We start from the raw sequence: 56,186 nt of genomic DNA on the forward strand, positions 1-56,186 counted from the left end.
TGCGCGTCAGCGGGCCGCTGTCTTCTATGCGGCCATCAGCGTGGCTGTGGATTACACCGCGCGGCGTAAACCGCTCGCGGAATTCAGGGTCCGTCGGATAATCGGGGTGCTCGGGTTCTTCCTCCGCATTCAGGTGATACAGGTTCCCCATGAACTCGTCGAAGCCGTGGTTTGTCGGCAAAAACGCATCTTTGTCGCCCAGGTGATTCTTGCCGAACTGGCCCGTGGCATAGCCACGATCCTTGAGCAGTGCAGCAAGCGTGACATCCTCCGGCTGCAAACCGATATCAGCGCCGGGCATGCCGACCTTGGTGAGGCCGGTTCTGATAGGACTCTGGCCAGTGATGAAGGCCGAACGCCCTGCGGTACAGCTCTGTTCGCCGTAATAATCGGTAAAGCGGATACCGTCGCGCGCAATGCGATCAATATTCGGCGTTGTGTAGCCCATCAATCCGTCACTGTAAGCGCTCAGATTGGTGATGCCGATATCGTCGCCCCAGATCACCAGAATGTTCGGCGACTTGGCAACTGCCAGTGTCGGAAGAATACAGATCAAAAACGCAAGCAACGCCCGTGCTCCACGTTGGGTTCTTATTGTCGACATGCTGCACGTCCTTTTCGTCTCTCGGTTTCAAGCCAGATTATAGAGACTGAAATAAAGACGCGCAGACACTTGGAGTCATGCAGCCAATAGCCTTGAGTTATCGAATGTTCACCCGATGCGGGACATGATTGACGGGCCCCTCTCGGCCCCGGATTCAATCCTGCGAGAGGAGCTTCTCATCACTGGCGTACCGCAGCGTGTCGTCCAGCGCCTTGCCCAGCTTGGCCACCAGCTCATCGACCTGCTGGTGCGTAATCACCAGTGGCGGGCACAGGGCAATGCTGTTGCCGCCCATGGCACGCACAATCAGCCCGTGCTCCTGGGCACGCAAGGCGCAGTGGCCGCCTATGGCATTGCCGTGGAAGGCTTCCCGCGTAGATTTGTTGGCCACCAGCTCGAGGGCAGCAATCATGCCCACGCCGCGCACCTCGCCCACCAGCGGATGGTCGACGAAGCGCTGCAGCTGCTGCTGGAAATAGCGGCCGGTGTCGGCGGCACGGGCAAACAGCTGGTCGCGCTCGTAGATTTCCAGCACTTTGGAGGCCACGGCACAGGCGACCGGATGGCCGCCGTAGGTATAGCCGTGGCCGAATATACCGACAGCCGCACTGGGCTCCACCAGGGACTCGTAGATATCACCCGTGACGATGGCGGCGCTGACCGGTAAATAGGCTGATGACAGCGCCTTCGCCAGCGACATCAGCTGCGGCTGAATACCGTAGGTGGTGGCACCAAAGTCGGCGCCCGTGCGGCCAAAACCACAAATCACTTCGTCGTCCCAGAACAGGATGTCGTACTTGCGCAGCACCGCCTGCACTTTCTCGAAATAACCGGGTGGCGGCACAATCACGCCACCCGCACCGTTCACCGGCTCGGCGATAAAGGCCGCGATGGTTTCCGGCCCCTCGGCCTGAATGAGGGCTTCCAGCTCCTGCGCACGGCGTGTGGCGAACTGTTCCTCGGTTTCTCCGGGCAATCCGTCGCGGTAGAAATGTGGCGCACCTGTGCGCAGCACACCCAGCGCATCAAACGGCAGGCTGAAATGCGTGTGATTCGGCACCAGCCCGGTGAGGGAAGCCGCTGCGACCGTCACCCCGTGATAGGCGCGTTCGCGGGCAATGATCTTGAATTTTTCCGGACGGCCAACGGCGTTGAAATGATAGCGCAGCAGTTTGACCAGCGTATCGTTGGCATCCGAGCCTGAATTGCCGAGGAACACGCGCGCGTTGTTCACCGGCACCATGTCCGCCAGGGTATCTGCGAGTTTCATGGCAGCCGGGTGCGTCTTGCCACCGAACAGATGTGAGTAGGACAAGGTGCGCATCTGCTGCGCCGCCGCCTCGACCACCTCCTCGTTGCCGTAGCCGAGGGAGGTACACCAAAGGCCGCTCATACCCTCCAGATACTGCTGGCCGCGGTTGTCGTAGACGTATACGCCTTCGCCGCGCTCAATCACCAGTTGCTCGGTGGCTTTGAGATTGGTGGTGGGGTAGATCATCTGGGTCATGGCGCTTACCTGAAGTTGCTACAGTGCCTTCACTTTACGCTCACCGCAGCGGGTACAGCAATACACGGTCACCAGCCGGCCCTGTTTGACATCAAACTGCTTGGCTTTGTCCACCGCCCATTTGTGGTGACCGTGACGGCACAGTGTGTTGCCCTTGTGCTTTTCCTTCAATGACGGTTTGCGGAAGGTGAGGATATCAGCCACGGCCTGCCCCTAGAGCAGCGCGCGGGCGAGCGCTGCCTGCCACGAGGCATGCCGGCGCCGACGGGCCGAGGCAGACAGGCGCACCGTGAACTCCTGCTGCACTGACCAGATCTTGCGCAGGTCCGCAGGCCCGGCCCACAGGCCGACCCCCAGCCCCGCCAGATAGCAGGCACCCGCCACGGTGGTTTCGATCATCTGCGGCCGAATCAGTTTGCGGCCCAACACGTCCGCCTGAATCTGCATCAGCAGGTTATTGGCGGCCGCACCACCATCCACCCGCAGGGGCCGCATGCGTTTGCCCAGGTCGCGCTCCATGGCCAGCAGGATGTCGGCGTTCTGCAGGGCCATCGCATCCAGGGTAGCGCGCGCGATGTGGCCGCGACCGCTACCGCGGGTGAGGCCCGTGAGGAGACCGCGTGCGTCCGGTGCCCAATGGGGTGCACCCAGCCCGGTCAGTGCGGGCACAAACTCTACACCGCCGCTGTCTTCAACGGATGTCGCCAGCGCTTCCACCTCGGAAGAGCGCCGAATGAGGCCAAGGCCGTCACGCAGCCACTGCACCGCGGCGCCGCACACAAACGCACCGCCCTCCAGGGCGTACACCGGGTCAGCGTTGCCCAGCTGCCAGGCGGCGGTGGTCAGCAGGCCGGAGCGCGACTGCAGCAATTCAGAACCGGTATTCATCAGAATGAAAGAGCCGGTGCCAAACGTGCATTTGGCATCGCCGGCACTGAAGCAGGCCTGCCCGAACAGGGCCGCCTGTTGATCGCCGGCCACGCCGGCAATGGGAATGCCGTCCGGCAGGCCCGGCACGTCGCGCGTGTGCGCGATCACGCCGCTGGATGGCACAATCTCGGGCAGGATACCTTCGGGTACTTCAAACAGCGCCATGAGCTCCTTGTCCCAGCTCAGACGCTGCAGATTCATCAGCGACGTGCGCGAGGCATTGGACACATCGGTGGCGTGCACCGCACCGCCGCTGAGCTGCCAGATCAAATAGCTGTCGATGGTGCCTGCCGCTACGCGCCCGGCGCGCAGTTTGCGGGCGATGCCCGAGGTATTGCGCAGCAGCCAGCGGAACTTGCTGGCCGAGAAGTATGGGTCGAGCACCAGGCCCGACTTGCGTTTTACCTGCGCTTCATGTCCGCCAGCCTTCAGCGTTTCACAGAAGTCGGTGGTGCGCCGGCACTGCCAGACGATGGCGCGGTTGAGCGCCTCGCCATTGTCACGGTTCCACAGCAGCGAGGTTTCACGCTGGTTGGTTATGCCGATGCCGACGATATCCGCCGGCTTGCACACACGTTTGCGCAGCACACTGCGAATACCGCGCTGCACCGAAGACCAGATATCCGCCGCATCGTGTTCCACCCAGCCCGGTTGCGGATAGTGCTGGGGGAACTCGATATTGACGCTGGCGCGCAGCTGGCCCGCCGCGTCCATCAACGCGACGGTGGTACCGGTCGTCCCCTGGTCAATCGCCAGAATGAACGCTGCCATTTCAGCCGCCGAAGCCCTCTACTGCCTTGATCTCGAGGAAATCGGTGAAGCCATGGGCGCCCCATTCGCGGCCGTTGCCGGACTGCTTGTAACCGCCAAACGGTACATTGTAGCCGCCGCTGGCGCCATTGAGATGCACATTACCGGCGCGAATACGCGAGGCGACGCGACGGGCATGGGCAATATCGCCGCTCTGTACATAGCCGGCCAGGCCGTAGGGCGTATCGTTGGCTATGGCAATGGCTTCCTCTTCGGTGTCGTAGGGAATCATTACCAGCACGGGACCAAAAATCTCCTCGCGGGCGATTGTCATGTCGTTGTTGACGTCCGAGAACACGGTCGGGCGCACGAAATAGCCCTTGTCGATGCCCTCCGGCAGGCCGGGGCCGCCACAGACCAGCTTGGCGCCCTCGGCGATGCCCTTCTCGATCAGGCCCTGAATCTTGTTGAACTGCAGCTCGGACACCACAGGCCCCATGGTGGTCGCCTCATTGGCCGGGTCGCCCACCACCACGCTCGCGCTGACTTCAGCCGCAATGGCTTCGGCTTCTGCCAGCTGCGCGCGGGGCACCAGCATGCGCGATGGCGCGTTACAGGACTGCCCGGTATTGGTGAACATGTGCAGCAGGCCGCGGGTAACCGCGGTTTTCATATCCACATCGTCCAGCAGGATATTCGGCGACTTGCCACCCAGCTCCTGGGTTACCCGCTTGACCGTGGGCGCGGCGTTCTGCGCCACCAGGGAACCGGCGCGGGTTGAGCCGGTGAAGGACATCATGTCCACGCCGGGGTGGCGTGACAGCGCAGCGCCCACCGTGGGGCCGTCGCCATTCACCAGGTTGAACACGCCCGCGGGAACGCCCGCCTCGTGCATGATCTTCGCAAACAGGTAACCTGAAAGCGGCGCCACCTCGGAAGGCTTGAGGATCATCGTGCAACCCACCGCCAGTGCGGGTGCCACCTTGCAGCCAATCTGGTTGACCGGCCAGTTCCAGGGCGTAATCAGGCCGCAGACACCAATCGGCTCCTTGAACAGACGGTGCTCGCCGAGGTCTTCCTCGAAATCGAACTCACGCAGCACGCGCAGGGCTTCCTGCAGGTGACCTAGCCCGGCATGTGCCTGTGCAGAGACCGCCAGCGATTTGGGCGCACCCATCTCTTCGCGGATCGCATCGGCCATGTCGTTGTAGTACTTCTCATAGGTTGCCACGCAGGACTCGAGCACGGCAATGCGTTCCTCCCGGGTGCTGTAGCCCCAGGTGTCAAACGCCTTACGGGCTGCCGCAACGGCGCGATCCACGTCCGCCTCACTGCCCAGGGATATGTGCGCACACACGGACTCATCAGCCGGGTTTATCACATCGTGGACCTTCGGCGTTACCGGGTCGACCCACTCACCGTTGATATAAAACTGCAGATATTCGCGCATGGTACTCTCCATTGCTGATTATGGTTGCGCCGTAGTGTAGCACCCGATCGGTGGTCGGCCACTACCCCAGGGGGTTATCATTGCCCCAATCCCGAATTGGAGTACACACAATGCAAAGTGATGAACTGACCCTGTTCCGCGACATGGCGCGTCGCGCCTTTGAACAGGAAATCTCACCCCACTACGAGCAATGGGAAGAAGAACACATGGTGCCACGCGAGCTGTGGCGTACCCTGGGCGCCGCAGGCCTGCTCTGCGCCGATATGGACGAAGCCTACGGCGGCGCCGGCACCACGCCCCATGTGACCCTGATGCTGATTGAAGAGCTGTCGCGCATGGGTTTCGGCGGCTTTGCCTCCGGGTTTGGCATCCATTCGAATATCGTGGCGCCCTACCTGGCGCGCCACGGCACGGAAGAACAGAAGCAACAGTGGCTGCCGAAAATGGTCAGCGGCGATGCCGTGGGCGCGCTGGCGATGACCGAGCCGGGTGCCGGCTCCGATGTACAGGGCATTCGCACCAACGCGGTGCGTGACGGCGACGAGTGGATTCTCAACGGCTCCAAGATCTTCATCACCAACGGTATGCACGCCGACCTGGTGATTGTCGCGGCCATCACCGACCCCGGCAAAGGCGCCAAGGGCACCTCGTTGTTCCTGGTGGACACCGCCCTGCCCGGCTTTGAGCGCGGCAAGAAAATCGAGAAAATCGGCCAGCACGCATCGGATACCGCCCTGCTGTTCTTCCAGGACATGCGCCTGCCCGCCAACGCGCTGCTCGGCCAGGAAAACAAGGGCTTCGCCATCATGATGGAAGAACTGCCACGGGAGCGGCTGGGGATCGCCGCGCAGGCCGTCGCCGCCGCCGAAGGGGCACTGGCGCTGACCGTGGACTATGTGCTGGAGCGCAAGGCCTTCGGCCAGGCCATCGGCAGTTTCCAGAATACCCGTTTCAAACTGGCCGATGTGCGCACCGAGATCGCCCTCAACCGCGCCCTGTATGAACAGTGCGCAGACGAATACAGCCGCGGTGAGTTAACTGCCGACAAGGCGGCGATGCTGAAACTCGCGTCCTGTGAAATGCAGTGCGACACCATCGACGAATGCCTGCAGCTGTTCGGCGGTTATGGCTACACCGTGGAGTACCCCATCTCGCGCTTTTACACTGATGCGCGCATCCAGCGCATTTACGGAGGCTCCTCGGAGATCATGCGAGAACTGGTCGCCCGTTCTATCCTCGGTCGGGCCTGAGCGCTGGTGAGCGACGCGGAGAACGTCCGGCACACGGATGTCATTATCGTCGGTGCCGGTTTATCCGGCATCGGCGCCGCCGTGCACCTGCAAACCCTCTGCCCCGGCAAGCGTGTCACTCTGCTCGAGAGCCGACCGCGCATCGGCGGCACCTGGGACCTGTTTCGCTACCCCGGCATCCGCTCCGACAGCGACATGCACACGCTGGGCTACGACTTCAAACCGTGGATTCACGAGCGCGCGATTGCCGACGGCGCGTCGATTCTGGAATACATCAACAGCACGGCAGACGAGTACAGTGTGCGCGAACGCATACACTTCCAACACAAAGTGCTGCGCGCCCGCTTCAGCAGCGAGACGGCGCGCTGGACGCTGGACGTCGCCGTTGCTGACGAACACGGGGAAACCCGCGAAGAGCACTTCAGCTGCCAGTTCCTCTTGTTGTGCTCCGGCTACTTCAACTATGCCCAGGGACACGCGCCCGAGGTCCCCGGGCAAACCCACTACCAAGGCACCGTGGTACACCCCCAGCACTGGCCGCAGGATCTCGACTACCGGGATAAACGTGTGGTGATTATCGGCTCCGGTGCCACCGCCATGACGCTGGTACCGGCGCTGGCAAAGGACGCCGCCCATGTCACCATGCTGCAGCGCTCCCCGACCTATGTGGTGTCACGCCCCAACCGCGATTGGCTGGCCAACCTGCTGCGCCGCTGCCTGCCCGACCGCTGGGCCTATGCCATCACCCGCTGGAAGAACACGAAGCTGCAGCAGTGGGTGTACAACAAGAGCCGCAGCCAGCCGGAACAGGTGAAGGCGCACCTGCTGGGCATGCTGCGCAAAGCGCTGGGGCCAGACTTTGATATCGAAAAACACTTCACGCCTGCCTACAACCCCTGGGACCAGCGCCTTTGCCTGGTGCCGGATGGCGACCTCTACACCGCGCTGCGCGGTGGCCGGGCGGACGTCGTGACAGATCACATCGACAGCTTCACGGCAACCGGCATTCGCCTGCAGTCCGGCGAGGAACTGCAGGCGGACATCATCGTCACCGCGACCGGCCTGCAACTCGTGGTCATGGGCGGAATCGAGTTTGAGGTCGATGGTGAAGCGGTGGACTTTGGCGCCACCTGGAGCTGGCGCGGCATGCTGTTTTCCGGCGTGCCCAATATGGCCAACACGTTCGGCTACATCAATGCCTCCTGGACTTTGCGCGCCGACCTCACCGCCCGCTTCGTCTGCCGTTTGCTGAACGACATGGCGCGCCGCGGCGCCAGCCAGGTCACACCCACACTCAGGGCGAGCGACCGGGGCATGGCGGCGCGGCCCTGGGTGGATGATTTCAATGCGGGTTACATCGAACGCGTGGTTGACCTGTTGCCCAAGCAAGGCGACCACGACCCCTGGCAGAATTCACAGGACTACCATCGCGACCGCAAGACCCTGCCCGTGGCACCGCTGGATGACGGCAGCCTGGTATTCAGCAACCCGCGAAACGAGGCGCTGCGGCGAGCGAGCTGAGCCGGGCAGTGCTTCAGCCGGGGGCAATCACGCCCTCAGCGGCAAGCTGCACCAGCTCGTCGTCCTCCAGCCCCAGTAGGCCCTGTAGCACTTCACGGTTGTGGCTGCCGAGGTCTCCCCCCGGCCACTCGGTGCGCCCGGGTGTCGCGTCCAGGCGGGGCATAACGGCAGGAATTTTCAACGGCTTGCCGTCTATCTCCACCTGCTCGAACAAGCCCCGCGCCTGATATTGCGGGTCCGCAAGCATGTCGGCTACCGAGTAGATCGGCCCCACCGGCACGCGCGCCTCCTCCAACACATTGATGACGTGCGTCGAGGCGTGCTGGCCACACCACAGGCCCAGTGCCTTGTCGATCTCCGCCTCGTGCCGCACACGGCCTGCGTTGTCCGCGAGCTCGGGGTCCGCCGCCATATCCGAGCGCCCCGCCACCGTCATCAAACGCTTGAAAATGGCATCGCCATTGCCGCCGATCACCACGTACTTGCCATCGTCGCAGTGATAGGTGTTGGTGGGCACGATACCCGTGACGGTCGTCCCGGCCGGTTCGCGCACCACACCGGCGCCATCGTACTCGGGAATCATTCCTTCCAGCAGGTTGAAAACGGACTCATAGAGAGCAACATCGACGACCTGCCCTTCTCCACCCGGCTTCGCACGCTGCAACAGCGCCAGCGTGATGCCCAACGCCGCGTGCAACCCCGCAACGGTATCACCCAGGCTGATATTGGGCCGCACCGGCGCCTTGCCGGGCTCGCCGTTGATATAGCGAAAGCCCCCGAAGGCCTCGGTCACCGATGCATAACCCGGTTTGCTGGCGTAGGGGCCCGTCTGGCCGTAGCCCGAAATTCTCGCATATACCAAGCGCGGATTACGCGCCTTGACCACGTCGGGGCCCAGGCCCCAGTCCTCCATGGCACCGGGACGGAAGTTTTCCACCAGCACGTCGGCACTGTCGAGCAGCTGCAACACCAGCGCCCGGCCACGCGCGCTTTTCAGGTCGAGGGTAACGCTTTTCTTGTTGCGGCCCAGGCTGCGGTACCACAGCGAGGTGCCGTCCTGTACCACGCGCCAGCCGCGAATAGGGTCGCCCGTCGGCGCCTCCACCTTGATCACCTCGGCGCCAAAATAGGCGAGAATGGTGCAGGCGAAGGGCCCTGCCAGCAACTGGCCCAGTTCTATCACGCGCAGCCCTTCCAGCGGCCTCGTTGCACTTGTCACAGCCTTTCCCCCAAACCAAAACCCCAGTATACCCCCACCGCCACCGCGGGTCAGACCGGAACAGCCGCCAGCCCGGAGATCACCAGCAGGGCAAAGCCCGCGGTAACAGACACGATCGACAGCAAGGTGGTCAGCACAATCATGTTGGACGCCAGCGTGCCATCTCCTCGTGCCGCCACGACCATCACAAAGCTTGCTGCGGCGACCGGCGAGCTCAGCAACAGGAACAGCACCCCCAGTTGCATGGGCGCAACGCCCAGTGAGACCGCCAGCACGACCCCAATGGCAGGGCCCACGAGCAGTCGCCAACCCGCCGCTTCCCACGTCACCGAGCCGGCACTGCGCAGCAGGGAAAGGCGCATGGCCGCGCCGATGCTCACCAGCACCAGCGGCAAGAAGCCCTGCGACAACAGCTGACTGACAACGGGTGTAAAACCCGGCAGGGGTATGCCGCATACGGCATATAACATGCCTGCGCCAATGCCCAGCAGCAGCGGGTTGCGCACCAGTCCAACCAGCAGCCCGCCAAGAGAGCGGCTGCCTCCGTGTGTGACCTGCAGCACCCAAACCGCCAGTGCATTGTAGAGCGCCGTCATCACCGCGACCGGCAATGCCGCAAGGCTCAGGCCCTGCTCGCCGTAGGCTGCATGACAGAGCGCGAAGCCGAGTATCGCCAGGTTGGAACGAAAGCCCGCCTGCACAAACACGCCCAGCGTTGCCGGCGCAAAGCCCCGCCAGCGGGCATAGATCCAGCTGAGGCAGAGAGTGAGCACCGTTGCCAGCACCCCCGCGAGCAGGTAAGTGGCACCGCCCATGGCGGCAAAATCCACGCCGGCGGCGCTGATGAACAGCAGCAAGGGCAGCGCCGCATTGAAGGCGAACTTCGAGATGGCCTGCACATGGCGCGGTTGCAGCCAGCCCAGCAGGCGCAGTACCAGGCCCAGCATCACCCACCCGAAGGTGGGCAGGCTGACTGCCGCGGCGGTCAGGGTGAGTTGCCACAGGTTGAGGTCCGGCACGGCAGGCAAATGCGCGGTCGCGCTAGGCCAACTCGCGCAGAGTGTCGCCCAGCGCGTCCAGCAAACTGTCGATCTGGGCCTCTTCAATCACAAAGGGCAGACCCAATTGCACCGTGTCGGCCCCGTAGCGCACATAAAACCCTTTTTCCCACATGCGCATGGCGACCTCGAAAGGACGCCGCGCCGGTTCACCGGGGTAATGCGCCAGCTGCAGCGCGCCGGCAAAACCGTAGTTGCGAATATCCACCACATGGGGAGCGCCCTGCAGCTGGTGCAGGGCGGCCTCGAAATAAGGCGCCATGCGCGCCACACGCTGCGGCAGCTGCTCCTGCTCCAGGATATCCAGCGCAGCCAGCGCGGCGGCGCAGGCGACCGGGTGGCCCGAGTAGGTGTAACCGTGGGGGAACTCGAGCATGTAGTCCGGCCCGCCCTGGGCCATGAAGGTATCGTAGATATCACCTTTCGCAATCACCGCTCCCATGGGAATGGCGCCGTTGGTGAGCTGCTTGGCCACGTTCATGATGTCGGGGACCACACCAAAGGCATCGGCACCGGTCATTGCGCCGCAGCGGCCGAAACCGGTAATCACCTCGTCGAAAATCAGCAGGATATCGTGTGCACTGCACAGTTCCCGCAGCCGCTGCAGGTAGCCCACCGGTGGCGGGATCACGCCGGCAGAACCGGCCATTGGTTCAACGATCACGGCCGCGATATTGCTGGCATCGTGCAGGGCAATCAGCTCCAGCAGCTCATTCGCCAGTTCCGCGCCCTGGCTTGGCATACCGCGGCTGAACGCCGTGCCCGGCGACAGCGTGTGAGCCAGGTGGTCTGCCTCGACCGCAGGCCCAAACAGCTTGCGGTTGGGGCCGATGCCCCCCACAGAAATGCCACCAAAGTTGACCCCGTGATAGCCCTTCGCCCTCCCGATCAGGCGTGTTTTGGCGGGCTGCCCTTTCAGACGCCAGTAAGCACGGGCCATCTTCAGCGCGGTGTCGGCGGCTTCCGAGCCGGAGTTGGTAAAGAACACATAATCCAGCCCCTGCGGAGTGAGGGACTTCACCCGGTTGGCCAGTTCAAACGCTTTCGGGTGCCCGTACTGGAAGGCAGGCGCGTAATCCAGCGTGAGTAACTGCCGCTGAACCGCCTCGGCAATTTCCGGGCGGTTGTGCCCTGCGCCGCTGCACCACAGGCCAGACAGGCCATCGAGCACCCGGCGGCCGCTATCGTCGATGAAATGCACACCGTCGGCGGCCACGATCATGCGCGGATCGCGCTTGAACTGGCGGTTGCCCGTGTAGGGCATCCAGTGCGCCTCCAACTGCGCGCGAGTGAGTTTGTGGTGGGCGGGTGTGGCGGTCATGTCCCTTTTCCTCTCGTATCCTGCCCGCATTCTAGCGCTGTTCCGTGATGTTTAAATGGTGCCTGCGCTCTCAGGCCAGGTTCACAGGTCGAAAACGCTGTCAGCCAGTCTGCCGTGCATTGGATTGCAACTCCCGCTTCCGGCGCTGAAAGCCGTCGAAGAGCCTTCGATGCGCTGTGTATGAGAATTCATCCACCCGCTGTTCGTAGTCCCTGATCCACGCGATGAGCATCGCCAGATTGGCATCCTGCGCCGCAGGCGAGGCATATTTGTGGGGCTCCCAGGGGCGTTGCCTCGCATTCTCAATACAAGTTTTCGTACCCGGGTTGAGAAACACAATTTCAGTGGCGTGAGGTATGGCCAGTTCCAGCAGGTCCGCGTAGCAGCCTTCAATCACCCAACTCTCCGCCGAGTGGACAAAGTCATGAATAGCGCTGCGACTCGCTTCCGGGGAACGCCGTGTCGGTGTCTCGGCGCCGGCCTCCCAGGCGATGGTATCGAGGTCCAGCAACGGGCACCCCAAACTGGCAGACCGCGCCATGGCGAGGGTTGACTTGCCCGAGCCCGAATTGCCGAAGATCACGACCCTGTGCATAAAAACACCTCACTCCGACCAGGAACGCCACTGCACTACCCGTCCGGCAGCTCATCAAACTTGGGCAGATCATCCTGCCAATGATGCCAGGGCGCTTTGGACCCGACATACACATGAAAATCCGGTTCCTTCGCCGTCGCATCGTCCAGCAGCCCCAATCGAATGTTCGTGGTATCCCAGTCGACTTTCTCGTTCAACAAACAGGAGCCACAGCGGCTGCAAAAGGCAACGTGAGAGCCGGGGTACTTGACGTAGTAGCTCATCAACTCCCTACCCTGCACTACGGTTAGTTGCTCTTTTTTCAACCCGCCGAACACCGAGTTCGCTGAGCCGGAAAATTTCTGGCACTCATTGCAGTGGCAGTAACCCGCGTACACGAACTCACCTTCAATTTCGAACTTGACACCACCACACAAACAACTTGCTCTCATGGCCGCATCCCTCGCTTCAGCAATTGTGTAGAACGCCTCACGACAGGTCATCAGAGAAGTGATGATTGACGTCTCGATGATGCGCTTCATCATCTCGTACCGCCAGAACCACGTCTCGCAAGCGAGCATCAGGCGGCAAATCCCAGTACTCAATGGCGATTTCCGGCGCTGCGACGTTTTCGCAAAGGCCACTGTCGATATCAGCGAGGTACTCCGTATAGCTGAAAACAGCTTCTTCCTCGAAGTATCCGACAATACGGTGGGCAGTTCGCGGAGAGCAGAGATAGACGATGAAGTAGAAATTATAGAAGATCCCCTGAGCCATCAGGATGAGAAAGCGTTCGAACCGCGACGGTTTCGCTATTTCAACGAACGTCATCAGGTGCATCCTCTCGTTTTCCGCCTCATTCAATAACGTCTGAATCCATCCCTTATCGCTCTCCATCCTGCGCAGGGCGCGCAAATGCCTGAGGGTTCCTGCCACCATGCCTGGCACTCCCGCAATGGTTTCCAATACCACCGCGCGATGCCCGTACCGCTTTGCAAAGAACATGTCTGCGAAAAAACGGAGAAACCTGGTGAAAACGAGGGCAAATCGATCCGAAATACCGCTGGGTGCATGATGTTTTCTGGGTGGAAATGCTGCTTTCATATCAAGCCCCGAAACCGCCTAGCCTTCGCGCTCAACACGCATCAAACAAAACGCCAGAAGCAAGGTTGCGAGCACGCCCGAGCCTCCAGCAGCAGCGGAGGGTAAAAAAGCCTCACGACCAAACACAATCAAGATCGCATTCGCGATCATGGCGACAACACCCACCAGCGCAGTCAGCCCTCCCAGGGCTTTAGCACCACCGGTCATCTTTGCGATGCCAAAAACGAGTGCTGCAAAACCCAGCAGGAGTTTTGCTGCGTAATAAATCACGAAGGACAAGGCCACAATTGCGCCGGCCAACGGGCCAAGTGCCTCGAGCTGCCCCGCAGCCTCACGAAATGGTCCGAACAGGGTGAGACCTATGCTCACTTGCACTACGTTGAGCAGTGCGCTGAAGACAATGGCAGACCAACCCACGTGATAATGCTTCGCCTGCACCATCGCGGCTCCGGCAAAGGCTGCGAGCAGGGTGAAAAGAAGACATTCCATCCCCCATAACAGTTGCCGTGGAACGCTAACCTCAGCCACGTGGAGCAGAGTATAAAGTACCTGTGTAGCCACCAGCGCCAACAGCAAACCGGACGTAATTTGAACAGTTCGTTTACTGGTAAAGTCCATAGCTTTACCCCTCATCTGCCTGTTTGCGCCACATGCCGATAGCGCTGCAGCGCCGAATCACCACACTATCAAAACATTAGGCGTCAGACAGGTTTATCAAAATATTCTTCGAACGTTGCCACATGAACAGCACCTTCTTCATTCAGTGGAATAAAGCGTGGCTGGCTCTCCAAATGTCCCAGCCAACTTTCAATTGCTGGATATCCGCGTAATTCAAAGCCAGCTTCATTGGCTAATTTTGTATAGGGGTACAGCGCATAGTCCGCAATCGTACATGTGGAAGCCGCGACCCAGGCACTCTTACCTAACCGATTCTCAAGCGTATCAAGTGCCCGTTCTGCCTTGGGCGTTAATAGTTTTATTTGCTCCGAATGCTGGTCAGGATGTTCGGTGAAATTCTTTAGATATCGTATAACGGACAACGTTGGTTCGTGGCTATATTGCTCAAAGAACATCCAGCGAAGGACTTCGGCCTGATTACGACGACCTGCAGGCCAGAGTGATGTGTCGCTACCGAAATAGTACAGGATGGCATTCGATTCCGATAAGACATCGCCGCTCTCAGTAATAATGGCGGGAATCTTCCCGATCGGATTAATGCTCAAAAAGCCGGGTTGACTCGTTTCGCTGCGAACTTGACTGACATCTACGCGAGTGAACTGCTTCTCACAAAACTTGAGAATGAGTTGAACCTTATGCACATTCCCGGATTCAAGGTTTCCGAACAGCGTAATCAAGTGACTTTACTCCGAGCAAGATTGATTGAACGTCTGGCGTCCGGATTGCGCTTCGACCTCGCGTCGCAAGGCCGCGGCTGGAACCGGTGGTCAGGCTACATCCCGTTTAGACGAGAACCCTGGCCATGAACACATTGAACTCTGTGGCGGTGTATTCTCCGAACGAGTCCGCCCACTCGAAGCCATTGCGCAAATAGAGCCCATGGGCGGGTTCGAAGGCCGGGCCAGTGCCCGTTTCAAGAAAAATACGTGAATAGCCTCGCTGGCGAGCCGTGCGAACGATCTCGTCAAGGATGGCTTGCCCGACACCGCTACGCTGAAGCACCGAGCGTGTACGCATCGATTTGACTTCGCCGGTGAGCGGGTCCAGTTCTTTCAATGCTCCGCACCCGGCTAGAGTTCCACTTACCCACGCCGTCCAGAAGGTGACGCCCGGCGATTGAAGGTCTTTGATGGCGAGTGCATTCACGTGGCCCGGCGGGGAATTGCTGCGCATGCCGGAAAGATGCTCGGTGATCAGCTCGTGAACCTCCGCAGACGAGAGGTCATCCTGACGGACGTCGATGCGCACGATGTAGTCTCCTGTGCCGCCTAAAGCAGCAAAAACCGACGCAGCTTGACTGCGTCCGACCCTGAGAACGCGAAATTGATTGAATTTTTAGGTATTGATCTCATATTCATGTACATCAAACGCCTCTACCAGCGAAAATGAATCATTATCGGGCCCTGAGCTTTTGAACTCATCCAACGGGCGACGTGCATTCCACTTCTCGAAAACATTCACCCTGTTAGCATCAATAGGATCTGCCGACACAGAAAAATCTTCGCAAGCATCGAGCTCTCTTGCCTGCGAGATAGCTTCACGGGCTTTCTGGATAAACTCATCCCGCGTGCCAGGCTTTAACGTTAATTTTCCCGCAACAATTATTGCCACGCAATTACTCTCCTAAATACATAACGTTAAGGAAGCAAGGCGCTCAACACCCTGGACGCCAGAGACGGCCAAGAGATGGATGATGCCTGCAAGCACCAGCAAACCAGTGGCAACTTTCTCCATGCTTGACGTTCCTCCCGGTTTTTCCTGTTTCTACACGCTCACATTTCTCGTCCTGTAGTGCAGAACACGCTGGCCTCGGTCACGACAAGCTGGGCCAGAATTAGCCGTTTGTCCGATTTATCTAAAGGCACCCAATTTTCCTCTGGCAACGACAACGATTCAGGCTTGAGGGTTTCCGGGTCGCCAGCGATGTCCGCGCGACGTTCAGCCTCCGTCTTGATGCAAGTTTCAATCTTCTCACTGATGTTTGTCGCTTCTTTCATCCCCCCCAGAAAGTAGTGCAGCTCGGCGCTGGTAAGCTTGCCGTCTGAGTCAAAAGGCGGGTCAGTGAACAGTTGATCACATGCACCGGTGAATAGTGCGCTAAACGTGAGCAAGAAAGCACGCCCAAATCTCAGGCCATTTTTCATTCAGTTGGGTTCCATGTAATAGTGGTGCATTTGAGACTACGTGCGTTTTTGCGGCAGCAGAATTGCTTATTCTGCTGCCAACTTGCCAATCACGTCGCCCACACCGACGCTCCCGGCCTTTATCACTTTGGCATTGACTCCCCGTAAATTCAGCTGTTTCCCCCGTTCAGAGTTCACAAACAACGCGGCGTCCCTGCCGAAACGCTCAATGAACTTTTTGCAACCGAGATGTGGCTCGGCGGTTATCTCGATAACGGCGTCCCCAATTTTCAACTTTGTGCCCGGTGGTAGATTCTCTTTACTGAGATCCAGATCTACATAGAACTGGTCACCGGCCAGCTTCCACCGCGACCTGGACCGAGCAATGAGCGAGATGACTCTGGCATTCATCAGATTGATCTGCACGTCAGGGTGGGCTGACCCATCGGCTGTTTTCTTGTAGCCCCTCGCCGACCAGTTGTCGCCCATCAAGCCCAGCTCTAGGCTCAGCTCGCCTTCAGACACTTCCTCTCTTCCACCGACCTCGGGTCTTCTTACGATCAGTTCTACCGTCCCTTCCAGCCGTGGTGACTGCAGGATGGAAGGCAAACCCTCTACAAGCTCTTGGGTACTCAAAAACACACGTAAATCTGCCTATGTTCGTTACACAGCACGGACGCGCAATGGCAACCGAGGTGTCAGCGGTCTGCCAGGTAGCGACTGGCACCAGAGTTCGGCACTTGGGAAAAACACTGTTTGGCTAGTCATTAATCTCGGCCCGCCAGGGTGGATTGACCCGGTTTTCACCCGCCCAGTACAACTTGATTTTGTTGCCTGAGGGATCTTTGAGCACCGCTTCTCGCCAGAGATACTTTTGATCAGCAGGATCTTGATCAAAACGTATACCTTTTTCCTTTAGTGCTACAACCCACTCGTCTAGATTGCGATGTTCAAAGTAAATTACAGCGCCGTTCGTATAATCACTGGGGTCTAGTGTCAGCGAAAAGGTCGCGCCGCCATCTGGACATTCGAAGCGAGCATAGTGAGGTGTATAGACGATTTGCGTGAACCCCAGTTTCCTATAGAACAGCGTCGCTTCGTCCATATCCCGCACGGGTACGGTGACTTGGTTTAAGTTCACGGGCTCTCCTGACTATGTGCCTAACGCTCGCATTTGCGGCTGGTTTGTAGCGCAGTGGAAAACCCGTGATCCTCACCCAATAAATAGGACAAGAATACTCCAGCGCAACTCAGCGCCACTCCCGTTGTTCTGCTTCAGCGATCAACCTGAGCAATACTGCTTTCACATCGGCCCATTTCATTAATCCTTCATCCAAAAGTATTAAAGGATACTCCGCGACTTCACCCTCAAATATGGCCGAGCCTCTCTTCACGAACTCTGAATCTGCCATGATGGTTGTGACACCGTTTCTTTCCATCCCGACGGTTTCCGCCACAACATAGATTGCATCAATTTCGTCCGAGTGGTCTGAAAGAGACTCGGAGCTTCTAATCCACCATTCAAGCTCATCATAGCCTCTATCATAGACGTACAAATACGTTTCGAATTTGCTTGACGTGAGTACTGGGGATCGCGGAAAAGGAAAGCTCTCCATACACATAGCGCGTTCATTCCTTTCCTCTTCCAGCGCATCAATCATAAGCCAGTTCGTAGACATAACTACAGGCGCACCGAGGCTCACGGAAGATAGGTAAACCAAATAGTCGGACCCGAGCTCCAAGGGTGACTCCGAAACGAACACTTTCTGAGCTTCATTTCCTTTAAGTGCCTCTACAACATCAGCCACAGGCTTGTAGCCACAATCTATGCGTTCTCCATGCTCTTCTAAGAGGAGTCGTTCGCCGCGGACAATTTCAATTCTTCCAACAAACTCCGATATTGGAACAAGCTCTTCTGCGGTCATTGCTCTGATCGTTGTTGCGTAGGCGCTATGCCCGAACACGCACAAAAAAAGAGCTATAATGCCTATCGATCTACTCATAGGAATACCTGCGTGTGCAAATGTAATGCACAAGCTTTTTGAATTTTGTTGCTCTTGAGCTTGCGAACTACCACAAGTAGCACACAAACGCCCCTATTAATGGGCGTGGGTTTAGCCAAGACCTTTATTGCCCTGCTTGTTATGTTTCGTCTTCTTCGATTTCTTTCAAATTCCTTCCAGCGGCATTCTTCCAGCTAGTTAAACCATTGGTATTACCGCCCCTCACTACACTGCCGGCAGTGCTTGGTGAGCCAAATTCAATATCTTTAGAAAACACTAAATGATCATGTTTGGGCTCAAGAGCTGCCTTTTCAATCAGTTCCTCTCGTTTCTTCTTCATCCTTCTCGAAGACGGCCTATGCTCTAGCACGGCCTGAGAGCCAGCAAAAACGACAAATCCATTGGATGTGCGTTTTCCTGTAGCTGTTAAACCTTTTATACTACAGTAAAGCAACTCATCATCGCTTTTCGTTTTCTCAGAAGGAGACTCGAAGTACTTTACGCCGAGAACGGGAAGCAGTTGCAAACACTTTTCCAAGAATACATCCATTTCAGCAGCATCGGATTCCGGCAATTTGGAACCACTGCTTGCTGAGTTCATTAATGCAATCGAGCCATTCGCTAGAGCTTTCTGAATTAGTGCTCCCTCCACATATCGTATGTGTGCTTTGGTCAGATTTTCATCTTTAGAAACAAACACTGTTACTGAGTTCCAGAAATCCTTGCTTGCATGCCCCTTTAGCCGGGACGCCACGTTTTCGGCCTCCCCAATGTACAGAGCATCATCTCCACTTTCTGGATCTACACCTGTCAGAAAGTAGAACCCGGAGCTTGCTAGCTCCTCTCGCTTTAATAAGTCAGAAATTTCGGTGCGAGGCGCAGCGATAGCTTTACCCGACCAGTTCGAAAGCTCCGCAGTCCTTAGTCCGTTCGGGCGTCCATGAACTAAAAATATTTTAATCGTCGCCGCTTGCATTAAGGCTCCTTAAAAAATAACGCCTCAAGAAGAGGCGCGCTGTAGCGCGTCCCTCTTGCTTGATTTGTTATGCTGCGGACTCAGCACTAGCATCCCAGCCTGGAAATACAAGCACAGCCGGATGGCACTTCAGAGCTCTGGCGAGCACCTTGGCACGCTCCACACCAAGATTTACTCGCTCTCTTTCAATAGCGGATATTGTGGACTGTGGAATGCCGGCTACTTCTGCAAGTTGATTTTGGCTGAGTTCTTGTAACTCACGCATAATGCGAACAGATTCCCCGGGAGATACCTGAATTCGGGGCTTGGCTTTACGAAACTCACTCATTATGACTTCCTCCTGTAGTCGTGCGGTGTGACCTCGACTACATATACGTTCAATCGATCTCCTTCGACCTGATAAATCACGCGGTACTGTTGATTAAGACGAGAGGACCGGTAACCATTCCATTCGCCCCGAAGCGCTTCATCTCGAAAGCCCCGTACGAGCTTTAGCCCAGCAGGGCCGGATATCTCGACGATATCTTTCCACTTTTCGTAGCGCTTCTGGAGATCCACCGGGGTCTTGGCCAGTTGTTTGTCCAATTGGCGATGTTCAAATATCGACCACATACCACAAACAGTATATATATCATATTTGGTATGTCAACGCTCGCGCGGCATAACGCTCGGCGCAGCGGCGAGCCACGTAGTGGCGAGTCTGGCGGCCGCGGGCCGCGCATTGCCGCTGCTTGTTAAATGGCCTTGGCGATTTGTTCATGGTTTACGACAACCTTTGAGATAACCTGATCAAGAACGCAAGAAGCCAGCTCCGGATCGAGACCATACTGCCGCGACAACTCTTGAATTCGGGCATGCTGCAACGCCTCACGATCCCCGTCTTTGGCAGGAAGTCCATGGCTGGCTTTGAGATACCCAACCCGATTCGTGACCTTGAAGCGCTCAGCTAACATAGCCACAATCGCGTTATCGATGTTATCGATACTTTTCCTCAAATCTTCAAGTGATTCCACGACCATCTCTTGGGCCATTGGTCCTACCCACAAAAAGTAGACACTGCTACGCGCATTTTCGCTCAAACTCTGCCGGACTGATATTGCCGATAGCAGAGTGCCGTCGTTTCCGATTATAAAATATCTCAATGTACTCGAAGAGACCGGATCGGACTTCTTCCATCGACGCGTATTGTTCAGCGTAGATCAGCTCTACCTTAAGTCGGCTGTAGAAAGACTCCATCACCGCATTGTCCCAGCAGTTCCCCTGCCGGCTCATGCTGGGCAGGCAGCCACTTGATCTGAGCAGATCGAGATATTTCACCGAGCGAAACTGGACTCCTCGGTCAGAGTGGATGATCAGCCCAGGCTTAACCTCTCGACGCGAGAGGGCCATGGTGAGCGTATCCAAAACCAGTTTCTCCGTCATGGTTGTATCCAGCTTCCAGCAAACGATGGTTCGGGAATAGAGGTCCATTACTGTGGCCAAATAAGCCCAGCTCCCTTTAACCCAGATATAGGTGATATCCGTTACCCATTTTTCATTAGGCGCTTCTGCGTGAAAGCGGCGCCGCAGGCGGTTCTCTTCCACATTGATCATCGTTGGGCTGGCCGGACGGTAGTGGAAGCCTTTACCGTTTCGTGCCCGAATACCGCGATAGCGCATGATATTAGCCACAAAGTTCTTCGAACACGGCAGTCCTGCATCCTTCAGTTCATGCGTCAGCCTGGGTGCCCCGTATCGAGCCTTGTACTCGGCAAACAGCTCAACCACCTTACCTTCGATCTGTTCGCGTCGCAGCTGTCGAGCACAGGGTTTACGCTTGTGCCACTTATAGAACCCTGAGCGCGATACCATCAGAGCCCGGCACATCAGCGTAACAGGGTACTGCCCCAGATGCTCTGCGATGACCACGTACTTCACTCCTGGAGCTTCGCGAAGTACGCCGCAGCCTTTTTTAAGAATTCATTCTCCTTTCGAGCATCGCTCAGCTCGCGCTTGAGCCGTCGCATTTCCTCCGACTCTTTCTTGGAATAATCGACGCCGTTTACTGAGTTAAACTGCTTCTCGGAGAGCCTGGTGAACTGACGCCGCCAATTGTAGATCTGGCCCGGATGTAATCCCAGCTCTTTGGCGACGGACGCCGCTGTGCTCCCTCTCTGTTCTGACCGGCGTATCGCCTCCCTGCGAAACTCCTCGGTATATGCCTGCCGCTTCTTGGTCATGACACACCTCCTTCTAGGGGTCACCTAACTATAGAAGGTGTCTACTGATTGTGGGCAACTCGGCCATGGTGTTCCCCACAAAAAGTAGACACCCTAATTAGGCAGCCAAGGCTGCGTTCCTTTCAAACTCGGCCGGGCTGATATTGCCGTTGGCAGAGTGCCTGCGAAGGCGGTTATAAAACACCTCAATATATTCGAAGATACTGGATCTGGCCGATTGAATCGAGTCATATTGTTCCGCGTAGATCAGCTCAACCTTAAGCCTGCTAAAAAAGGATTCCATTGGAGCATTGTCCCAGCAGTTTCCCTTGCGACTCATGCTCGGTCGTGCGTTGTTACGCTGCATATAGTCAATGTACTTCTGCGACCGGTATTGCACGCCGCGATCTGAATGGACAATCAAGCCAGGCTCAATTTCACGGCGACTGAAGGCCATGGAAAGTGCATCAGTCACCAATTTCTCAGTCATACTCGTGTCCAGTGACCAGCCCACAATGCTGCGCGAGTACAAATCCATCACCGTCGCTAGATACAACCACTGATCCTTCACCCAAATGTAGGTGATGTCAGTGGTCCATTTCTTGTTGGGACGCGTTGCGCCGAAGTCACGCCAGAGCAGATTGTCTGCCACGTTGTGCATGGTGAGCGCGTGGGAACCATAGTTGAACGCTTTGCCGTTGCGTGCCTTCAAACCCTGCCTTTGAAGGATGTCAGCGACGTAGTTTGTAGAGCAGGGTATCCCCAGTGCTTTCAGTTCGTCCGCAATGCGCGGCGCACCATAGCGGGCTTTGAAGGTAGCGTAGGCATCCAGAACCTGTCCTTCCATAAACTCACGTCGCTGGGCCTGTTCGCTAAGAGGTCGGTCTAACCAGCGATAGTATCCGGAACGCGATACAGATAGAACGCGGCACATCAAGCTGATGGTAAATTCGTCCCGATATTCTCTGATCAATGCGTACTTCACTCTTGCTGGTTCGCGAAGTACGCAGCTGCCTTTTTTACAAAGGCTAACTCCTTCTCCAGCTCGGCGTTCCTGCGCTTGAGTTTCCGTAGCTCGGCGCTTTCCTGCTTGGAGTAATCCACCCCCGTTACCGTATTGAACTGCTTGTCGGACAAGCGAGTGAACTGCCGCCGCCAGTTGTAGATCTGTTGGGCACTGACCCCCAAATCCCTCGCCACTGATGCAGTGGTTTGCCCTTCCTTCGCAGCGCGATCTACAGCCTCGCGGCGAAATTCCTCGGTGTATGCCTGATGTTTCTTGCGTGCCATGGTAAGCACCTCCTTCTATGTAATCTAACTATAGAAGGTGTCTACGGATTGTGGGTAACTCGGTTACCTAACGCCTTGCATGAGGGGCGCAGTTGTAGCGGAGCCCGAAGGGCGTAGCGAAAAGTGCGTCCCACTCCATGCAATTGTTAGATGCCATTACTCGCAACACTTGCCTTCCTGTATTGGAGGGCATTTAATCGTACCAAAGCTACAAAAAACACAACAATCTCCCGCATTTGGTTTTAGGACCCTTTTGCAGGACTCGCAGTCATAGAAATATTGGCATGCGTCAGTTGGCATGGTTTCTGTTTTTTGATGACCACAGTGGGGGCATGTGATTTCCGATTGAAGCACTATGCCTGTGCTACGCATTGATTACACCTCCTAGCTTCCAAAGTGTTCCAAATGGCAGCAACCATCAGCCCAACCAGCGCAGAGTACAGTAGCCATCCCAGTAGCGAAATGTTGTAAACAACCACCAATGCACCAAAGCACACTACGGTTAAGGCTAATGGCCCGTACTTGCCATGTTTCCGAAATGACAGAAACGCGCCGAAAACTGCCAGCAGGCCGAATATTTGCACGATGTACGCAATGTGCTCGGAGTAAGGCAGTAAAGCAGATAAACCGACTGTGCTGGCAACGGAAGCAAGAAACGGAAGGCAGCAAGGAGCCGCAGCGGCTACCGCTGACACACTACTTCCGACACCACCAAAACTTAGAAGGGATTCTTTCATGGCATGAGACCTTGACTATTAAGACACGGTCAGTGTAAATCCCGTACCTAAGTACGGCGTCAATTCTTTTCTTCGATCAGGCTCTCTATGATGGGGCATCCCTCATAAGGCTTGCGATCTTTGCAACTGGCAACGGCTTGCTCCAAGACAGCTTCGATTTTGGCAAGATCATTCAATTTTTCACGCACCAGCAACAACTTCCGGTTAGCTACGCTCTCGACCTCCGCGCAATCGTATGCTGAAAGCTCAAGCAGGGAGGAAATTTCCGACAGCGTGAACCCAAGCGCTTGAGCGCGCTTGATGAAATACAGACGATCACGGTGAGACGTCGAGTAGTGCCGGTTCTCGCCGTATGGGCGCTCCGGAATATCCAGAAGCCCCCGCCGCTGATAGTAACGAACCGTCTCGACCGAAACTCCTGCACTTTTAGCAAGTTCACCTATTCTCATGATCATGGATGGCGTCTAACGCTGCAAACAGGGGCGCGCGTTAGCGTGTCCCGGCCGCAGGCCCTTGCTGCTTTGCCTTGTTAAATGCAACATCGGCTGATTTTGCCAATTCATTACAAAAGCGTGCTGACTGAGGCCAGCACTGAACATGCCAAAGCTTACCTTCGTATTCATAGCTATGGGCATACTGAACCCCGTACTCTTTTCCGATATCGTTAATAGCGTTTTCATCTTCTATATTACGCTCAACCAGTTCAACAATGGCGAAATTTTCGGAGGGTACAAAGTACGAATTATCAGCGTCTTCTCTGAGATATACGAGATAAGTGGAGCCCAGAATATTGGCAGTATTCATCGAAGGAAACATATTCTTAAAATGAACATACTTTTTCCCATTTCCTTTTAAGATAGCCTTTACGTCTCCACTCAACTCATAGCCTTTATTTGCAAAGTATTTACCGCTCGCAACAGTCACAATCCCTATAAAATCAGAAGAATCCCACAACTGCTCATCAGTCAACCTATTAAGATCAGGTGTTTTTGCATCACAATATAATGAACCTAAAAGAATCAAAAATAGCAGTCTAGTCATACCATTTAACAGCTTATTAGAAAGACCGGACCGTATAACACCCGGCTTGCTAATCCCATAGTTGAATCACCCTTCTGCACGAAAAACCCCCATATTTCATTCACATAGAACCCCACTCCCCCCGGCACCAGCAGTTAGCAAGCCAAAACTAACCCCCTCACCATCAACCCCGACGCCAAAAATCCCTCACGGTTTCAGTGCCTTACGCGCCCTCAAACCCCATCCCATCCAGAGGCCGATGAAAAGACAAGCTAATGCTTATAGCACGCACGCCTAAACATCCAAAACACGCTGTGCGCCAAGTCGCGCCTCACATCACACAATGGACCGGCAGAGCATTCATCTTCCACCCTATTCAAGCTATCCTGCCCCTCAAAATTAATGAGGAAACATCATGCAGGTAAGCAAGCTACTCTGGGTCGCCGCTCTCGGCGTGTTACTCGCCACCAACGCGCACGCGCACTCGGCGGCGGACATTGGTGGAGGCTTTGTCAGTGGCTTGCTGCACCCGGTGCTGGGCTGGGACCACGTGGCGGCGATGGTAGCGGTGGGCTTGTGGGGGGCATTCCTCGGCTCACCGGCGCTCTGGCTACTGCCGGTCGTGTTTCCCCTGGTGATGGCGGTGGGCGGAGCGCTGGGCCTCGCCGGGGTGAACCTCCCCGGGGTGGAAATCGGCATTGCGGCGTCCGCCCTGGTGCTTGGCGCCATGATCCTGCTGGCCGCGCGCCCGCCGCTGTGGATTGCCGGGCTACTGGTCGCCTGCTTTGCCATTTTCCATGGCCACGCACACGGCACGGAACTGCCGGAAGCAGCCAGCCCGCTGGCCTATAGCCTGGGTTTTGTGATCGCTACCGGGTTGCTGCACTTGTCGGGCATCAGTTTTGGTCTGTTGGTGCGCTGGCCGGTGGGCCGCATGGCGGTGCGGGCGGCCGGCGCGCTTATCGCAATTGCCGGGGCCGTGTTCCTCGGTCAGGCCATTTGAGCGCCGCTAACTGGCGCTGCCTGTTCACGGGGGGCGCACTGCTGTGTGCGGCGGTGCCCGCCTGGTCGCACGCGCCCATGCAGGGCATCGGGGAGTTCTACGGCGGCATTCTGCACCCCCTCGTAGTGCCGGCTCATGTGCTTGCGCTGGTGATGTTGGGCCTGCTGGCGGGTCAACGGGGCATGGCTGCCGTGCGCAGAACATACCTCGGCTTTCTGCCGGCACTGATAGCGGGCCTGGCGCTCTCCGGCACGCGCTTTGGCGGCGGCCAGGAGGCGCTGTTGCTGCTGCTTTCGGCGGTGACGGGTTTGCTGGTGGTGCTGCAGTGGCGTTGGCCCATCGCCCTGTTTCCCGCTGCGGGTGCTGCGGTGGCGCTGTTGCTGGGGCTGGACTCCGCACCGGAAGGGTTGGCGCTGGGGCCCTATGTAGCCACCCTCACCGGCACGGCACTCGGCGCCTTCGCCTGCCTTTTGCTGGTGGCGGACCTCAGCGAGCGCGCCGCGCACGGCTGGCAACGCACAGGGCTGCGGGTGCTGGGTTCCTGGGGTGCGGCCAGCGCAACGCTGGTGTATGCGATGCGCTGGCTGGTGCCCTGAGGCCTTAGGCCTCGTTGTAACCGGTAATGGCCTTGGCGGCCTGGTAGGCAAAGGTCATGGCCGGGCCGAGGGTTGAACCAGGCCCCGGGTAGCAGGGCAAGGTGGGCGCGCTGCAGTTGCCAATGGCATACAGGCCGGGAATGATCGAGCCGTCTTCACGCAACACCTGGGCATCCGCGTTACACACCATGCCGCCCTGGGTGCCGAAATCGCCGGGGTCGACTTTCATGGCGTAGTACGGCGGCTTGTCGATAGCTGCCAGGCAAGGGTTGGGCGTGACGCGCGGGTCACCGTAGTAGCGGTCGTAGGCAGAATCACCGCGCTGGCAATCCGGATCGACGCCGGTCACCGCGTACTCGTTCATCTTGGCCACGGTAGCGGACAGGCCATCGGGATCCACATTGATCTTGCGGGCAAGCTCGGGGATGGTATCCGCCTTGGCAAAGAACCCCTCGGTCTCGTAGCGCTTGGGCAATGCCCAGTCGGGCCGGAAGGTGCTGTTGTACAGCGGGCCGACAAAATAGCTGGCGCGGAAGTTGGCATCGAATATCTGCCAGCTGGGGTTACAGGGGTTCTCCTCGCTGTGTTTGGCGAAGGTTTCCTGCTGGAACGCCATGTAATTCTGCGATTCGTTGCTGAACCGCTCGCCTGCCGGGTTGACCACTATCGAACCGGGGTAGGATTTCTCCATGATGCTCAGGCGCGGGATGGTTTCACCGGGCACCGAGATGGTATTGCACCACCAGGCCTCATCCAGCCTGTGCATTTTGGCACCCAGGCGCTGGCCTTCCAGAATGGCATCGCCCGTGTTGTCCAGCGTGCCGGCACTCCAGCTGTGGTCCGTGGGTTGGGGCAGGTATTGTTCGCGCATGGCCTGGTTGTGCTCAAAACCACCCGCGGCGAGTATGACCGCCTTGCGCGCCTGAATGCGCAGGGTTTCACCGTTGCGGGTGACTTCGATGCCGGTTACCACGCCATCTTCATCGATCACACGGCGCATGGGTGTATTCAGCCAGAGGGGAATGTCGCGGTCCTGCATGGAAGCGCGCAGGCGCGCCACGCCGGCACAGCCGGTGGCCAGGCGCCGGTGGTATTTGTCCTTCAGGCGCCAGGGAATATCCGCCACATAGGCCGCAACCAGTTTTACTGCGGTTTTCCACCAGCCGGGCTGCTGGCCAATCAGCAGCGCCGCCTCCACCTGGGTAAAGCCGATCAGGCCACCGAGGTGCATCATCGGGTGGGTGCGCCGCAGGCGACGCCATTCCTCACCCAGTTCGCTGGCCGGAAAGGTTTCCGGCTCCATGGAGCGGTGCCCCACCATGGCACCTTCGAGGTTGGTGTAATAGTCGGGGTAGTGTTCCAGCGTGACGTAGCGCACCCGCGTGCGCTCGTGCAGGAAGTCCACCATTTTGGGGCCATTCTCGAGGAAGGCGTCCAGCTGGTAGTCCGGCACCTCCTCTTCCGTGATCAGCTGGCGCAGGTAGGTGCGTGCTTTCTCTACGGAGTCCTCGGCGCCGGCTTCGCGCGCATAGCGGTTGCCGGGAATCCACACCCCGCCCCCGGAAATGGAGCTGGTGCCGCCATAGAGGTCGGACTTCTCCACCACCAGCACGTCGCGCGTGCCCATTTCGTAGCTGCACAGGGCCGCGGTGAGACCACCGTTACCAGATCCCACCACAACCACATCAAAACTGTAATCCCACTGCTGCGCGCTCATGCCATACCTCATACCAAAGCAACGCACATGGTAGCCCACTGGGAGCCGTTTCCGCAGCAACCGGGGGCGTAACACAGGGCAAGTTCAAGAAATTGTCCGTCGCGGGCACCAACGGCGACCGAATTGGCACCAGCACGTGCTTGCCAGACAGGGGCAAGGCCCTATAGCATGGAATGAACCCCTGCAAACAAGAGAGCGCACCATGAGCAAATCCGTTCTGAAGCCTGTCGCTGCACTGGCATCGGTTGCCGTCCTGGCCTTGTCCCCCCTCGCGTTTTCGCACCTCGACGAAAACGAATTTCACCAGTCCTATCGACAGTCCTACTTTGCGCTGCTGGGCGCAAACTTCGGCCCCATTGGTGCCATGGTGAAAGGCGAAATGCCCTGGAATCAGGAACAACTACAGGGGTTCACGGACGATATGAACGCCGTTGCCTCACTGAACCTGCTGCGCGGCTTCCCCGAGGGATCCGAGAAGGGCACTACCCGCGCCCAACCGGAGATCTGGGAAAACCCGGATGATTTCGCGCAGAAGCACGACGATATGACGAGCGCTGTGAAGGAACTGGCGAGCGTTGTGGAAGGGGGTGACCGCGCCGCCATTGCGCAACAGGTGGGCGCTGTTGGGCAAACCTGCAAGGCCTGCCACGACGAGTACAAGTCGAAAGATTATCTCTACTGAGCGCGCTGTGTGCCGGAGCCGCATCGGCGGCTTCGGTTAGCGTGATGCCGCTACCACATCCGTGGCGGCGGCGGTGCCTGTTGCAACACCCACCAGAAAAGCCCACTGACACCCGCAACCAGCAACACAGCCCGCCACAAGGCCACGGCAGGCTCCTGCCCTTCCCGACCTTCAGCGCGCCCCCGCCACATGGCTTGCAGTAACTTTTCTCCCAACCGCCACTGGTGCCAGGCAACGGCCAGCAGGTGCAGCGCGACCATGGCCATCAACCCGTTGAACGCCCACTCGTGCACCACGCCGAGAAAATCACGGATGTCGCTGTCGACCGCGTAATACAGCGGGCCGTTGAACAGAATCCGGTCGCTGTTGAACAAACCACTCACCGCCTGGGCGAGAAGCAGCGTGAGCAACACCAGCACCGACCAGCCGCCCAGCGGGTTGTGCCCCGCGCCCGCCGGTTCGCGGCCACGCAGATAGCCCAGTACCGTGCGCGGGCCACGCAGGAAGTCACTGAAGCGGGAGTGACGGCTGCCTATCAGCCCCCAGCCCAGGCGAAAAAGCACCAGCACCAACACGGTATAGCCAACCCACTCGTGGCGTTCCATCTGGCCTTCTTCGGCGGTCCACCAGGCCAGTGGCAGCAAGACCACCAGTGACCAATGGAAGACGCGTGTGGGCCAGTCCCAGAGCGGAAAGTGGGAGTGATCTGTGCTGTTGGATGCTCGTTTCATGGTGAATCAGGTCCGATCAGGCAGGGAAACTCGGCGTCAACGCCTTCATATACGTAGCGCCAGCGCTTGTCTTCCAATACCGCCCGGTGCCGAGCGCCAGCACAGTTGCCGTCACCGCTCTCATAACCGGCGTCGCCCCGGAACATGACGAACACCTCGCCATCGCCGTGGCAGAAGCGCGGAAACACCGCCTGCGGAGGACGCGAGCGTTCCACCCGCAGCAGCTCTGCCACGCTGGCATAGCGCGCGATATCACACAGGGTGATGTAGGTGGGCGGCAGCACCCCGAGTTCACCCGCATCGTGCTCACGCACGGCCTGCGCCACCGGCACCCACCGTGCCGCATGAATCTCGCTGCCGTCTATCGTTACCTGGGCGTGTGCCGCCACCGGGGCCGCGTAGATCCAGGTGGAAAACCGCTTGGGTTCCACCACGGGCGTGGTCCAATGGCTGATCAGCACCATATCGTCTGGCGCTGGCTGCAGGCCCGATTCCTCCTGCGCTTCGCGAGCCGCGGCAATACGGGTAGCGCGCTCTTCGTCACCACCGGCCTGCTCCCAGTCGCTCGCTTCCAGGGCGCCACCCGGGAACACCCAGTAGCCACCCGCAAACAGCAATGCCTTGTTGCGCTTGAGCAGCAAGGTTTCCAACCCTTCCGGCCCGTCCCGCAGCAACACCACGGTGCTCGCCGGTCGCGCAGGTGCTTCCTTGGGGTCGACACTCCTGCCCTCTGGCGCATCGGGTGGCACCAGTTGCTCTTCTTTCGACGGCACAGCCTTTACCGCTGGCCGATAAACGACAGGTCGTAACCCAAGCTGCGAGCCCGTTGCAGGGCAACCGGCATATCCTCCGCTGATCGGGTCGCAAGCCACAGGTTGATGGAGCGCGTACCACTGCGACAAAACGCCAGCACAGGCCCCTCGGCATTCTCGAACGTCGCTGCCAGGCCAGGCAAATCGGGGCCGGGGAAGTTCATGCCGTTTACCGGGTAGTACACGTACTCCAGGCCGTTCTCTGCCGCCACTGCGGCAAATTCTGCAGACGTTGGCTGACCGGGCGCCTCGCCGTCAGGCCGATTGTTGATGAGCACCTTGAAGCCGGCAGCTGCAATTGCCGGCACATCGGCGAGGCCCACCTGCTCGGAAACGGCAACGCGGGATGTGACTTCAACAATCTTCATGGCCTGTTCCTCCTGTTAAGCGGCGTCTGGCCCGGCGCGCACACGGTCAAAGCTGTCGCGCAGCAGATCGGCCCAGCGTTTCAGGATGCGATTGAATTCTGCGCGATTGGTCACGCTGCTGGTCCACTGCAGCATGCCCTGGTCGATGCCGCGCCGGCGGTCGACAACCCGCGCCTGCACCTCACCGGTCACACCGTCAACCAGCTCCAGTACCAGCGTCATTTCGCCAGCGGAGGTGGTATAGCTGCGGACGCGGGCCGAGGATTGTACGTCCGGTGCATTGATATCCAGGTTCACAATAGCCGGCTGCAGGATCAGGGTGTCCTCGCCCTCCTGGGGCGCATCCACCAGTGAGTAGGCGGGTGGCTTGAGCAACGCAGCGCGAAATTGTTCATCACACGCCGCGGCCATATCGCTGCGAATGCGGTCTGCATCCTCCTGGCGCAGGCGGGTGGTTACGCTGCGGCTGTCACGGTTCTGGTCGCGCAGCCAGTTCTTGCGAAACGCCACCTCACAATCGGCTACCTGCAGATGCTGGTAGTGCGCAAGGTCTGCACCGGGGCGCACATAGACATCAGCAAAACGGTGCCCGTCCGCTTGGACCAGCCCGTCGTCGGTGACTTCAGGGGTGGTTGCGCAGCCGGCCAATACCACCGCTGCCAGCATGATTACACTTATTGTTAGTCGCGACATGAGTCTCTCCATTCGGGAAGCTGGGCCCGCTTCAACTATAGGCAATCTGCGCGCGCTATACCACCGTTGCGGCGCTCAAATCAGCAGCCCCGACAGCCCGTCCCACAGCAGTTTCACGCCCAGCACGACGAGGAAAAAACTGATCACCCGATAGTAGAATCCAGCGGGCGAGCGTTTTACCAGCGCATGCCCCACCCACACACCCAGCGGTGCCAGCGGCACCAGAATCAGTGAGTACAGCAGGTTCGCGGCAGTGAACTGGCCCAACCAGTAATACGGCACCAGCTTGACGAGGTTGACCACCGCGAAGAACAGGCCCGCCGTGCCGGCAAACAACAACGGTGGCAGACCTTTGGGCAACAGGTACATGGTCAGTGGCGGACCACCCGCATGGATGCTGAAACTGGTAAAGCCAGCCAGTGTGCCAAATACGGCGGCGGGCCCGGCGCGATGCTGACCGCTGGCGCGCCCCGCAAAGCCGAGTAATTGCTGCAGGCCGAACAGCATCGATATCAGGCCCACCAGCACCCGCATGTAGTTGTCGTCCATGGCGCCTGCCGTGAGAAAGCCCAGTGCGATGCCGACCAGAGCCCCCGGCAGCAGCAGCTGCAGCGCGCGACGATCGTACTGGCCCCAGTAGGTGCGCACCACGAAGGCATCCATTACCACCAGAATCGGCAGCAGAATCCCCGCCGCCTGGGTGGGCGACATCACCAGCGCCATCAGCGGTACGGCGAGTATGGCCACCGCGCCGCCAAAGCCGCCCTTGGCGATGCCGTAGAGCAGCACCGCGGGCACACTGACGAGGTAGAACGCGGGGTCGGAAAGCACTGCGCCGGGTCAGGCCAAGAGGCCGAATTCTGCGCCCAGAATGTCGAGAATTTCGCGGCGCGGATCATCACTGCGCGGCAGCGGTCGGCCGGTGATCTTTTCCGCCAGGCCGGTATAGGTCGTTGCAACCTGCTGCAGTACCGATGCCGGCAGCAGCGTGTCGCGCGCCAGCGCGATGCGCTCGGGCATGCGGTCCTTGTTAAGGAGGATATCCGGGTCGGGGAAGTGATTGAGAAGCAACTGGCGAAAACCCTCCTTCGAGTTCTCCACCACCCGCCCATCGCGCCAGGCGGGGCCGTCCCAGATACGCGAAGAATCCGGCGTGCCGACTTCGTCCATGTAAATCATCTGCTGCTCGCCGTCGGCGTTGGTCACGTAGCCGAACTCGAACTTGGTATCGACGAACACCTGGTCGAGTGACGCGAGCTCGCGACTGATCACCTCGAACCCGGCGCGCAGGAGCGACTCATAATGGCCTACGTCAGCGGCTAAACGAAAGCCAAACGCGCGGAAATTATCGACCAGGTCGGTGCGCGCAATATTGACGTCATCCTGCTCGGGCACGCCGGGAATACCCCGCAAAATGCCCTTGGTAGACGGGGTAATAAGCAGCTCAGGCAACGGTTGGTCACGCTTAAGCCCCTCTGGCAGGCGCAGGCCGCAGAATAGCCTCTCACCTTTGCTGTAGGCGCGCCACATGGAACCGGTGATGTACTGGCGGGCGATGGCTTCAATCATCACCGGCCGCGCTTTCTGTACAATCCATACCAGCGGATGCGGTGTTTCGAGAATGTGGCTGGGGGCCAGCCCGTGCTCGCGGAAACGCTGGAACCAGTGGTTGGAAATGGCGTTGAGGGCTGCGCCCTTGCCCGGCACACCGGCCAGGCCTTCTTCGGCCTCCCACAGGCATTCGAACGCGGAAATGCGGTCACTGATGACCATCACGGCGAGCGGTGTTCCCGCCGCCACCGGGTAGTCGCGTTCGCGGATGAGTCGCTCACTGTCGCGCTCTGTGAGCCAGTAAACCGAGCGCACCTTGCCTGAGTGCACCGGGGCCCCCACCCGCAGTGGAAGGTCGTTGTTCACCGCCAACACAGTGTGGGCAAGGCTCATGACAATTTCCCGAGTTGTGCTCCTGCAGGAGCAATCAATTGATGTGCGCGCGACAGGCAGCACGGAACAAGGCGCGATTCTAGCAGAGCAGGCCGGGGGGCGGCACCTCCGGCGCGCCCAGGGCCGCCTGTCACTGAGCCGGCGGTTCCGCTACACTGTTTGGCGATTCATTTCCTGCTATGAGCCCATGAAACAGTATCGCACCCTCCTTTTGCTGCTGCCCGCTATGACAGCAGTGCCCGCAGCGCTGGCCGAAAATTGTGTCGCTATAAGCGATGACCAGGCTCGCTTGGCCTGCTATGACACCGCCGCTGGGCGCAGTGCTCCGGGTCTGCCCGATACCGAGGAGTCCTCCCGCGGCTGGGGCGCGGGCACCAGTGAGCCAGGATTGGAAGAAGAGGCCGTCGAACCCGTCAATCTGGCGGAAGAAGAACTGCTGTTCGGCAAGCGCATCGCCGAGGAAGCAGAAATCACCGGCAATGCCTGGGTGATCACCCCGCATCATCGCAACTACCTGCTGCCCCTGACCTACAGTGACACCCTGAACCGCGATGCCTGGGCCCTGCAACAGCCCGACGAGCCCATGGACCGGCTGGAGGCCAAGTTCCAGTTGAGCCTGAAAACCATTGCCTGGGAGAACATTCTCGGGCGCAACAACCACTTGTGGGTGGGTTACACGCAGCGCAACTGGTGGCAACTCTACAACGAGTCTTCACCCTTTCGTGAGACCAACTACCAACCCGAGGTAACGCTGTCCTTCGCCAACAACTGGCGTTTTTGGGGCTTCACCAACACCCTGTGGGACGTGGGCTTTGTGCACGAGTCCAACGGCCAGGGGGGTGACCTGTCACGCAGCTGGAACCGCATCGTGGCCGGTGCCGCCTTTGAACGCCGCCGCATGACCCTGAATGTGCGCGGCTGGTATCGCATTCCGGAGAGCGGCAGCAGTGACGATAATCCGGATATCGAAGACTACATGGGTTACGGCGACCTCACCGGTATCTGGAAGTGGGAGCAGCATGAGTTTGCCGTACAGCTGCGCAACAACCTGCAGTCGGACAACCGCGGCGCGGTGCAACTGGAATGGACTTTTCCGGTGAATCGACGCTTCAAGGGCTATGTTCAATACTTCAACGGCTACGGCGAAAGCCTGATCGACTACAACCTGCACCAGAGCCGTATCGGTATCGGCGTATCCATGACCGATTTGCTATAATCCCACCTAGCAGTTGCACCGCCTCTGGTTCACTCTGCCGTCCCTGTGGGGACGACATTCGGGGCCACGGCGCGTACACTGCCCCGCTTCTGTCACCACAACTCAAATCACGACTATGACCACACCCAATACCCCCTACGCCATTCTCGGTGACGCCGGCATCCGCCGCCTGTGCGAGGACTTCTATCGCATCATGGATACCCGTGCCGAGGTCGCCGAATTGCGCGCCATGCACGCTGATGACCTCGGCCCCGTGACCGAACGACTGACAGATTACCTCACAGGCTGGATGGGCGGCCCACCCCGGTATGCGGAAAAGCACGGTGGCGTTTGTTTGACCGAGCCCCACGCACCTTTCCACATCGGCCCGAAAATGACCGAGCAGTGGCTGTGGTGTATGGAACAGGCGTTGCAGGAAGGCGGCGCCAGCGACACCGTGAAGGACATGCTGCGTGTGCCTCTGCAGCGTATTGCGCAGGCAGTGCAGAATCGCGACAACGACGACTCACCGCGCAACAACCCGAACATTATTGCCGCAGGATAAGTTATGCACGCTACCAAGACACTGACAAGCGCCCTCCTCGCTGCCCTCTTCGCCTCCGCTGCCAGTAGCGAACCGGTTCTGGAGCAGGTGATCGTCAGCGCCAAACGTATCAGCGAAGACGCCAGCCGGTTGCCCTTGTCCTGGTCTATCGTGGACGACGAGGCGCTGACGCTCATCGGGCACACCCACCCCAACGAAATCATGCAGCAGGTGCCCGGCGCCTGGATAAGCCGCGGCAACGGCCAGGAGAGCCTTACCGCCCTGCGCTCGCCGGTGCTGACCGGCGCGGGGGGCTGTGGTTCATTTTTCGTGGCGGCGGATGGCATCAGCCTGCGCGCACCCGGTTTCTGCAACGTCAACCAGCTGTTTGATGCCAACCTGGAGCAGGCCGGCCGTATTGAAGTTATCAAGGGCCCCGCGGGTGCCAGTTACGGCTCCAACGCCTTGCACGGCGTGATCAATGTTCTCAGCGCCGCCCCCAACCCTGCAGCGGGGCAGCAAATCGCCCTGGAAACCGGCCCCGACGACTATTACCGGGCGAAACTGAGCCTTAACCACGGGGCTGGCCGCCACGCTTTCAGCCTCAGAGGCAATGTGGCCACGGATGGTGGTTACCAGGATGACTCCGGCTACGACCAGGAAAAGCTCACGCTGCGGCACGACTACGCAGGCGACATCTGGAGTATTCGGACCGTGCTGGATGGCGCCAACCTCAACCAGGAAACCGCCGGGTTCATTCAGGGCTTTGAGGCCTACAAGGATGACGACCTGCGCCGCAGCAATCCCAACCCGGAAGCCTACCGGGATGCCTGGTCGCTGCGACTCTACAGTGAGGCCACCCGCGACCTCGGGGACGCCATGCAGCTGAGCATCACCCCGTATCTGCGCCGTAACCGCATGGAGTTTCTGCAGCATTTCCTGCCCTGGCAGCCGGTGGAAACCAATGCCCATGAATCCCTCGGCCTGAGAACCGCGCTGCACGTTGAACAGGGTGCGCTCAGCTGGGTGGGCGGCGTAGACCTCGAAATGACCGAAGGTTCGCTGCAGGAAGTGCAGGCGCAGCCGTTCAGCCCGAATCAACCGGAGGGTACGCATTACGATTACACCGTGGATGCCAGCGTTGGGGCGGCTTGGGCGCAGGCAAACTACGCCTTGTCCGACCGCTGGACACTGGATGGCGGCCTGCGCGTGGAGTACACCCACTACGACTATGACAACAACGGACCCGATGGCTCGGTGTGTGCGCCCGAGGCCACGGCTTGCCGCTTCTTCCGCGTGGCTGACCGCAGCGATAGCTTTACTGACTGGTCGGTGAATGCCGGCGCGAGCTTCCTGCTGCGCCCGGGCCACAGCATCTACCTGCGCGCGGCCAACGGCTTCCGTGCCCCGGATACCAGCGAGCTGTACCGCCTGCAGTCCGGGCAATCGGTTGCCGACCTCGATTCAGAAGTGATGGACAACATTGAGCTGGGCCTGCGCGGCAACAACGGTGCCGGCTTTGGCTATGACCTGTCGCTGTATCACATGAACAAGGATGAGGTGATTTTCCAGGACGCCGACCGCCGCAATGTGAGCGGTGCACGTACCGAGCATACCGGCCTGGAGCTGAGCCTTGACTACCGCAGCAGCAACGCGTGGTACGCCGCCCTCGATGCCAGCGCCGCGCGCCACCGCTATGCCAATAATGCGCTGCCACTGGGTGTGGACGGATCCATTGACGGCAACGATATCGATACGGCGCCACGCCTGTTCGGCAGCGCCCGGGTCGGCTGGGAATTCGCACCGCGACACGGCAGCTCGCCGGTGGCCGAACTGGAATGGGTTTACATGGACGAGTATTACCTGGAGCCGGAAAACCAGTTCAAGTACGAGGGGCACTCACTCCTCAACTTGCGCATGAGCGCCTCGTTGACACGTCAACTGGGCGCCACTCTGCGCGTTACCAACCTGCTTGACGAAGACTATGCGGAACGCGCCGACGTGGGCTTTGGCAACTACCGCTACTTCGTGGGCAGGCCGCGCGGCGTATTCCTCGAGCTGCGCTACGGTTGGGACGCCAGCTAGCGACGCCCTGGCGCCTGGCGGCACATATCGCGGGCCGCCGACACCAGAGCAACGTACTCATCGCATGGCGCCAATGCCCACTGCCTCGCGCACTTGCGCGAGCAGCGGCACACTGTGGGCCCGGGCGCGCTCGGCGCCCCGCTGCAGAACCGCCTCGATTTGCCCGGGATCGTTGAGCAACGCTTCATAGCGCTCGCGCGCGGGCGCCAGCGTATCGTTCACCAGCTCAAACAACTGCCGCTTGGCCTCCCCCCAGGCAATGCCCGCCTCGAAATCCGCTCGCATGCGGGCAGTATCCTCGGCGGATGCGAAGGCAGACCAGATCTGGAATACCGTTGAGTCGTCCGGATCCTTCGGCTCACCCGGCTCGAGCAGGTTGGTCTTGATCTTGTTGATCGCCTTGCGCAGCTGTTTTTCCGGCAGGAACAGGGGAATGGTATTGTGATAGCTCTTGCTCATCTTGCGCCCATCCAGGCCCTGTAGCACCGCCACATGGTCGTCGACCACCGCTTCCGGCAAAGTGAACAGGGGCGCAAAGTTGTGGTTGAAGCGCTGCGCTATATCCCGCGCCATCTCCATGTGCTGGATCTGGTCCTTGCCCACCGGTACGCGCTGTGCGCCAAACATGAGGATATCGGCCGCCATCAACACGGGATAATTGAACAGCCCCATGGTAACGCCGAAATCGGGGTCTTCCCCGGCCTCCTCGTTCGCCTGGGTTGCCGCCTTGTACGCGTGGGCACGGTTCATCAGCCCCTTGGCAGCGTTACAGCAGAGAATCCAGTTGAGCTCGGTGATTTCCGGGATATCCGACTGGCGATAAAACACCGCCCGCTCGGTGTCCAGGCCCAGAGCCAACCAGGTGGCGGCAATTTCCTTGCTGGACTGGCGCACCTGTGCCGGGTCCTGGCACTTGATAAGCGCGTGATAGTCCGCAAGAAAGAAAAAAGACTCCGTCGCCGGGTCCCGGGAGGCGGCAATGGCCGGACGAATGGCACCGACAAAATTGCCCAGGTGCGGCGTACCGGTGGTGGTAATGCCGGTGAGAACGCGTTGTGTTGTCATGAGTTTCCTATCAATGGCCCGGGTTGATTGTAAAAGCGTCGCAGCACGCGGGAAAGATTTGCCGCGTCATCGCGCCCCGCCAGCTCCCTGATCGAGTGCATGGCAAAAGTCGGCACGCCGATGTCGAGGGTACGAACGCCGGTGCCACCTGCGGTAATGGGGCCGATGGTGCTGCCACAACCCATGTCCGAGCGCACCACAAAGCTCTGCACCGGCACGCCTTCTTCCCTGGCGAGCAAACGGAACAGGCCGGCGGTCTCGGCGTTGGTGGCGTAACGCTGGTTGGCGTTGATCTTGATCACCGGCCCCGCGTTCAGCAGCGGTCCGTGGTTGTCATCGTGCCGGTCGGCGTAATTCGGGTGAATACCGTGGGCGTTGTCTGCCGAAATCATCACCGACTGCGCAACCAGCCGGGCCAGCGCGGTTTCATCTGGTACCATACGCCGCAGGGTAGAAAGCAGCATCGGGCCCTGGGCGCCGGCGGTGGACAGGCTGCCGACTTCCTCATGATCATTGCACACCAGCAGGCAGCTCTGCCTGCCATCCGCAGCGAGCAACGACTGCAGCCCGGTGAAGCAGCTCAACAGGTTGTCCAATCGGGCCGAGGCGACGAACTCACTGTGCAGGCCAACCAGCGCCGGAGGCTGTGTATCGTAGAAGGAGAGCTCATAGTCCAGCACCTCCGCTACACCGCAGTCGGGATGCTCCTCCAGCACGCGTTCACGCAACAGTTCGCGAAAAGACGGTAACGCCGCATCTGCCTGCAGCGACAGCACCGGGAGGATGTCTGTTTGCGGGTTGATACTGCGCGACTGATTGGCCTCGCGGTCCAGGTGAATGGCGAGGCTGGGAATCACCGCCAGCGGCCGGCGAAAATCGACCGTGGCCGTGCGCAGGACTCCCCCACCATCCGCAAAACTCACACGCCCGGCGAGCGACAGGTCGCGATCAAACCAGGGATTGAGCAAGGCGCCGCCGTACACCTCCACGCCCAGCTGGAAATAGCCCGCGCGCCGCTTTTCCGGTGTGGGTTTCACCATCAGGCAGGGGCTGTCGGTGTGCGCACCGACCATGCGCATCCCCGCCTCCGGCGGACACTCGGTACCGACGGTAAACGCGATCAACGAACTGTCATTGCGCGTTAAGTAATAACGCCCGCCCGCCTTCAGCGGCCAGGCTTGCTCTGCCGGCAACGGTGTAAAACCCGCAGCCTGCAGGCGAGTGACCAGTGCCTCAACCGCATGGAAGGGCGTGGTCGCAGCGGCAAGAAAAGCCAGCAACTCGCGATTGAATTCATCGACGTGCATAGTCAGTGCGCTCCCAGAAACAGCGTTAACGTAGCCACAGTGTATACAGCACCGCGGCCAATACGATGCGGTAGTAGACGAAGGGCATAAGGCCGACCCTCTCCAACAGACGCAGGAACAAACCAATGCAGGCGTAGGCGGTTACCGCGGCCAGCAAGGCGGCCGCAGCCATCAGCCCCCACTCGACTGCGGCGCCCTCCTGCGCCAGCTGCATGCCTTTCAGCAGGCCGGCACCGGCGATCACGGGTATCGACAGCAGGAAGGCAAAGCGCGCCGCCGTGGCACGGTTCAGGCCCAGCAACAGTCCCGCTGTCAGCGTGACGCCCGAGCGCGACACCCCGGGTACCGGGGCCAGAGCCTGTGCCAAGCCTATAATGAGGGCAATGCCCAGGGTGAGCGTGGCGAAAGACGACGCCAGCCGCGCATGACGGTCGGCCAATCCCAGCAGCAATCCGAACAGCAGCGTGGTCGTGGCAATCACGGGCAAGCTGCGCAGCTGCGACTCGATAAAGTCATCGGCGAGGAAGCCCACCACACACACCGGTACCGTGGCCACCGCGAGATAAAACACCAGCTGCGTGTCCGCATTGGTGCCGCGGCCCCGCAACAGGCCCAGGCAACTCCCCGTCATTGCCAGCAGGTCGCGCCGGTAATACGTCACTACGGCCAGCAGTGTGCCCACGTGCACGGCAACATCAAAAGTGAGCCCCTCGTCCTGCCAACCCAGCACCAGCGAAGGTATAACCAGGTGTGCAGAACTGGAGATCGGCAAGAACTCCGTGACGCCCTGCAGAAAGGCAAGGAACATCGCCTGCAGGATATCCATCAGCTTTGGGGCCCTTGCTCGGCAAGCTTTTTCCAGCGAATTTCATCGCGCACATACACCGGGCAAATGGCCTCAGCCTGTTGCCACGCACCCGCCGTAAACGCCGCTTCGGCGAGCGGCAGGATATCTTCAGCACTGGGTAACACCGTGTCATGCAGCGCACTGATACGCGCCTGAGAGGCGCCCGTCATGTCCGCGTGATAACGCATGCCCCCACCCAGCGCCACAACCTGCTCGGCACCGGGAATAACCAGTGCTTCGGGCCGACAGGCCGCTTCGCTTGATACGGCATGCGGAAGCCCATCCACAACCTGATACAGCGCCCAGTACAATTCGCCGATGTGTGCATCCAGCGTACTCAGCACCCAGCACCCCTCGCCGGCCAGGCCGAGGCGAATAGCGGACTGCACCTGCGCGGCAAGCGTAGACACCGGCAACGCGGGTAACTGTGCGGCGAAACAGATACCCTGCGCCGCACTGGCGGCAATGCGCAGGCCAGTGAAAGACCCCGGCCCACAGCCGTAAGCAACGGCATCCAGACCACCGGGGCCGCCGGGCAGAAGCTCGCGCAGCATACCCAGCAGCAACTGATTGTGCCGGCGCGGCGCGTACTCTTGCAGCACCCGCACCGTGCCGGCGGTCAACAGGGCCACGGAGCAGGCATCGGTAGACGTATCAATCGCGAGAATACTTGTCATAGGGTCCGCTACAGGAGACAGTGACGACAACAGGCTGCATTGCAAAAACCGCTGCCGCCGACCTCAATTATCTCACAGCAAGTGGATAGCCTGAACCTGGGAGGGCCGGAAACCGGTGAATAATGTACCGCAGAACGGGCGCATCGCCGGGCTGATACTCGCCGGCGGCAGTGGGCAGCGTATGAACGGGCGGGACAAGGGCCTCTTGCCCTGGCACGGGCAGCCATTGATCGCACAGGTCGCCGCCAGACTTCGTCCCCAGGTCAACACGCTGTACATCAGCTGTAATCGCAACATTGCGGAATATGCCGGGTATGCCGATCGGGTTTTCAGCGATGCCCCCGGCTACGGCGGTCCGCTCGCCGGTCTGTACTCGCTACCCGCCGCTACTGCGCCTCTGTTACTGCTGACGCCCTGTGATACGCCGCTGGTACCGCGGGACCTTGCCACAACCCTCCTGCAGGCACTGGAGGCGACCCCGCACGCGGACATTGCATACGCCACCGCCGAGGGCAGCTCTCACTACCTGCACGCCCTTTTGCGCCACCGCGCTCTGGCAACATTGCCCGCCTATCTCGCTGCTGGCGGGCGCGCGGTGAAGGGCTGGTACGCGCGCCAACACGTGGTCACCGCCGAGTTCGACGCGGCGTATTTTCTCAACTGCAATACGCCCGACAGCGTCGATTGAGCGACTGTTCCGTGCAGGCAAAAAAACCCGCAGCGGGCAACCGATGCGGGCTTCGACTGACGAGCGCGAATCAGGCGGGGGTTTTAGCCCGCGCCTTACGCTTGGGTGCAGCCGCTCGCTTGGGTGCAGCGGCTTTCTTCGGTGCGCTTTTCTTCGGCGCAGTTTTCTTTGCGGGCGCTTTCTTCGCTGCAGCCCTGGTTTTTTTCACCTGGGTGCCGGCTTTGCGTGCGGCGGCGGCTTTGGGCTTGGCGGTCGATTTTTTGGCTACCGACTTCTTAGCTGCCGACTTCTTCGCTGCGGATTTGGCTGGCGCCTTTTTTGCCGTTCGTTTACCGGCGCGAGACAGCGCCGAATCAACGCCTGAGGCAACGGATTTCTGCCCGCTACGCGCCCTGCCAAATACCGACTTGGCCGCTGCTTCGGCTTTTTTCTCTGCCGCGCGCAACTTTGCGAGCACTTTTTTCTCCACGGCTGAAAGCTTTTCAGCGTCAGCCTTGGCGCGCTCTTTACTCCACTGCCGGGCATGTCGCGCCAGCGCGCGCGCCTTGTCGACTTCTGCCTTGGCGGCGAGCTCAGCCTTCTTGGCCAGAATGCGCTCTTCAGCCGCCACGCGGTGGCCGGCCAGCTGCGCCTCCGCAACCACTTCTTTCACCCGCTGGCGCATGGCGTCCAACTTGCTGCGAGAACCGTCGAGGCGTTTGTTGACACGCTCAACCGCTTTGGTCGCAGATTTTTTTGCACGTGCATCCGCATCGCTGCGCGCCTTCTTGAGCTGGGCACGCGCATCTGCCAACGCCTTTTTTTCCGACTCTACAGTGGCCTGCAGTTTCGCCAGCGCGTCGCGCGCGCGCTTTTCTGCTGCGGCAGAGGCCGATGCTTTTTTGGAGGTGGCAGCCGTTTTCTTGCGTGGCGCCTTTTTGGCCGGTGCCTTGCGTGTGCCGGTTTTTGCTTTCGCCTTGCCCTTGGCCATTGCCATACGCGATATCCCCAACTTTGTGTGAACCCAGAGTTGCAGGCAAAATAGCAATATTCACGGGGGCTTACAACAGTGCATTTGTAACGCGACGCGCGCGCAGCGCGTCGCACGTTATCGTTACAAGCGGGGAAAACACTGTCTGCGAAGGCTCACGCTATCAGCGCAGCGTTGCAATCGCGCAATGGGGCTGACTAGCGACCCAAGGCCGCGAACACTTTGCGGCGGATATCTTCAACGCTGCCAACACCTTCGACACGGTGACAGGCGGGAGCCTGCGGGCCAGACATGGACTGGTAGAACTGCACCAGTGGGCGGGTCTGCTCCTGGTACACCTGCAAACGCTTGCGAATCGTTGCTTCCTTGTCGTCGTCGCGCTGCACCAGCGGCTCACCGCTTTCGTCATCCACACCTGCTTTCTTCGGTGGATTGTGCAGTACGTGATACACGCGACCGGACGCCGGGTGCACACGGCGACCACTCAGGCGTGCAACGATTTCCTCGTCTTCTACTGCAATTTCCACGACATGGTCGATATCAACGCCGGCGTCCACCATGGCTTCTGCCTGCGGAATTGTGCGTGGAAAGCCATCGAACAGAAATCCGTTGGCGCAATCCGCCTGCTTGATGCGTTCCTTCACCAGGCCAATGATGATGTCATCGGACACCAGGCCGCCTGCGTCCATGACTTCCTTGGCTGCCACGCCCAGCTCGGTTTGGGCTTTCACTGCCGCTCGCAGCATATCCCCGGTGGAGATTTGGGGGATACCCCAGGTTTCAGTAATGAACTGAGCCTGGGTGCCTTTACCGGCGCCGGGGGCGCCAAGAAGTATCAATCGCATTCAGATGCATCCTCGAGGTTGTCTTGCAGCTCTAACCCGTGCCGCTGCGCAGCGAAGCAATATGGCCGTACGAATAGGGGCGGTAACCATACACAGGGGCGGGTTATTGCACAAGCCCCGGACGGGGCGCCTCCGGGGGACGAGCGCCGAACTCAGGCGCGCGCTTTGGCCGCCACCCAGAGTGCTTCAAGCTCTTCGCTGGTGAGAGCAGCGAGCCCACGCCCATCCGCCTCGGCTAGCGCGGCCTCCATAACGCGGAAGCGTCGCTCGAATTTCGCCGACGCGGCACGCAACGTGGCTTCAGCATCCAGGCCCAGCCGCCGCGCCAGGTTCACGCAGGTAAACAACAGGTCGCCCATTTCATCCGCCACAGCCGCCGCATCACCCGCCGCCATGGCGTCCTGCAATTCGCCCCGTTCTTCGTCGAGCTTATCCAGCACCGCCGATGCGTCGGGCCAGTCGAAGCCGACCAGCGCGGCCCGCTTTTGCAGTTTCTGGGCACGCGGCAGTGCGGGCAACGCGACAGGCACATCGTCCATGCTACCCCGCTGCGCGCGAGCGGCTCGCTCTTCGCGCTTGATCGCCTCCCAACTGCGCTTGACCTCGGCCACATCATGCCGGGCATCCACACGCCCCTCGATCTCGCCTGCGGCAAACACATGCGGATGACGGCGCAGCAGCTTGTCCACCAGGGTGTGCACAATTTCCTCGAACGAGAAAAGCCCCTGCTCGCGCCCCAGCTGTGCATAAAACACCACCTGGAAGAGCACATCGCCCAGCTCTTCGGCAACGTGGGGGTAATCACCGTGCTCTATCGCGGAGGCCAGTTCGTAACACTCCTCCAGAGTGGAGGGCACGATACTGCGAAAGTCCTGCTGCAGGTCCCAGGGGCAACCGCCCTCCGGGTCCCGCAGGCGCTGCATCACGCGCAGCAGGTCAGCGAGGGTGTAGGGAGTTGTCGACATGGCTCTACTCACTCCGATACCCGGGCAACGGACACCACATTGCTCAGGCGGCTGATTCGTTCCAGCAGTTTTGACAGGGCGCCAAGATCCGGCACTTCCACGGTGAGGCGCATGGTCGCTGTATGCTTTTTCTTGTTGGTCTGGGTGGCGATGGCCAGCACATTGATACGCGCGTTGGCGAAGAGATTGGTGATATCGCGCAGCAGCCCCTGCCGGTCGTAGGCTTCAATGGCGACATCCACTTCGTAGTTTTCACGCGGCGACTCGCCCCACGCCACTTCGATCACCCGTTCGGGCGCGCTCTCCTGCAAGTCCAGCAGCCGTCCGCAATCGCTGCGGTGGATACTCACGCCGCGCACCCGCGTAATGAAGCCGGTGATTGCATCACCCGGCAGGGGCTTGCAGCACCCCGCCATGTGCGTCAGCAGGTTGCCTACCCCTTGCACACGAATCTGGCCGCGCGACAGCGGGTCATTGCCCGGGCGCGCCACCTGCAGCTGGGGCTCTGTACGTTTCTCCACCAGCGACTGCGCCGCATTCAATACGGTCGCATAGACGAGGTCACCGGCACCCACGGCTGCATACATATCGTCGACAGTTGGCATGTGAACCTTGTCCGCGACACGGCGGTAGTCGACGCTGGTCAACGCCAGGCGACGAAACTCACGCTCCAGCAAATGCCTCCCGGCATCGACATTGTCTTCACGCGCCTGGGCCTTGAACCAGTGCTGCACTTTGGCCCGTGCACGGGAGGTGCGCAGATAACCCAGCCCGGACTGCAGCCAGTCACGCTTTGGTACGCCCTGGCGGCTGGTAAGAATCTCTACCCGCTCGCCGGTTTGCAACGTATACGTGAGCGGTACGATGGCGCCGTTCACTTTGGCACCGCGACAACGGTGGCCGATTTCGGTGTGTACGTGATAGGCGAAATCCAGCGGCGTTGCACCGTAGGTGAGATTCACCACATCCCCATTGGGGGTAAACACGTAGACCCGGTCCTGCGCGAGGTCCGAGCTGAACTGCTCGACGACATCCCCACTGTCGCCAACCACATCATTCAAATCCAGCACCTGACGCAGCCAGGCAATCTTTTCCTCGTAGCTGCTCGCCAGGTTCGAAGGCACGTCCGACTTCTTGTAACGCCAGTGGGCACACACGCCCAGCTCGGATTCCTCGTGCATCTGTGTGGTGCGAATCTGTACCTCGAGTATCTTGCCTTCGGGCCCGATCACCGCAGTGTGCAATGAGCGGTAGCCGTTCTCCTTGGGATTGGCGATGTAGTCGTCAAACTCATTCGGGATGTTGCGCCACAGCCCGTGAACCAGCCCCAGCGTTGCGTAGCAATCCCTGATTTCCGGCACCAGGATACGTACCGCACGAATGTCGTACACCTGCGAGAAACCAATACCCTTGCGCTGCATTTTGCGCCAGATACTGTAAATGTGCTTCGCGCGGCCACTGATATTGAACTGCAGCCCCGCCTCCCCCAGCACACGGGTCAGCTCCTCGGCAACGCGGGCGATGTAGCCGTCGCGCTCCAGGCGTTTGCCATCCAGCAGGCGGGCGATCTTGCGGTAGGCATCACCGTAGATGTAGCGGAAAGACAGGTCCTCCAGCTCCCACTTGAGATGGCCAATGCCGAGCCGATGCGCCAGTGGTGCGTAGACATCAAACACCTCGCGCGCGATGGACCAGCGCCGCTCCTCGTCGTTCTTCACGGCTCGAATGGCACAGGTGCGCTCGGCAAGCTTGATCAGGGCCACGCGGAAATCGTCTACCAGCGCCACCAGCATCTTGCGAATATTGTCCTTCTGGCCGTGCTGCTGGCCGAGCACAGGGGAGTCGATCTGGGTTTGCAGGTCACTGATGGCGGCCATGCGCAGTACGCCGCTGAGCAGGTGGCTGACCCCTCCGCCAAACCCCTGCTCCACCTCGTCCAATGTCAGGCGCTCCTCGCGCACGGCGCGGTAGAGAATACCCGCGATCAGGCAATCGGTACCCACGTGTAGCTCTGCCAGAATCAACGCAATGTCCAGTCCCGCTGCGAAGCAATCCGGATCGTGCGCCCAGTCGGATAGATCACGCCCGGGGCGGTCACGGGCTACACGGGCCAGGCGACAGGCCTCCAGCAAGCGATGTTCGTCGTCGTCTCGATGCAGGGTGGGCAGCTGCGCCAGCCAGCGTTCAAGATCGATCTCACCGGTCGGGGTGATATGTGATTGCTCCCGGACTCGAACCATGGTGCGGGGTGCCTCAGGAGGTGGCGAAAACGCCTGTGGAAAGGTAGCGGTCACCCCGGTCGCACACAATAGCGACAATGACCGCATTGCTCACTTCAGCGGAAATCTTCAGGGCCGCAGCGATGGCGCCGCCAGAAGAAACACCGCAGAAAATCCCCTCTTCCCGCGCCATCAGGCGCATATGGTGTTCGGATTCCTGCTGTGAAATATCCAGCACTCGGTCCACGCGGGCGGCGTCAAAAATCGCCGGCAAGTAGGCCTCGGGCCAGCGCCGGATGCCGGGAATACTCGAGCCCTCCACCGGTTGCAGGCCTATGATCTGTATCTCGGGGTTTTGCGCCTTGAGATAGGCCGACACCCCCATGATGGTGCCGGTGGTGCCCATGGAGGCGATAAAGTGCGTAATGCTCCCACCGGTCTGGCGCCATATTTCCGGGCCCGTGCCGCGATAATGTGCCAGCGGATTATCGGGGTTACCGAACTGGTTGAGCACGCGGCCCTTGCCTTCAGCCTCCATGGTCATGGCAAGATCGCGTGCCCCCTCCATGCCCTCCGCCTGGCTGACTTCCACCAGTTCGGCGCCGTAAGCAGACATCGCCTGCTTGCGCTCACTGCTCATGTGCGCGGGCATGATCAGCACCAGACGGTAGCCGCGAATCGCCGCCGCCATGGCCAGGGCAATACCCGTGTTGCCGCTGGTCGCTTCAATCAGCGTATCCCCGGGGCTTATGTCACCGCGCGCTTCGGCCTCCGCAATCATGCTGAGCGCCGGGCGGTCTTTCACCGAGCCGGCGGGGTTGTTGCCCTCCAGCTTGGCCAGCAGGGTATTGGTCGTGGCGCCAGGCAGACGCTGCAACTTCACCAGCGGCGTATTGCCGATGCACTCTTCGATCGTGGGATATTCGGACATGATTCACCGTAACCCGAGGGGCGTGCCAGTATAGCGATGTCTACTGCAGGGCGGCAAACGCCACCACGTAAGCCTGCTCATCGGCAAGTGACAGCAGCACCGTGGTACCGCCGCGGTGCCTGGCCACTTCGGCAGCACCGCCAGAGAGTACAACCCGTGGCGCGCCGAACGCGTCGTGCTGCACCTCAATATCCTGCCAGCTCACGCCCCGACCGATACCGGTGCCCAGCGCCTTGGCGACGGCTTCCTTGGCGGCAAACCGCTTGGCCAGCAGACGCACAGCGTGATGACTCGCCGCATACTCGGCCCGCTCCGCCGGCGTGAGGATACGCTGCACAAAACGTTCGCCCAGACGTTCCACCACCGCGGTAATGCGCTCGATTTCCAGGATATCCGTGCCCAGGGCGATCATTGCTGGCGGCCCGCGTTGCGAAACTGGCGGAACAGTTCCCGGCTGTGCAGCGGCCGCTCACCCAAGTGGCTGGCCAACGCCTGGCGCAACAGGCGTTTTGCCGCCGCACCATACTCGCCTTCATAGTGGCCTGCGGCTATACCCAGCAAATCACCTCCCGCAAAGCGCGCGCCCGACGCCACGGCCGCAGTGTCACACGCTACCAGGCCGAATTCAGCCTGATACTGATACCATCCGTTCTGCGCCACCGGCAAACCACTGTGGCCATCGTGCGCGGGGTCGAAGCCATAGCCCAGTGCATCCAGCAGGCCGAACTCGAAACGCCGCAGGTCGGCATCCACCACCGGTTTGGTGGCGAGACATTCAAGCGTAGCGCCGTAGAGGGCAAACAGCGGTTGTTGTGGATCGTGGCGTTGCAGCAATCGGACGAGTAACTCGTTGAGGTAAAGGCCGCTGAACAGGCGTTCGGCACGCAATGCCGGCAAAGCACCGGCGGCCTCTACCGCCAGCAACGGCTTCTGTTCCGCGCGCCCGGCGAAACTGACCAACAGCGGCCTGAAGGGCTGCAGCAGCGCGGCCTGCGAGCCACCACGGCTGCGTCGCTGTGCGCCGCGGCCAATCAACGACACCCGCCCGTGCTCCGCGGTGAACATGTCCAGCAGCAGGCTGCTGTCACGGTAAGGGCGGCTGTGCAGGAGATAGGCTGGCTGGAGGGAGACACGCATGACGCCACAGGCACCGGTCAGCGATCGTCGTAGCCGAGACTGCGTAGCGCCCGCTCATCGTCGGACCAGCCGGACTTCACTTTCACCCACAGCCGCAACATCACCTTGCTGTCAAAAAGGCGCTCCATGTCGCGCCGCGCCTCGGTGCCGATGCTGCGCAGGCGGCTACCGCCCTCCCCGATCAGGATCCGTTTCTGCCCGTCGCGCTCAACCAGGATCAGGGCCGATATGTTGAGGATGGCGCCGTCCTGCTTGAACTCCTCAATTTCGACAGCGACCGCGTAGGGCAGTTCGTCGCCGAGTTGGCGCATGATTTTTTCACGCACCATTTCAGCCGCAAGGAAACGCTGACTGCGGTCGGTAATCTGGTCCTCGGGGAAAAAATGCGTCGAGTGCGGCAGGCGCTGGCGAATCTCCCCCTCCAGAGCCTCGAGATTCTGCCCGCGCAGGGCTGACAGCGGCACAATTGTCGCCTCGGGCATCTTTTCGGCTAAACCCTGCAGGTGTGGCAACAGCACCTGCTTGTTGTCCAGCAGGTCAACCTTGTTCACCACCAGCAACGTTGGCAGGCCGGCCTGCTGCACACGCTGCAGCACCCACTCGTCCTCTTCCGTCCAGGCGGTGCGGTCGATCACCATGACGATCACATCGACATCGCGAATGGCGCTGCTTGCCGCGCGATTCATGTAGCGGTTGATCGCTCTCGCTTCCACCTGATGCAGGCCGGGCGTGTCGACAAAAATAATCTGACAATCGTCTTCGGTTTTGATACCCAGCACCTGGTTGCGCGTTGTTTGCGGTTTGCGCGAGGTGATGCTGATCTTCTGGCCGAGCAGGTGGTTGAGCAGCGTGGATTTACCCACATTGGGGCGCCCTACAATGGCGACATAGCCGCAACGCAGGTTTCCCTCGGTGGTCTCAGACATTGGACAGCGCCTCCAGCGCAGCTTGGGCGGCGGCCTGCTCTGCCTTGCGACGGCTGCTGCCGCTGCCGGGAAAAGCGCCAGCGGGGGCCGGCAGCACACACTGAATATGGAACTGCTGATTGTGGTCTTCGCCCTTAACAGCCACCAGTTCGTACGCCGGCAACGCCATGCCCCGTCCCTGCAGGAACTCCTGCAACCGCGTCTTGTGATCCTTGCGCACCGTGCCGGGTTGCAGGCCCTGCAAGCGACTGTCAAACCAGCGCAGCAGGCATTCACGGCAGGCGTCTACGCCCGCGTCGAGCAAAATCGCGCCGGTCACAGCCTCCAGCACATCGGCAATGATGGACCCGCGCTGGTGACCGCCACTTTTGCGCTCACCCTGCCCCAGACGCAGGTACTCACCCAGCTGCAGCTCGCGGCCGATCTCGGCCAGGGTGTCGCCTTTTACCAGGCTCGCGCGCAAACGGCTGAGGTCACCTTCCCGGGCTTTGGGCAGGCGCTGGAACAGTGCTTCAGCAATCACGTGGTTGAGGATCGAATCGCCGAGAAACTCGAGGCGCTCATTGTTGGTACCGGACGCGCTGCGATGAGTCAGGGCCAGTTGCAACAGCGCGGGATCCTTGAAGGTATAACCCAACAGACGTTGCAGATGAGCCAGCTTATCCATGCAACATCAGGAGGCGCCGCCGGCGCCCGCCTGAAATTCCAGGTCATCAAAGCGTATAACGGCGTCAACACGACCAAACAGGGGGATGCGCGCTTCGTAATTTGCGTCTATCCAGGTTTTTCCATCTTTGCGAAATACGTCGATCTCGCTGGGCTTGAGGCCGTAAATCTGGTTGGTGTTGAACAGGTTGGCGAGCTTGCGCCGGATGTCGGCGATGGTGTCGACGTCCGGATTATGTTCGTTGGCGACCCGCGTTACCACATCCTTGATCGTCATGTATTCGAAATAGCTGGGGCCCATCTTCAGCCCGCACATGGCGAAGAAGCCGACCATGATGGCGACGGTAAGCATTCCCAGAAAAGACATTCCTGATTGTCTGTGGCGCAATTTCATACCCTCACCCCGCGAACTGGCTGACTTATTGGATGGACCCGACACGACTGAAGCTGGGAATACTGAACAGCGAATCCCAGTGCATCCAGATCGCAAAGGCCTTGCCTACTATATCCCGTTCCGGCACCTGACCCCATACCCGGCTGTCGCTGCTGTTGTCACGGTTATCGCCCATCATGAAGTAGTGCCCCGGCTTCACCACGACGCTGAAGTCGCGCGCCGGGCGCAGCTGGTCTGCCTGCATGAGATGCGGCTCGCCGCCCAGAGACTCCATGCTGACCTGATAGCGCGCTCCCGCTCCGGGCAGCACCGCGAGATCTTCCGTGGCAACCGGCTCTCCGTTCACCGAGAGGCGCTTGTTGCGATAGCTGACCGTATCACCGGGCAGGCCAATCACGCGCTTGATGTAATAGGTGTCATTCATGTGTGGCGGAAAAAACACCATGACATCGCCACGCTGTGGTTCATTCAGGTCCACCACCTTGGTGCGCACGACCGGCAGGCGCAGGCCGTAAGTGAATTTATTCACCAGGATGTAGTCGCCCACTTCAAGCGTGGGCACCATGGAGGAAGACGGAATCTGGAACGGCTCCACGATAAAGGAACGCAACACAAATACCACGAACAATACGGGGAAGAACGAACGCGAGTATTCCACCAGTGCCGGCTCGGCCGCTGTGCTGACGACCTGCGCGTCATAGGCCAAAGCGTCGCGACTCCCCTCCTGCTCCCAGGCCGGAAATTTGCTGCGCAGCGCGTCGCGTCGCTGGCGGCGCTTGGGCGCAAACAGGAGTGCATCCAGCAACCAGATGGTGCCACTGCCAAACACCAGAATCACCAGAATCAGGGGGAAATCTATGGTCATCGTGTTATCCGTCCACCTTGAGCACAGCCAGGAACGCTGACTGCGGTATTTCTACATTACCCACCTGTTTCATGCGCTTCTTGCCCGCCTTCTGTTTTTCCAGCAGCTTTTTCTTGCGGCTGGCATCGCCGCCGTAGCACTTGGCGGTGACATTCTTGCGCAGCGCCTTCACCGTCTGCCGGGCGACGATTTTGCCGCCCACGGCGGCCTGAATGGCCACGTCGAACATCTGCCGAGGGATGAGTTCTTTCATTTTCTCGGTCAACACACGCCCCCGGTGCTGGACGTGGTCGTGATGGACGATAATGGCCAGTGCATCGACACGCTCACCGTTGATCATCACATCCAGGCGCGACAGGCTCGCTGTCTCAAAACGGTCAAAGCTGTAGTCGAGCGAGGCGTAACCTCTGCTCACGGACTTCAGCCGGTCAAAGAAGTCCAGCACAACCTCGGCCATGGGGATGTCGTACACCACCGACACCTGGGTGCCGAGGAACAGCATGTCCTTTTGCGTGCCGCGCTTCTCGACGCAGAGTGTGATGACGTTGCCGAGGTAGTCCTGCGGCACCAGGATATTGCAGCGCGCAATGGGCTCGCGCATTTCCTGGATGTCGCCCACTTCCGGCAGGCGGGACGGATTGTCCACCTGCACGATGTCACCGTTCTTCTTGACCACCTCGTAGATCACGGTCGGTGCAGTAGTAATCAGGTCGAGGTCGTACTCGCGCTCCAGCCGCTCCTGGATAATTTCCATGTGCAGCATGCCGAGGAAGCCACAGCGGAAGCCGAAGCCAAGCGCATCAGACGTCTCCGGCTCGTAAAACAGCGAGGCATCGTTCAGCGTGAGCTTGGCCAGCGCGTCGCGGAAATCCTCGTAGTCGTCGGAGGAAATGGTGAAAATACCCGCGTACACCTGCGGCTTGATCTTTTTGAAGCCGGGCAGGGCTGCAACATCCGGGTGCTGGGCGTTGACCAGGGTATCCCCGACGGGCGCGCCCTGGATTTCCTTGATGCCCGCAACCACGAAGCCCACCTCTCCGGCCTGCAGGATGCCGGTCTCCAGGCGCTTGGGCGTAAATATGCCCACGCCGTCGACCTGGTGCACTTTGCGGGTCGATTTGGGCATGATCTTGTCGCGTTTGCGCAGCACGCCCTGCTTCACCCGCACCAGTGAAACCACGCCGAGGTAGTTGTCGAACCAGGAATCGATGATCAGCGCCTGCAACGGGGCCTCGCGGTCCCCTTCCGGCGGGGGGATATTCTCCACCAGGTATTCCAGCGCATCCTCGATACCCATGCCCGATTTCGCACTGACCAGGCAGGCCTCAGTGGCATCAATGCCGATGATCTCCTCGATTTCCTTGCGCACCTTGTCCGGGTCCGCCTGGGGCAGGTCCATCTTGTTGAGGATGGGCAGTACTTCGAGGCCCTGCTCGATAGCGGTGTAGCAATTGGCAACCGACTGCGCCTCCACCCCCTGCCCGGCGTCGACCACCAGCAGGGCGCCCTCGCAGGCCGAGAGAGAGCGGGACACTTCGTAGGAAAAATCTACGTGCCCCGGCGTGTCGATAAAATTGAGCTGGTAGATCTGGCCGTCGCGCGCCGTGTAGTTCAGGGTCACGCTCTGCGCCTTGATGGTAATGCCGCGCTCGCGCTCAATGTCCATTGAGTCGAGCACCTGGGCATTCATCTCCCGGGCGCTGAGCCCACCGCAGTGCTGGATGAAGCGATCTGCAAGGGTGGATTTGCCGTGGTCGATATGGGCAATGATGGAGAAATTGCGGATGTGGCTGAGATCACTCACTCACGTTGCTCGGTCAGGGTCATTGGGTGCTGGCGAAAAGACGCGCGATTGTAACCCAATGCCCTGCCTGCCGCCATGCCGTTAGCCCAAACGCCAACGGCACGGGGCCGCGCAGGCCGCCGCCTAATCGCGCAGCTTGAGCCCGATAAACAGCGGCGAGCCGCGACGGATCAGGCGCAGCGGCACGGAATCGCCGGCGGACAGCCGCTTTTCGGCGCGCTCGAAACTGTCCACATCCTTGACCGCAGTGGAGCCGAGCATGGTGATGACGTCACCGGGCACAACACCGGCATCCGACGCCACCGAGTCGGGCGCTACCTGACGCACCACAACGCCGCCAGAGAGGCCCAGACGCTCCAGCGCTTCCGGGCTCGCATCGTCCACCAGCAGGCCGAGGCGACCCACTCCGGCGTCGCCGCCGCGTTCATTGCTCAGGGCAAAGCTGTCATCGGCATCCAGCCCGCCGACGGTCACCCGCAGGGTCTTGCGCTTGCGGTCTCGCATCACCTCTACCGACACTTTGTCACCGGGCGTCACCAGGCCCACGACGTGGGGCAGGTCGGCGGAGGTGGAAATATCCTTGCCGTCAAAACGCAGGATCACGTCGCCGGGCTGCAGGCCCGATTTAGCCGCCGGGCCACCCTCGGCAAGCTGCGCCACCAGCGCACCCTGGGGCCGGTCGAGACCGAAGGACTCGGCCAGCGTCTTGTCCACGTCCTGAATGGTGACACCGAGCCAGCCGCGCGTTACCCGGCCCTGCTCCTGCAACTGGGCCACCACGTTGCGGACCACACTCGCCGGTATGGCAAAGGACAGGCCGATGGAGCCGCCGCTGCGCGTGAATATCTGCGAGTTGACCCCGACCACTTCCCCCTTGAGGTTGAACAGGGGGCCGCCGGAGTTGCCCGGGTTGATCGCGACATCAGTTTGTATGAAGGGTACATAGTTCTCGCCTTCCTCGGTGGGCAGGCTGCGCCCCATGGCGCTAACAATACCGGCAGTCACCGAGTAATCCAGGCCGAAGGGTGAGCCGATGGCCAACACCCACTCGCCGACCTTCAGCGCGTCGCCCGTCTCCAGGCGCAGGAAAGGCAGGCCATCGGCCGCCACGCGCAGCAGGGCCAGGTCGGAGCGGGGGTCGGTGCCTACCACTTCCGCCTCGAACTCACGGCGATCAATCATGCGCACCAGCACACTGTCGGCTCCATCCACGACGTGGTTGTTGGTGACGATAAAACCATCTTCAGAAATGACGAAGCCGGAGCCCATGGACATCCGCTGGCGCTGGGGAGGCGCCTCGCCGCGGTATTCGAAAAAGCGCCGCAGATACTCGGGAATCTGCTCCATATCCGGCTGCCCGCTCGCCGCGCGGCCGGCGGGGTGCTCGACGATGATCTTCACCACCGCGGGAGAGCCGGAATCCACGATATTGCTGAAGTCTGGCAGCGACTGGGCGGACAATCCGGGCGCCACCAGGGCAATGCCTAAAAACAACACGGTCGACAGGGTTTTACTGGAAATCATGCGGTAAATCCTTGGTCTGGAAAAAACGGTTTTCAGTGAAGGTGCAGTGCCTGGGCAGGCGAACTGCTGCGCACCGGGGCGCCGGCCAGCACCGGTTGCAGGCGGCGATCGTCGCGGTGCCGCCAGGCATGCCAACGAACCAGCAGCAGCCCGGCGGCGAAACCGACCAACATGCCCACAGCTGCAGCCAGGTCCGACACGGCAGGGAACCAGTGGGAGGCCAGCGCCGCACCGCCCAACAGGGTGAACAGCGGCAGCATGTAGACAATCAACGAACCGCGCACGATCACATCATCGGGAACCCCGATCTGAACCTCGTCATTGATGCGATAGTCCGACAACCGGAACTCACCAGGCAGCACGCGCACCAGGCCGCGCTGACCGTCACGGATTCGGTTGAGCAAGCCGTGGCCGCAGCCTTTCTGCGCGGCACAGGCCCCGCAGGTGCTGCGGCGGATTGTTTCCACCCACAGGCTGTCGGCTTCCAGCGCCACTACTCTGCCGCTCTCAGTCAACATTCAGCGCGCCACCCGGATGGAGTCGGCCACCATCCGCGCCGTGTTCACGGGCACTTCGCCGATCACCGTCACCAGCACCGGCTGGTCGGCCAGATGCATACCACGGGTATAGGACAGCGAGCTGCCGAGACGGGCCAGCCCTTCACCGGGGCGCAGCTCCCGCGGCAACTGCTCCAGAAACACGGAGAACACGGCCAGGCCATCGGTGAAGGTGCGTCGCGGCCCCTCGGGATCGGCGGCGTCTGTGGCGGTGAAGCCGCTGGGTAGCCAACTGACAATCCAGGGAACGGACAGCCGGGCGCCAGTGGCGGGATAATCGGGGTGCGGGTGCGCCGCGGGATGTACGGTGTCCATGCCCGGGCGCGGCGCAAGCGGCTCGCCGTAGCTGAGATCCGCGAACTGGAATCGCTCAAGGGTCTTGTCCCCCCGGCCGAGCGTGCTGGCACGCAACATCAATGCGGTGTCCTGGTCGAGCTCCAACAGAAAACCGTAGCGGTACATATCGCGTGGTTGAATCTCCAGCTTCACCGACTGCCGCCCGGCGATACGCTCGCCGGGGCTGACCTTGAACCGGTAATAGCTGGCAAGGCCGCAGTCGCCCGCGTCTACCCTGTCACCCAGGGTCAGCAGCTGCTCGCCGGGATGCGTGCAATTGAGGGGATGGTGGGGGCGCACGACCTGTGCCCCCTGCCCGGTAAGGCGCGTCAAGTGCTCGGAGGAGTAGCCATCGGCAAGCGAGCGGGCCACCTGAACGACCTGCATGTCGTCGCCGCGCTGCAGCGTCACCACGCCGTGATAAGCGACCTCAGAGCGACTCTTTGCCATGCGTGCCAGCCACTGCAGGGCTTCGGCATCCGCTTCGTTACAGACCGCGCCCTGTGCGGCGACACCGCCAGCCCACAGCATAAGGCCGCAAACAACACTGGAAGCAAGCTGCCGCGCAACGCACTTCACGCAGGCCTACTCCTCTATCTGAGGTACGCGTGCGAAGGGAATCAGCCCCTGTGGGGAATTGAGCGCTGCGTGCTCTGCATGTTCCTGCATATACTGATACATGCGTTGGCGTGCCAGTTCGCGATAGGCCGTACGCGCCGCTGGCTCCAGCTGGGGCACGGCCTGCGCACCATAGCTTGCACGCATGGGCACGGCGCCAAG

At 60.1% G+C, this 56,186-nt stretch carries 66 protein-coding genes and 1 pseudogene (2 of these 67 running past the window's edge); 9 read left to right on the top strand and 58 right to left on the bottom strand.

All coding sequences use genetic code 11. The annotated features are described in order from the left end of the window. The 5 genes from G533_RS0101330 to G533_RS0101350 all read right to left on the bottom strand — a co-directional run. Window positions 1-604, bottom strand: partial view of an arylsulfatase gene (locus G533_RS0101330; protein ID WP_035525825.1) — the 5' end (the start) only. 938 nt of this gene lie to the left of the window's left edge; the window shows 604 of its 1,542 coding nt (coding positions 1-604); it begins with the start codon at window positions 602-604; its stop codon lies off the left edge, out of view. 154 nt (window positions 605-758) lie between these two features. Continuing rightward, window positions 759-2,111 (bottom strand): aminotransferase, encoded by a 1,353-nt coding sequence (locus G533_RS0101335; protein WP_027948401.1) that lies wholly within the window; start codon window positions 2,109-2,111, stop codon window positions 759-761. 18 nt (window positions 2,112-2,129) lie between these two features. Beyond that, entirely contained in the window at window positions 2,130-2,315 is a 186-nt protein-coding gene (locus G533_RS0101340) for a hypothetical protein (RefSeq protein WP_027948402.1), read from the bottom strand. A 9-nt stretch (window positions 2,316-2,324) separates the two neighbouring features. Beyond that, the gene (glpK, locus tag G533_RS0101345) at window positions 2,325-3,812 is read right to left on the bottom strand and encodes a glycerol kinase GlpK (protein WP_027948403.1); all 1,488 of its coding nucleotides are present in this window, start codon (window positions 3,810-3,812) and stop codon (window positions 2,325-2,327) included. A 1-nt stretch (window position 3,813) separates the two neighbouring features. Next, window positions 3,814-5,241 carry an aldehyde dehydrogenase family protein gene (locus tag G533_RS0101350; RefSeq protein WP_027948404.1) on the bottom strand — a complete coding sequence of 476 codons (1,428 nt, stop codon included), beginning with the start codon at window positions 5,239-5,241 and terminating at the stop codon, window positions 3,814-3,816. A 110-nt stretch (window positions 5,242-5,351) separates the two neighbouring features. Here G533_RS0101350 and G533_RS0101355 point away from each other — a divergent pair, with 110 nt between their 5' ends. Then, window positions 5,352-6,491, top strand: a complete 1,140-nt coding sequence (locus G533_RS0101355; RefSeq protein WP_027948405.1) for an acyl-CoA dehydrogenase family protein — start codon at window positions 5,352-5,354, stop codon at window positions 6,489-6,491. Between the two features lie 6 nt (window positions 6,492-6,497). Further along, on the top strand, window positions 6,498-8,012 hold the full coding sequence (locus tag G533_RS0101360) for a flavin-containing monooxygenase (protein ID WP_035525828.1): 1,515 nt from the start codon (window positions 6,498-6,500) through the stop codon (window positions 8,010-8,012). Between the two features lie 13 nt (window positions 8,013-8,025). On the opposite strand, the gene G533_RS0101365 is transcribed toward G533_RS0101360, so the two are convergent. The 26 genes and pseudogenes from G533_RS0101365 to G533_RS24400 form a co-directional block, all read right to left on the bottom strand. Then, window positions 8,026-9,231 carry a CaiB/BaiF CoA transferase family protein gene (locus G533_RS0101365; RefSeq protein WP_084638732.1) on the bottom strand — a complete coding sequence of 402 codons (1,206 nt, stop codon included), beginning with the start codon at window positions 9,229-9,231 and terminating at the stop codon, window positions 8,026-8,028. A 50-nt stretch (window positions 9,232-9,281) separates the two neighbouring features. Next, window positions 9,282-10,250, bottom strand: a complete 969-nt coding sequence (locus G533_RS0101370) for an AEC family transporter (RefSeq protein WP_035525831.1) — start codon at window positions 10,248-10,250, stop codon at window positions 9,282-9,284. Between the two features lie 22 nt (window positions 10,251-10,272). After that, window positions 10,273-11,610, bottom strand: a complete 1,338-nt coding sequence (gene aptA, locus G533_RS0101375; RefSeq protein ID WP_027948409.1) for an omega-aminotransferase AptA — start codon at window positions 11,608-11,610, stop codon at window positions 10,273-10,275. Between the two features lie 100 nt (window positions 11,611-11,710). Further along, window positions 11,711-12,205: a P-loop NTPase family protein gene (locus G533_RS0101380; protein WP_027948410.1), complete on the bottom strand. Its 495-nt coding sequence runs from the start codon at window positions 12,203-12,205 to the stop codon at window positions 11,711-11,713. Between the two features lie 35 nt (window positions 12,206-12,240). Next, complete coding sequence (locus G533_RS0101385; protein WP_240472335.1) at window positions 12,241-12,729, bottom strand: GFA family protein; 489 nt, start codon at window positions 12,727-12,729, stop codon at window positions 12,241-12,243. Further along, entirely contained in the window at window positions 12,674-13,288 is a 615-nt protein-coding gene (locus G533_RS0101390) for an alternative oxidase (RefSeq protein ID WP_027948412.1), read from the bottom strand. Before G533_RS0101390 ends, G533_RS0101385 begins: the two co-directional genes overlap by 56 nt. A gap of 18 nt (window positions 13,289-13,306) precedes the next feature. Continuing rightward, on the bottom strand, window positions 13,307-13,906 hold the full coding sequence (locus G533_RS0101395; RefSeq protein WP_027948413.1) for a hypothetical protein: 600 nt from the start codon (window positions 13,904-13,906) through the stop codon (window positions 13,307-13,309). A gap of 83 nt (window positions 13,907-13,989) precedes the next feature. Then, on the bottom strand, window positions 13,990-14,643 hold the full coding sequence (locus tag G533_RS20080; protein WP_051229863.1) for a glutathione S-transferase family protein: 654 nt from the start codon (window positions 14,641-14,643) through the stop codon (window positions 13,990-13,992). 106 nt (window positions 14,644-14,749) lie between these two features. Next, window positions 14,750-15,214, bottom strand: a complete 465-nt coding sequence (locus G533_RS0101405; RefSeq protein WP_051229864.1) for a GNAT family N-acetyltransferase — start codon at window positions 15,212-15,214, stop codon at window positions 14,750-14,752. Window positions 15,215-15,301: 87 nt separating this feature from the next. Further along, window positions 15,302-15,577 (bottom strand): putative quinol monooxygenase, encoded by a 276-nt coding sequence (locus G533_RS0101410; protein WP_027948415.1) that lies wholly within the window; start codon window positions 15,575-15,577, stop codon window positions 15,302-15,304. Window positions 15,578-15,738: 161 nt separating this feature from the next. Further along, window positions 15,739-16,110: a hypothetical protein gene (locus G533_RS0101420; RefSeq protein ID WP_027948416.1), complete on the bottom strand. Its 372-nt coding sequence runs from the start codon at window positions 16,108-16,110 to the stop codon at window positions 15,739-15,741. A gap of 66 nt (window positions 16,111-16,176) precedes the next feature. Beyond that, window positions 16,177-16,731, bottom strand: a complete 555-nt coding sequence (locus G533_RS0101425; protein ID WP_027948417.1) for an MOSC domain-containing protein — start codon at window positions 16,729-16,731, stop codon at window positions 16,177-16,179. A 118-nt stretch (window positions 16,732-16,849) separates the two neighbouring features. After that, a complete protein-coding gene (locus tag G533_RS0101430; protein WP_027948418.1) occupies window positions 16,850-17,230 on the bottom strand; it encodes a VOC family protein in 381 nt (126 codons plus the stop codon). Between the two features lie 109 nt (window positions 17,231-17,339). Next, on the bottom strand, window positions 17,340-18,092 hold the full coding sequence (locus G533_RS0101435) for a hypothetical protein (RefSeq protein ID WP_027948419.1): 753 nt from the start codon (window positions 18,090-18,092) through the stop codon (window positions 17,340-17,342). A 139-nt stretch (window positions 18,093-18,231) separates the two neighbouring features. Continuing rightward, a complete protein-coding gene (locus G533_RS0101440) occupies window positions 18,232-19,068 on the bottom strand; it encodes a GIY-YIG nuclease family protein (RefSeq protein ID WP_027948420.1) in 837 nt (278 codons plus the stop codon). A gap of 67 nt (window positions 19,069-19,135) precedes the next feature. Further along, window positions 19,136-19,396: a helix-turn-helix transcriptional regulator gene (locus G533_RS23780; protein WP_027948421.1), complete on the bottom strand. Its 261-nt coding sequence runs from the start codon at window positions 19,394-19,396 to the stop codon at window positions 19,136-19,138. Then, on the bottom strand, window positions 19,396-19,680 hold the full coding sequence (locus tag G533_RS25295) for a type II toxin-antitoxin system RelE/ParE family toxin (protein WP_027948422.1): 285 nt from the start codon (window positions 19,678-19,680) through the stop codon (window positions 19,396-19,398). The genes G533_RS23780 and G533_RS25295 overlap by 1 nt, the downstream gene beginning before the upstream one ends. 122 nt (window positions 19,681-19,802) lie before the next feature. After that, a complete protein-coding gene (locus G533_RS0101455; RefSeq protein WP_144079749.1) occupies window positions 19,803-20,081 on the bottom strand; it encodes a chorismate mutase in 279 nt (92 codons plus the stop codon). Between the two features lie 46 nt (window positions 20,082-20,127). Continuing rightward, on the bottom strand, window positions 20,128-20,976 hold the full coding sequence (locus G533_RS0101460) for an IS3 family transposase (protein ID WP_240472336.1): 849 nt from the start codon (window positions 20,974-20,976) through the stop codon (window positions 20,128-20,130). A 5-nt stretch (window positions 20,977-20,981) separates the two neighbouring features. After that, a complete protein-coding gene (locus G533_RS0101465) occupies window positions 20,982-21,287 on the bottom strand; it encodes a transposase (protein ID WP_027948425.1) in 306 nt (101 codons plus the stop codon). Window positions 21,288-21,384: 97 nt separating this feature from the next. Next, the gene (locus G533_RS24390; protein ID WP_240472346.1) at window positions 21,385-22,425 is read right to left on the bottom strand and encodes an IS3 family transposase; all 1,041 of its coding nucleotides are present in this window, start codon (window positions 22,423-22,425) and stop codon (window positions 21,385-21,387) included. Next, window positions 22,308-22,556: pseudogene (locus G533_RS25060) on the bottom strand (transposase); the annotation flags it as partial. The gene G533_RS24390 and the pseudogene G533_RS25060, both read right to left, overlap by 118 nt. Window positions 22,557-22,712: 156 nt before the next feature. After that, window positions 22,713-22,928: a GDCCVxC domain-containing (seleno)protein gene (locus tag G533_RS25200; protein WP_084638734.1), complete on the bottom strand. Its 216-nt coding sequence runs from the start codon at window positions 22,926-22,928 to the stop codon at window positions 22,713-22,715. After that, on the bottom strand, window positions 22,910-23,293 hold the full coding sequence (locus tag G533_RS24395) for a MerC family mercury resistance protein (RefSeq protein WP_103685823.1): 384 nt from the start codon (window positions 23,291-23,293) through the stop codon (window positions 22,910-22,912). The genes G533_RS25200 and G533_RS24395 overlap by 19 nt, the downstream gene beginning before the upstream one ends. A gap of 59 nt (window positions 23,294-23,352) precedes the next feature. Continuing rightward, a complete protein-coding gene (locus G533_RS0101480) occupies window positions 23,353-23,748 on the bottom strand; it encodes a MerR family transcriptional regulator (protein WP_035525842.1) in 396 nt (131 codons plus the stop codon). A 34-nt stretch (window positions 23,749-23,782) separates the two neighbouring features. After that, window positions 23,783-24,334: a hypothetical protein gene (locus tag G533_RS24400; protein ID WP_144079752.1), complete on the bottom strand. Its 552-nt coding sequence runs from the start codon at window positions 24,332-24,334 to the stop codon at window positions 23,783-23,785. A 394-nt stretch (window positions 24,335-24,728) separates the two neighbouring features. Between G533_RS24400 and G533_RS0101490 the strand changes: the two genes are divergently transcribed. Both G533_RS0101490 and G533_RS23250 read left to right on the top strand, forming a co-directional pair. Continuing rightward, on the top strand, window positions 24,729-25,316 hold the full coding sequence (locus G533_RS0101490; protein WP_027948430.1) for a HupE/UreJ family protein: 588 nt from the start codon (window positions 24,729-24,731) through the stop codon (window positions 25,314-25,316). Next, window positions 25,313-25,912, top strand: a complete 600-nt coding sequence (locus G533_RS23250) for a HupE/UreJ family protein (RefSeq protein WP_027948431.1) — start codon at window positions 25,313-25,315, stop codon at window positions 25,910-25,912. Before G533_RS0101490 ends, G533_RS23250 begins: the two co-directional genes overlap by 4 nt. Before the next feature lie 4 nt (window positions 25,913-25,916). On the opposite strand, the gene G533_RS0101500 is transcribed toward G533_RS23250, so the two are convergent. Continuing rightward, window positions 25,917-27,629 (bottom strand): FAD-dependent oxidoreductase, encoded by a 1,713-nt coding sequence (locus G533_RS0101500; protein ID WP_027948432.1) that lies wholly within the window; start codon window positions 27,627-27,629, stop codon window positions 25,917-25,919. A 202-nt stretch (window positions 27,630-27,831) separates the two neighbouring features. Between G533_RS0101500 and G533_RS0101505 the strand changes: the two genes are divergently transcribed. Further along, the gene (locus tag G533_RS0101505; RefSeq protein WP_027948433.1) at window positions 27,832-28,311 is read left to right on the top strand and encodes a c-type cytochrome; all 480 of its coding nucleotides are present in this window, start codon (window positions 27,832-27,834) and stop codon (window positions 28,309-28,311) included. A gap of 50 nt (window positions 28,312-28,361) precedes the next feature. On the opposite strand, the gene G533_RS20090 is transcribed toward G533_RS0101505, so the two are convergent. The 6 genes from G533_RS20090 to G533_RS0101535 all read right to left on the bottom strand — a co-directional run bounded on the left by G533_RS20090 (window position 28,362) and on the right by G533_RS0101535 (window position 32,859). After that, window positions 28,362-29,042, bottom strand: coding sequence for a cytochrome b/b6 domain-containing protein (locus G533_RS20090; RefSeq protein ID WP_051229865.1), 681 nt, complete (start codon window positions 29,040-29,042; stop codon window positions 28,362-28,364). Continuing rightward, the gene (locus G533_RS0101515) at window positions 29,039-29,815 is read right to left on the bottom strand and encodes an NUDIX hydrolase (RefSeq protein WP_240472337.1); all 777 of its coding nucleotides are present in this window, start codon (window positions 29,813-29,815) and stop codon (window positions 29,039-29,041) included. The genes G533_RS20090 and G533_RS0101515 overlap by 4 nt, the downstream gene beginning before the upstream one ends. 5 nt (window positions 29,816-29,820) lie before the next feature. After that, window positions 29,821-30,222 carry a protein tyrosine phosphatase family protein gene (locus tag G533_RS0101520; RefSeq protein WP_027948435.1) on the bottom strand — a complete coding sequence of 134 codons (402 nt, stop codon included), beginning with the start codon at window positions 30,220-30,222 and terminating at the stop codon, window positions 29,821-29,823. Window positions 30,223-30,237: 15 nt separating this feature from the next. Continuing rightward, window positions 30,238-30,915 carry a DUF3313 family protein gene (locus G533_RS0101525; RefSeq protein WP_158413384.1) on the bottom strand — a complete coding sequence of 226 codons (678 nt, stop codon included), beginning with the start codon at window positions 30,913-30,915 and terminating at the stop codon, window positions 30,238-30,240. A gap of 75 nt (window positions 30,916-30,990) precedes the next feature. Further along, a complete protein-coding gene (locus tag G533_RS0101530; RefSeq protein WP_027948437.1) occupies window positions 30,991-31,746 on the bottom strand; it encodes a sulfite exporter TauE/SafE family protein in 756 nt (251 codons plus the stop codon). A 9-nt stretch (window positions 31,747-31,755) separates the two neighbouring features. Continuing rightward, entirely contained in the window at window positions 31,756-32,859 is a 1,104-nt protein-coding gene (locus G533_RS0101535; protein ID WP_027948438.1) for a phosphoribosylaminoimidazolesuccinocarboxamide synthase, read from the bottom strand. Here G533_RS0101535 and G533_RS0101540 point away from each other — a divergent pair. From G533_RS0101540 to G533_RS0101550, 3 genes are all read left to right on the top strand, one after another. Further along, window positions 32,858-34,075: a phospholipase A gene (locus G533_RS0101540; RefSeq protein ID WP_051229866.1), complete on the top strand. Its 1,218-nt coding sequence runs from the start codon at window positions 32,858-32,860 to the stop codon at window positions 34,073-34,075. The genes G533_RS0101535 and G533_RS0101540 overlap by 2 nt on opposite strands. Before the next feature lie 115 nt (window positions 34,076-34,190). Next, complete coding sequence (locus G533_RS20095) at window positions 34,191-34,619, top strand: group II truncated hemoglobin (protein WP_035525847.1); 429 nt, start codon at window positions 34,191-34,193, stop codon at window positions 34,617-34,619. A gap of 3 nt (window positions 34,620-34,622) precedes the next feature. Beyond that, a complete protein-coding gene (locus G533_RS0101550; protein WP_027948440.1) occupies window positions 34,623-36,683 on the top strand; it encodes a TonB-dependent receptor in 2,061 nt (686 codons plus the stop codon). A gap of 57 nt (window positions 36,684-36,740) precedes the next feature. Here the strand turns inward: G533_RS0101550 and G533_RS0101555 are convergent, their stop codons facing one another. The 4 genes from G533_RS0101555 to tsaB are packed head-to-tail and all read right to left on the bottom strand — an operon-like array spanning window position 36,741 to window position 40,579. Then, a complete protein-coding gene (locus G533_RS0101555) occupies window positions 36,741-37,748 on the bottom strand; it encodes a tryptophan--tRNA ligase (RefSeq protein ID WP_027948441.1) in 1,008 nt (335 codons plus the stop codon). Continuing rightward, on the bottom strand, window positions 37,745-39,055 hold the full coding sequence (locus tag G533_RS0101560) for a M18 family aminopeptidase (RefSeq protein WP_027948442.1): 1,311 nt from the start codon (window positions 39,053-39,055) through the stop codon (window positions 37,745-37,747). The genes G533_RS0101555 and G533_RS0101560 overlap by 4 nt, the downstream gene beginning before the upstream one ends. Before the next feature lie 25 nt (window positions 39,056-39,080). Then, window positions 39,081-39,881 (bottom strand): undecaprenyl-diphosphate phosphatase, encoded by an 801-nt coding sequence (locus G533_RS0101565; protein ID WP_027948443.1) that lies wholly within the window; start codon window positions 39,879-39,881, stop codon window positions 39,081-39,083. Further along, window positions 39,881-40,579 carry a tRNA (adenosine(37)-N6)-threonylcarbamoyltransferase complex dimerization subunit type 1 TsaB gene (tsaB, locus tag G533_RS0101570; RefSeq protein WP_027948444.1) on the bottom strand — a complete coding sequence of 233 codons (699 nt, stop codon included), beginning with the start codon at window positions 40,577-40,579 and terminating at the stop codon, window positions 39,881-39,883. The genes G533_RS0101565 and tsaB overlap by 1 nt, the downstream gene beginning before the upstream one ends. 115 nt (window positions 40,580-40,694) lie before the next feature. On the opposite strand from tsaB, the gene mobA reads away from it, so the two are divergent. Then, the gene (gene mobA, locus G533_RS0101575) at window positions 40,695-41,267 is read left to right on the top strand and encodes a molybdenum cofactor guanylyltransferase MobA (protein WP_027948445.1); all 573 of its coding nucleotides are present in this window, start codon (window positions 40,695-40,697) and stop codon (window positions 41,265-41,267) included. Between the two features lie 70 nt (window positions 41,268-41,337). On the opposite strand, the gene G533_RS23255 is transcribed toward mobA, so the two are convergent. From G533_RS23255 to G533_RS0101655, 16 genes are all read right to left on the bottom strand, one after another. Further along, window positions 41,338-42,243, bottom strand: a complete 906-nt coding sequence (locus G533_RS23255; protein WP_051229867.1) for a hypothetical protein — start codon at window positions 42,241-42,243, stop codon at window positions 41,338-41,340. 191 nt (window positions 42,244-42,434) lie between these two features. Then, on the bottom strand, window positions 42,435-43,082 hold the full coding sequence (gene adk, locus G533_RS0101585) for an adenylate kinase (protein ID WP_027948446.1): 648 nt from the start codon (window positions 43,080-43,082) through the stop codon (window positions 42,435-42,437). A gap of 152 nt (window positions 43,083-43,234) precedes the next feature. Further along, window positions 43,235-44,047, bottom strand: a complete 813-nt coding sequence (gene mazG, locus G533_RS0101590; protein ID WP_027948447.1) for a nucleoside triphosphate pyrophosphohydrolase — start codon at window positions 44,045-44,047, stop codon at window positions 43,235-43,237. 8 nt (window positions 44,048-44,055) lie between these two features. After that, entirely contained in the window at window positions 44,056-46,287 is a 2,232-nt protein-coding gene (relA, locus tag G533_RS0101595) for a GTP diphosphokinase (RefSeq protein WP_027948448.1), read from the bottom strand. 13 nt (window positions 46,288-46,300) lie between these two features. After that, complete coding sequence (gene cysM, locus G533_RS0101600; protein WP_027948449.1) at window positions 46,301-47,197, bottom strand: cysteine synthase CysM; 897 nt, start codon at window positions 47,195-47,197, stop codon at window positions 46,301-46,303. A gap of 40 nt (window positions 47,198-47,237) precedes the next feature. Further along, window positions 47,238-47,609, bottom strand: coding sequence for a holo-ACP synthase (gene acpS / locus G533_RS0101605; RefSeq protein ID WP_027948450.1), 372 nt, complete (start codon window positions 47,607-47,609; stop codon window positions 47,238-47,240). After that, entirely contained in the window at window positions 47,606-48,334 is a 729-nt protein-coding gene (gene recO / locus G533_RS0101610; protein WP_027948451.1) for a DNA repair protein RecO, read from the bottom strand. The genes acpS and recO overlap by 4 nt, the downstream gene beginning before the upstream one ends. Window positions 48,335-48,351: 17 nt before the next feature. Next, the gene (gene era, locus G533_RS0101615) at window positions 48,352-49,260 is read right to left on the bottom strand and encodes a GTPase Era (protein ID WP_027948452.1); all 909 of its coding nucleotides are present in this window, start codon (window positions 49,258-49,260) and stop codon (window positions 48,352-48,354) included. Then, window positions 49,253-49,927: a ribonuclease III gene (gene rnc, locus G533_RS0101620; protein WP_027948453.1), complete on the bottom strand. Its 675-nt coding sequence runs from the start codon at window positions 49,925-49,927 to the stop codon at window positions 49,253-49,255. Before rnc ends, era begins: the two co-directional genes overlap by 8 nt. 6 nt (window positions 49,928-49,933) lie before the next feature. Then, complete coding sequence (locus tag G533_RS0101625; protein WP_035525879.1) at window positions 49,934-50,293, bottom strand: DUF4845 domain-containing protein; 360 nt, start codon at window positions 50,291-50,293, stop codon at window positions 49,934-49,936. Window positions 50,294-50,345: 52 nt separating this feature from the next. After that, the gene (gene lepB, locus G533_RS0101630) at window positions 50,346-51,185 is read right to left on the bottom strand and encodes a signal peptidase I (protein ID WP_027948455.1); all 840 of its coding nucleotides are present in this window, start codon (window positions 51,183-51,185) and stop codon (window positions 50,346-50,348) included. A 4-nt stretch (window positions 51,186-51,189) separates the two neighbouring features. After that, window positions 51,190-52,989: a translation elongation factor 4 gene (gene lepA, locus G533_RS0101635; protein WP_027948456.1), complete on the bottom strand. Its 1,800-nt coding sequence runs from the start codon at window positions 52,987-52,989 to the stop codon at window positions 51,190-51,192. A gap of 123 nt (window positions 52,990-53,112) precedes the next feature. Continuing rightward, entirely contained in the window at window positions 53,113-54,513 is a 1,401-nt protein-coding gene (locus G533_RS0101640; RefSeq protein WP_027948457.1) for a Do family serine endopeptidase, read from the bottom strand. 32 nt (window positions 54,514-54,545) lie between these two features. Beyond that, entirely contained in the window at window positions 54,546-55,031 is a 486-nt protein-coding gene (locus tag G533_RS0101645; protein ID WP_027948458.1) for a SoxR reducing system RseC family protein, read from the bottom strand. Next, complete coding sequence (locus G533_RS20105) at window positions 55,032-55,985, bottom strand: MucB/RseB C-terminal domain-containing protein (RefSeq protein WP_051229868.1); 954 nt, start codon at window positions 55,983-55,985, stop codon at window positions 55,032-55,034. It abuts the gene before it with no gap. A 6-nt stretch (window positions 55,986-55,991) separates the two neighbouring features. Then, window positions 55,992-56,186, bottom strand: partial view of a sigma-E factor negative regulatory protein gene (locus G533_RS0101655; RefSeq protein WP_240472338.1) — the end only. 408 nt of this gene lie beyond the right edge of the window; only the last 195 of its 603 coding nucleotides appear in the window; its start codon lies beyond the right edge, outside the window; it ends in the stop codon at window positions 55,992-55,994.

Origin of the sequence: Haliea salexigens DSM 19537, assembly GCF_000423125.1 — a bacterium.
GTDB lineage: Bacteria > Pseudomonadota > Gammaproteobacteria > Pseudomonadales > Halieaceae > Haliea > Haliea salexigens.

Coding starts and splice junctions, on each gene's coding strand:
- G533_RS0101335 (WP_027948401.1), bottom strand. CDS start 2,111: ATGACCCAGATGATCTACCCCACCACCAATCTCAAAGCCACCGAGCAA.
- glpK (WP_027948403.1), bottom strand. CDS start 3,812: ATGGCAGCGTTCATTCTGGCGATTGACCAGGGGACGACCGGTACCACC.
- G533_RS0101350 (WP_027948404.1), bottom strand. CDS start 5,241: ATGCGCGAATATCTGCAGTTTTATATCAACGGTGAGTGGGTCGACCCG.
- G533_RS0101355 (WP_027948405.1), top strand. CDS start 5,352: ATGCAAAGTGATGAACTGACCCTGTTCCGCGACATGGCGCGTCGCGCC.
- aptA (WP_027948409.1), bottom strand. CDS start 11,610: ATGACCGCCACACCCGCCCACCACAAACTCACTCGCGCGCAGTTGGAG.
- G533_RS0101380 (WP_027948410.1), bottom strand. CDS start 12,205: ATGCACAGGGTCGTGATCTTCGGCAATTCGGGCTCGGGCAAGTCAACC.
- G533_RS0101385 (WP_240472335.1), bottom strand. CDS start 12,729: ATGATGAAGCGCATCATCGAGACGTCAATCATCACTTCTCTGATGACC.
- G533_RS0101390 (WP_027948412.1), bottom strand. CDS start 13,288: ATGAAAGCAGCATTTCCACCCAGAAAACATCATGCACCCAGCGGTATT.
- G533_RS0101395 (WP_027948413.1), bottom strand. CDS start 13,906: ATGGACTTTACCAGTAAACGAACTGTTCAAATTACGTCCGGTTTGCTG.
- G533_RS0101420 (WP_027948416.1), bottom strand. CDS start 16,110: ATGAAAAATGGCCTGAGATTTGGGCGTGCTTTCTTGCTCACGTTTAGC.
- G533_RS0101435 (WP_027948419.1), bottom strand. CDS start 18,092: ATGAGTAGATCGATAGGCATTATAGCTCTTTTTTTGTGCGTGTTCGGG.
- G533_RS0101440 (WP_027948420.1), bottom strand. CDS start 19,068: ATGCAAGCGGCGACGATTAAAATATTTTTAGTTCATGGACGCCCGAAC.
- G533_RS23780 (WP_027948421.1), bottom strand. CDS start 19,396: ATGAGTGAGTTTCGTAAAGCCAAGCCCCGAATTCAGGTATCTCCCGGG.
- G533_RS25295 (WP_027948422.1), bottom strand. CDS start 19,680: ATGTGGTCGATATTTGAACATCGCCAATTGGACAAACAACTGGCCAAG.
- G533_RS0101465 (WP_027948425.1), bottom strand. CDS start 21,287: ATGACCAAGAAGCGGCAGGCATATACCGAGGAGTTTCGCAGGGAGGCG.
- G533_RS25200 (WP_084638734.1), bottom strand. CDS start 22,928: ATGCGTAGCACAGGCATAGTGCTTCAATCGGAAATCACATGCCCCCAC.
- G533_RS24395 (WP_103685823.1), bottom strand. CDS start 23,293: ATGAAAGAATCCCTTCTAAGTTTTGGTGGTGTCGGAAGTAGTGTGTCA.
- G533_RS0101480 (WP_035525842.1), bottom strand. CDS start 23,748: ATGATCATGAGAATAGGTGAACTTGCTAAAAGTGCAGGAGTTTCGGTC.
- G533_RS24400 (WP_144079752.1), bottom strand. CDS start 24,334: ATGACTAGACTGCTATTTTTGATTCTTTTAGGTTCATTATATTGTGAT.
- G533_RS0101490 (WP_027948430.1), top strand. CDS start 24,729: ATGCAGGTAAGCAAGCTACTCTGGGTCGCCGCTCTCGGCGTGTTACTC.
- G533_RS0101500 (WP_027948432.1), bottom strand. CDS start 27,629: ATGAGCGCGCAGCAGTGGGATTACAGTTTTGATGTGGTTGTGGTGGGA.
- G533_RS0101505 (WP_027948433.1), top strand. CDS start 27,832: ATGAGCAAATCCGTTCTGAAGCCTGTCGCTGCACTGGCATCGGTTGCC.
- G533_RS20090 (WP_051229865.1), bottom strand. CDS start 29,042: ATGAAACGAGCATCCAACAGCACAGATCACTCCCACTTTCCGCTCTGG.
- G533_RS0101520 (WP_027948435.1), bottom strand. CDS start 30,222: ATGAAGATTGTTGAAGTCACATCCCGCGTTGCCGTTTCCGAGCAGGTG.
- G533_RS0101525 (WP_158413384.1), bottom strand. CDS start 30,915: ATGTCGCGACTAACAATAAGTGTAATCATGCTGGCAGCGGTGGTATTG.
- G533_RS0101540 (WP_051229866.1), top strand. CDS start 32,858: ATGACAATTTCCCGAGTTGTGCTCCTGCAGGAGCAATCAATTGATGTG.
- G533_RS0101535 (WP_027948438.1), bottom strand. CDS start 32,859: ATGAGCCTTGCCCACACTGTGTTGGCGGTGAACAACGACCTTCCACTG.
- G533_RS20095 (WP_035525847.1), top strand. CDS start 34,191: ATGACCACACCCAATACCCCCTACGCCATTCTCGGTGACGCCGGCATC.
- G533_RS0101550 (WP_027948440.1), top strand. CDS start 34,623: ATGCACGCTACCAAGACACTGACAAGCGCCCTCCTCGCTGCCCTCTTC.
- G533_RS0101555 (WP_027948441.1), bottom strand. CDS start 37,748: ATGACAACACAACGCGTTCTCACCGGCATTACCACCACCGGTACGCCG.
- G533_RS0101560 (WP_027948442.1), bottom strand. CDS start 39,055: ATGCACGTCGATGAATTCAATCGCGAGTTGCTGGCTTTTCTTGCCGCT.
- G533_RS0101565 (WP_027948443.1), bottom strand. CDS start 39,881: ATGGATATCCTGCAGGCGATGTTCCTTGCCTTTCTGCAGGGCGTCACG.
- tsaB (WP_027948444.1), bottom strand. CDS start 40,579: ATGACAAGTATTCTCGCGATTGATACGTCTACCGATGCCTGCTCCGTG.
- G533_RS23255 (WP_051229867.1), bottom strand. CDS start 42,243: ATGGCAATGGCCAAGGGCAAGGCGAAAGCAAAAACCGGCACACGCAAG.
- adk (WP_027948446.1), bottom strand. CDS start 43,082: ATGCGATTGATACTTCTTGGCGCCCCCGGCGCCGGTAAAGGCACCCAG.
- mazG (WP_027948447.1), bottom strand. CDS start 44,047: ATGTCGACAACTCCCTACACCCTCGCTGACCTGCTGCGCGTGATGCAG.
- relA (WP_027948448.1), bottom strand. CDS start 46,287: ATGGTTCGAGTCCGGGAGCAATCACATATCACCCCGACCGGTGAGATC.
- cysM (WP_027948449.1), bottom strand. CDS start 47,197: ATGTCCGAATATCCCACGATCGAAGAGTGCATCGGCAATACGCCGCTG.
- acpS (WP_027948450.1), bottom strand. CDS start 47,609: ATGATCGCCCTGGGCACGGATATCCTGGAAATCGAGCGCATTACCGCG.
- recO (WP_027948451.1), bottom strand. CDS start 48,334: ATGCGTGTCTCCCTCCAGCCAGCCTATCTCCTGCACAGCCGCCCTTAC.
- era (WP_027948452.1), bottom strand. CDS start 49,260: ATGTCTGAGACCACCGAGGGAAACCTGCGTTGCGGCTATGTCGCCATT.
- rnc (WP_027948453.1), bottom strand. CDS start 49,927: ATGGATAAGCTGGCTCATCTGCAACGTCTGTTGGGTTATACCTTCAAG.
- G533_RS0101625 (WP_035525879.1), bottom strand. CDS start 50,293: ATGTCTTTTCTGGGAATGCTTACCGTCGCCATCATGGTCGGCTTCTTC.
- lepB (WP_027948455.1), bottom strand. CDS start 51,185: ATGACCATAGATTTCCCCCTGATTCTGGTGATTCTGGTGTTTGGCAGT.
- G533_RS0101640 (WP_027948457.1), bottom strand. CDS start 54,513: ATGATTTCCAGTAAAACCCTGTCGACCGTGTTGTTTTTAGGCATTGCC.
- G533_RS0101645 (WP_027948458.1), bottom strand. CDS start 55,031: ATGTTGACTGAGAGCGGCAGAGTAGTGGCGCTGGAAGCCGACAGCCTG.